The organism is Candidatus Methylospira mobilis (genome assembly GCF_009498235.1).
GTDB classification, from domain to species: domain Bacteria; phylum Pseudomonadota; class Gammaproteobacteria; order Methylococcales; family Methylococcaceae; genus Methylospira; species Methylospira mobilis.
On sequence record NZ_CP044205.1, the window covers coordinates 57,672 to 115,342 of the forward strand.

At 51.3% G+C, this 57,671-nt stretch carries 47 protein-coding genes and 1 riboswitch (2 of these 48 cut by a window edge); of the genes, 45 read left to right on the forward strand and 2 right to left on the reverse strand.

The annotated features are described in order from the left end of the window. The 21 genes from F6R98_RS00235 to F6R98_RS00330 all read left to right on the forward strand — a co-directional run. On the forward strand, positions 1-428 hold the 3' portion of the coding sequence (locus tag F6R98_RS00235; protein ID WP_153247207.1) for a beta-class carbonic anhydrase. The gene continues 154 nt to the left of window position 1, outside the view; the window shows 428 of its 582 coding nt (coding positions 155-582); the start codon falls outside the window, past its left edge; the stop codon is at positions 426-428. Positions 429-568: 140 nt separating this feature from the next. After that, a riboswitch (cobalamin riboswitch) is annotated at positions 569-785 on the forward strand. A 173-nt stretch (positions 786-958) separates the two neighbouring features. Continuing rightward, complete coding sequence (locus tag F6R98_RS00240) at positions 959-2,905, forward strand: TonB-dependent receptor plug domain-containing protein (RefSeq protein WP_153247208.1); 1,947 nt, start codon at positions 959-961, stop codon at positions 2,903-2,905. Positions 2,906-2,977: 72 nt separating this feature from the next. Beyond that, a complete protein-coding gene (locus F6R98_RS00245; protein WP_153247209.1) occupies positions 2,978-3,565 on the forward strand; it encodes a hypothetical protein in 588 nt (195 codons plus the stop codon). Beyond that, a complete protein-coding gene (locus tag F6R98_RS00250; RefSeq protein ID WP_153247210.1) occupies positions 3,540-3,731 on the forward strand; it encodes a DUF5522 domain-containing protein in 192 nt (63 codons plus the stop codon). The genes F6R98_RS00245 and F6R98_RS00250 overlap by 26 nt, the downstream gene beginning before the upstream one ends. After that, positions 3,712-4,278 carry a DUF7676 family protein gene (locus F6R98_RS00255; protein ID WP_153247211.1) on the forward strand — a complete coding sequence of 189 codons (567 nt, stop codon included), beginning with the start codon at positions 3,712-3,714 and terminating at the stop codon, positions 4,276-4,278. Before F6R98_RS00250 ends, F6R98_RS00255 begins: the two co-directional genes overlap by 20 nt. Positions 4,279-5,117: 839 nt before the next feature. Then, entirely contained in the window at positions 5,118-7,223 is a 2,106-nt protein-coding gene (locus F6R98_RS00260) for a TonB-dependent receptor (RefSeq protein WP_153247212.1), read from the forward strand. Between the two features lie 148 nt (positions 7,224-7,371). After that, on the forward strand, positions 7,372-8,607 hold the full coding sequence (gene zigA, locus F6R98_RS00265) for a zinc metallochaperone GTPase ZigA (protein WP_153247213.1): 1,236 nt from the start codon (positions 7,372-7,374) through the stop codon (positions 8,605-8,607). A 98-nt stretch (positions 8,608-8,705) separates the two neighbouring features. After that, positions 8,706-9,149, forward strand: coding sequence for a DUF1826 domain-containing protein (locus F6R98_RS22960; RefSeq protein ID WP_315699856.1), 444 nt, complete (start codon positions 8,706-8,708; stop codon positions 9,147-9,149). 7 nt (positions 9,150-9,156) lie between these two features. Then, entirely contained in the window at positions 9,157-9,378 is a 222-nt protein-coding gene (locus F6R98_RS22360; RefSeq protein WP_455423474.1) for a DUF1826 domain-containing protein, read from the forward strand. A 285-nt stretch (positions 9,379-9,663) separates the two neighbouring features. Further along, entirely contained in the window at positions 9,664-10,149 is a 486-nt protein-coding gene (locus F6R98_RS00275; RefSeq protein ID WP_153247214.1) for a hypothetical protein, read from the forward strand. Between the two features lie 481 nt (positions 10,150-10,630). Beyond that, on the forward strand, positions 10,631-11,419 hold the full coding sequence (locus F6R98_RS00280; protein ID WP_153247215.1) for an enoyl-ACP reductase FabI: 789 nt from the start codon (positions 10,631-10,633) through the stop codon (positions 11,417-11,419). A gap of 94 nt (positions 11,420-11,513) precedes the next feature. Next, a complete protein-coding gene (tkt, locus tag F6R98_RS00285) occupies positions 11,514-13,520 on the forward strand; it encodes a transketolase (protein WP_153247216.1) in 2,007 nt (668 codons plus the stop codon). Between the two features lie 148 nt (positions 13,521-13,668). Further along, positions 13,669-14,733, forward strand: coding sequence for a class II fructose-bisphosphate aldolase (fba, locus tag F6R98_RS00290; protein ID WP_153247217.1), 1,065 nt, complete (start codon positions 13,669-13,671; stop codon positions 14,731-14,733). Between the two features lie 3 nt (positions 14,734-14,736). Next, on the forward strand, positions 14,737-15,507 hold the full coding sequence (locus F6R98_RS00295; protein ID WP_153247218.1) for an HAD-IA family hydrolase: 771 nt from the start codon (positions 14,737-14,739) through the stop codon (positions 15,505-15,507). Positions 15,508-15,601: 94 nt separating this feature from the next. Beyond that, a complete protein-coding gene (locus tag F6R98_RS00300) occupies positions 15,602-16,498 on the forward strand; it encodes a phosphoribulokinase (protein ID WP_153247219.1) in 897 nt (298 codons plus the stop codon). 76 nt (positions 16,499-16,574) lie between these two features. Then, positions 16,575-17,231: a ribose-5-phosphate isomerase RpiA gene (rpiA, locus tag F6R98_RS00305; RefSeq protein WP_153247220.1), complete on the forward strand. Its 657-nt coding sequence runs from the start codon at positions 16,575-16,577 to the stop codon at positions 17,229-17,231. Between the two features lie 181 nt (positions 17,232-17,412). Beyond that, positions 17,413-18,402 carry a transaldolase gene (locus F6R98_RS00310; RefSeq protein ID WP_153247221.1) on the forward strand — a complete coding sequence of 330 codons (990 nt, stop codon included), beginning with the start codon at positions 17,413-17,415 and terminating at the stop codon, positions 18,400-18,402. A gap of 260 nt (positions 18,403-18,662) precedes the next feature. Next, positions 18,663-19,322: a 3-hexulose-6-phosphate synthase gene (gene hxlA / locus F6R98_RS00315; RefSeq protein WP_153247222.1), complete on the forward strand. Its 660-nt coding sequence runs from the start codon at positions 18,663-18,665 to the stop codon at positions 19,320-19,322. Between the two features lies 1 nt (position 19,323). After that, positions 19,324-19,857 (forward strand): 6-phospho-3-hexuloisomerase, encoded by a 534-nt coding sequence (gene hxlB, locus F6R98_RS00320; protein WP_153247223.1) that lies wholly within the window; start codon positions 19,324-19,326, stop codon positions 19,855-19,857. A 103-nt stretch (positions 19,858-19,960) separates the two neighbouring features. Next, entirely contained in the window at positions 19,961-20,608 is a 648-nt protein-coding gene (hxlA, locus tag F6R98_RS00325; RefSeq protein WP_153247224.1) for a 3-hexulose-6-phosphate synthase, read from the forward strand. A 99-nt stretch (positions 20,609-20,707) separates the two neighbouring features. Further along, a complete protein-coding gene (locus tag F6R98_RS00330) occupies positions 20,708-21,358 on the forward strand; it encodes an HAD-IA family hydrolase (RefSeq protein ID WP_153247225.1) in 651 nt (216 codons plus the stop codon). A 32-nt stretch (positions 21,359-21,390) separates the two neighbouring features. On the opposite strand, the gene F6R98_RS00335 is transcribed toward F6R98_RS00330, so the two are convergent. Next, positions 21,391-24,021 carry a hybrid sensor histidine kinase/response regulator gene (locus F6R98_RS00335; protein WP_153247226.1) on the reverse strand — a complete coding sequence of 877 codons (2,631 nt, stop codon included), beginning with the start codon at positions 24,019-24,021 and terminating at the stop codon, positions 21,391-21,393. 157 nt (positions 24,022-24,178) lie between these two features. Continuing rightward, a complete protein-coding gene (locus F6R98_RS00340; RefSeq protein WP_153247227.1) occupies positions 24,179-24,952 on the reverse strand; it encodes a response regulator in 774 nt (257 codons plus the stop codon). A gap of 902 nt (positions 24,953-25,854) precedes the next feature. On the opposite strand from F6R98_RS00340, the gene F6R98_RS00345 reads away from it, so the two are divergent. The 24 genes from F6R98_RS00345 to F6R98_RS00460 form a co-directional block, all read left to right on the forward strand. Further along, positions 25,855-26,055, forward strand: coding sequence for a hypothetical protein (locus tag F6R98_RS00345; protein ID WP_153247228.1), 201 nt, complete (start codon positions 25,855-25,857; stop codon positions 26,053-26,055). Positions 26,056-26,777: 722 nt separating this feature from the next. Then, positions 26,778-27,311 carry a type VI secretion system contractile sheath small subunit gene (tssB, locus tag F6R98_RS00350; RefSeq protein WP_153247229.1) on the forward strand — a complete coding sequence of 178 codons (534 nt, stop codon included), beginning with the start codon at positions 26,778-26,780 and terminating at the stop codon, positions 27,309-27,311. 60 nt (positions 27,312-27,371) lie between these two features. Beyond that, positions 27,372-28,868, forward strand: coding sequence for a type VI secretion system contractile sheath large subunit (gene tssC / locus F6R98_RS00355; protein WP_194270067.1), 1,497 nt, complete (start codon positions 27,372-27,374; stop codon positions 28,866-28,868). 31 nt (positions 28,869-28,899) lie between these two features. Next, entirely contained in the window at positions 28,900-29,466 is a 567-nt protein-coding gene (locus tag F6R98_RS00360; protein WP_153247230.1) for a hypothetical protein, read from the forward strand. Between the two features lie 101 nt (positions 29,467-29,567). Continuing rightward, complete coding sequence (tssK, locus tag F6R98_RS00365; RefSeq protein ID WP_153247231.1) at positions 29,568-30,815, forward strand: type VI secretion system baseplate subunit TssK; 1,248 nt, start codon at positions 29,568-29,570, stop codon at positions 30,813-30,815. Beyond that, entirely contained in the window at positions 30,815-31,186 is a 372-nt protein-coding gene (locus F6R98_RS00370; RefSeq protein ID WP_153247232.1) for a GPW/gp25 family protein, read from the forward strand. The genes tssK and F6R98_RS00370 overlap by 1 nt, the downstream gene beginning before the upstream one ends. Further along, positions 31,183-32,811, forward strand: a complete 1,629-nt coding sequence (locus F6R98_RS00375) for a hypothetical protein (RefSeq protein ID WP_153247233.1) — start codon at positions 31,183-31,185, stop codon at positions 32,809-32,811. Before F6R98_RS00370 ends, F6R98_RS00375 begins: the two co-directional genes overlap by 4 nt. Before the next feature lie 2 nt (positions 32,812-32,813). Next, positions 32,814-33,401, forward strand: a complete 588-nt coding sequence (locus F6R98_RS00380; protein WP_153247234.1) for a hypothetical protein — start codon at positions 32,814-32,816, stop codon at positions 33,399-33,401. 4 nt (positions 33,402-33,405) lie between these two features. Beyond that, positions 33,406-35,043 (forward strand): type VI secretion system baseplate subunit TssF, encoded by a 1,638-nt coding sequence (locus F6R98_RS00385; protein WP_194270068.1) that lies wholly within the window; start codon positions 33,406-33,408, stop codon positions 35,041-35,043. A gap of 5 nt (positions 35,044-35,048) precedes the next feature. Beyond that, positions 35,049-35,669, forward strand: a complete 621-nt coding sequence (locus F6R98_RS00390; RefSeq protein WP_194270069.1) for a DotU family type IV/VI secretion system protein — start codon at positions 35,049-35,051, stop codon at positions 35,667-35,669. 4 nt (positions 35,670-35,673) lie between these two features. After that, positions 35,674-36,036, forward strand: coding sequence for a hypothetical protein (locus tag F6R98_RS00395; RefSeq protein ID WP_153247237.1), 363 nt, complete (start codon positions 35,674-35,676; stop codon positions 36,034-36,036). 2 nt (positions 36,037-36,038) lie between these two features. Further along, on the forward strand, positions 36,039-36,893 hold the full coding sequence (locus F6R98_RS00400) for a hypothetical protein (RefSeq protein WP_153247238.1): 855 nt from the start codon (positions 36,039-36,041) through the stop codon (positions 36,891-36,893). A 14-nt stretch (positions 36,894-36,907) separates the two neighbouring features. Beyond that, positions 36,908-37,879 carry a type VI secretion system protein IglI family protein gene (locus F6R98_RS00405; protein ID WP_153247239.1) on the forward strand — a complete coding sequence of 324 codons (972 nt, stop codon included), beginning with the start codon at positions 36,908-36,910 and terminating at the stop codon, positions 37,877-37,879. 18 nt (positions 37,880-37,897) lie between these two features. Further along, on the forward strand, positions 37,898-38,284 hold the full coding sequence (locus F6R98_RS00410) for a DUF4280 domain-containing protein (RefSeq protein ID WP_153247240.1): 387 nt from the start codon (positions 37,898-37,900) through the stop codon (positions 38,282-38,284). A 30-nt stretch (positions 38,285-38,314) separates the two neighbouring features. Next, positions 38,315-40,042 (forward strand): AMP-binding protein, encoded by a 1,728-nt coding sequence (locus F6R98_RS00415; RefSeq protein ID WP_153247241.1) that lies wholly within the window; start codon positions 38,315-38,317, stop codon positions 40,040-40,042. 35 nt (positions 40,043-40,077) lie between these two features. After that, positions 40,078-42,702 (forward strand): ATP-dependent Clp protease ATP-binding subunit, encoded by a 2,625-nt coding sequence (locus F6R98_RS00420; protein WP_153247242.1) that lies wholly within the window; start codon positions 40,078-40,080, stop codon positions 42,700-42,702. A gap of 36 nt (positions 42,703-42,738) precedes the next feature. Further along, positions 42,739-46,296, forward strand: a complete 3,558-nt coding sequence (locus F6R98_RS00425) for a hypothetical protein (protein WP_153247243.1) — start codon at positions 42,739-42,741, stop codon at positions 46,294-46,296. Next, complete coding sequence (locus F6R98_RS00430) at positions 46,297-46,797, forward strand: hypothetical protein (protein WP_153247244.1); 501 nt, start codon at positions 46,297-46,299, stop codon at positions 46,795-46,797. 61 nt (positions 46,798-46,858) lie between these two features. Continuing rightward, positions 46,859-49,231 carry a hypothetical protein gene (locus F6R98_RS00435; protein WP_153247245.1) on the forward strand — a complete coding sequence of 791 codons (2,373 nt, stop codon included), beginning with the start codon at positions 46,859-46,861 and terminating at the stop codon, positions 49,229-49,231. Positions 49,232-49,610: 379 nt separating this feature from the next. Next, positions 49,611-51,263, forward strand: coding sequence for a hypothetical protein (locus tag F6R98_RS00440; protein ID WP_153247246.1), 1,653 nt, complete (start codon positions 49,611-49,613; stop codon positions 51,261-51,263). Positions 51,264-51,566: 303 nt separating this feature from the next. Then, on the forward strand, positions 51,567-53,303 hold the full coding sequence (locus F6R98_RS00445) for a hypothetical protein (protein WP_153247247.1): 1,737 nt from the start codon (positions 51,567-51,569) through the stop codon (positions 53,301-53,303). A 44-nt stretch (positions 53,304-53,347) separates the two neighbouring features. Continuing rightward, positions 53,348-54,835, forward strand: a complete 1,488-nt coding sequence (locus F6R98_RS00450; RefSeq protein ID WP_153247248.1) for a hypothetical protein — start codon at positions 53,348-53,350, stop codon at positions 54,833-54,835. A gap of 130 nt (positions 54,836-54,965) precedes the next feature. Continuing rightward, positions 54,966-56,267 (forward strand): multidrug effflux MFS transporter, encoded by a 1,302-nt coding sequence (locus tag F6R98_RS00455; RefSeq protein ID WP_153247249.1) that lies wholly within the window; start codon positions 54,966-54,968, stop codon positions 56,265-56,267. A 745-nt stretch (positions 56,268-57,012) separates the two neighbouring features. After that, positions 57,013-57,671: the 5' portion of an efflux RND transporter periplasmic adaptor subunit gene (locus F6R98_RS00460; protein WP_153247250.1), read on the forward strand. 544 nt of this gene lie beyond the right edge of the window; only the first 659 of its 1,203 coding nucleotides appear in the window; its start codon is at positions 57,013-57,015; the stop codon falls past the right edge of the window.

Consider the following 57,671-nt stretch of genomic DNA (forward strand, 5'->3'; position numbering starts at 1 on the left):
TCGAAGGCGATGCGCATGTAATTCGTAATGCCGGCGGTCGCGCCAGTGATGACGCGATACGTTCGCTGGTGATTTCATACAAGCTGCTGGGTACGCGCGAGTGGTTTGTGATTCATCATACCGATTGCGGCATGGAGCTTTTTACCAATGAGATCATGAGCGATCTTTTGTCCAGCAGCCTTAAAACCGCGTCTATAGATGAAAGCGGCTGGCACGATTGCGGTGAAGGGTCTGGCTGTAGCGACGGGAAATACATCAACTGGCTCACAATCAGAAAGCAGGAAGAAAGTGTGCTGGAAGACGTCAAGCGTATCCGCAACCACTCATTGGTGCCCAGGGAAATCCCCATTTACGGTTACATCTATGATGTAAAAACAGGCTGCCTGGTCGAGGTGCCGGCGGCCACTGCGGCGGGCGCAGTAGCCTAAGACCAACAGTCACCGCCACACCCCATCTCTTCGCCGATTCCAGAAAGCGTCGGCGGGGTGGTGGGCATTACTTTACGATCTTGCTGGAAACACCCCGATATACGGTATCCTATTTTGATCTAGTGCTTAACTTGTTGTAAAGTATCCAACTTGATTCAGGTGCCTGTTGCAGCTCAATGCAGCAGGTTAAACGGGAAGCCGGTGCGATTTCGATCCAGTCCGGCGCTGCCCCCGCAACGGTAAGTGAGTTAAGCGGCATCAATAGGCCACTGTGTCGATACTCGACATGGGAAGGCGATGCCTCCAGCCCCAAAGCTGCTCACGAGCCCGGATACCGGCCTGATTCCGGCGATTTGTCGAGGTATTTCCCGGCTATCGCCATAAAACCGACTGTAGCGGAGGGCTCACGGGTTGACCGTGAGCTGTTTTGTTTAAGCTCCTCACTACACCAACCTGTCCACTCTTCGATCTATAGTCTCTCGTAACGCTGTGAGCGGGGCGTGCTCGCAGCATGACCAGTGAGCCTATCCATGAAAGTGCGACTGCTATCTTTTTCCATCGTCCTGACGGCGATGCCTCTCCCTACTTTTGCTGAAAGCGATTCCAGCGATGCCCTGGATCCGGTGGTGATTACCGCCACCCGTTCCGAAACCAGGGAATCCAGCATAGCCAATACCATTACCGTCATCACCGCTGAAGAAATCAAAGCCCGGCGACTGAATGCCGTTGTCGACGTGTTGCGCGTGGTACCGGGGCTTGATGTGATGAGCTATGGCGGCACGGGTACTCAAACCTCGGTGTTTACGCGTGGCGCAAACGCTAGTCAGACGCTGGTGCTGATAGACAATATCCAAATGAACGACCCCGGCAGTGCGGATGGCGCATTCGATTTTGCCAATCTTCAGGTGGACAACATCGAGCGCATAGAAATTTTACGCGGGGCCGCCAGTGCGATGTGGGGCGCGGATGCAATGGGCGGCGTCATCAACATCATTACCAAGCACGGTTCCGGTAAGACACAGTTTAACGGTTTAGCTCAAGGCGGAAATTACGATACCTGGAAAGTAGGCGGCGGCGTATCGGGTGAAAGCCAAGGGTTGAATTACACGCTGAATGCCAGCCATTTTCAGAATATGGGCGTTTCCGCTGCCGCGCAATCCATGGGCAACAACGAACGTGAAGCCTATCAGAATACGACCGTGTCCGCGCGCACCGGCTATCAGGTCACCGATGATTTGGATCTGGACTGGACGCTACGCTACAATCAGGCGCAAGTAGGATTGGATAATTGCGGCGGCTCCGGCTATACCGGCTTCAGCGGGAATTTTGTATCCTGCGATAATCCCTATTATTTCTCCAATACCAATGAAGTCTACACGCGCGGTCAGGGGCGGCTGTTTCTGTTCGATAAGAAATGGGAACAGCGTCTTGGTATCAACTATAGCCTGACCGACAGGCAATATTATTACACCACGCCTACACTGTCCCCCGATTGGACGTCTCCTTCTTCGTATCAGGGCACGGCTATCAAGGCCGAATGGTTGCATATCGTCCATGTGCTGGAGAATGACACGGTGACTGCGGGTTTCGATGGTAAATTCAATACGCTGGTTAGTCAGAGCGGCGGTTCCTCCAACGCCAACGGCTCGATGAGCAACGGCGGCTATTATCTGCAAAATCAGCTCGACTGGCTGGAACGTCTGCATACCACGGTGGGCGGGCGTCTGGATGATAATAGCCAGTTCGGACGTCACATGACCTGGCGTTTTAATCAGGTGATCGAGGTTCCCGAACTGGATAATCGCATCAAGGCCAATGTGGGAAGCGCTTTCAAAGCGCCGTCTCTATGCGAACTGAGCCTAAGCTGTTACGGCAACCCTAACTTAATGCCGGAAACCAGTCTCAACATGGATGCCGGGCTGGAACAGTATGCGCTGGATAAAAAACTGAAATTGGGCGCTTTGTATTTTAACAACCAGTTCAATAATCTGATCCAATGGAATCCCAACGCCAATGGGGGGCGAGGTCAGGTTGCCAACGTCAGCTCGGCGATTGCCAGAGGTCTGGAAAGCTTTGTGGAGTACAAGCCGTTCGACGACCTGTCATTGCGCGTCAACTATACCCTCGATCAGACTTACGGACTGACTGATCCCTATACCGGCGTGCGCACCAACTCGCCGTTATTACTGCGCCCCAAAAACAAGGGCAGCTTCGATCTCGATTATCGATTCATACCGGAGGCTTCCTTTCATGTAAATACACTGGTTGTGGGAAGCAGAAGCTCTTTTGACACCGTCGGCAATGTCGTGCAAGTACCCGGTTATGTGCTGGTCAATGTCTCCAGCAACTATGACGTGAACGAAAATATAGCCCTGTTCGTGCGCATGGATAACCTGTTGAACAAGCGTTACCAGCAGGTTTGGGGGTATGGCACGCTGGGGTTTACCGGCATAGGCGGGGTGTCTGTGAAGTTTTAAGTTTTTCTCGTTTGCTGTCTTGGGCAATACCATTTTTCTATCGCTACGCTTAACTTACACTGGAGATTCATCATGAATATAACACTAGCTTCATCCATTCGGCCCGGCGCAGTTGCGTTGATGGCATTGATGGCCGCCACCCGTTTTCACCATGTTGGTTCGGCATTTTCATTGCCGGATGCTTCGCTGGCGGTGTTTTTTCTGGCCGGTTTGTGGCTGGGAGGACGCTATTTGTTCATCGCTTTACTGCTGGAAGCAGGTTTGATTGATTATCTGGCGATTACCCACAACGGTGTCAGCGATTTTTGTATTTCACAGGCTTATGTTTTTCTGATCCCTACTTATGCGGCGATGTGGATAGGCGGTCAATGGTGCGCCAAGTTTCCTGTGTTGTCGGCGGCGAGCGCAATGCAACAATTTGCAGCACTGGTAATGGCTGCATCCATCGCGTTCCTGATTTCAAACGGCAGTTTCTATTTGCTTTCGGGACGTTACACGGATTTATCCTGGGGGCGATATTTTGCACAGGCAGCCGAATATTACCCCTCTTACGTGGGTTATACCTTGTGTTACACGGTTGCAATATTTTCAATAGTTAAACTATTCATGGCATTGCCTGACATGCGGAACAAATATGCAGCAATTGACAAAAGGGGTTGATTTTTATCATGAGAACGGCTGGGTGGTTTATACAGCCGAATATCACTTGAAACGCGGCTATTGTTGCCATTCAGGTTGTCGTCATTGTCCTTACGGTTATGATGATAGCGCACAGCAAAAACCAGATACGCCTAATGGAAAAACAAATGACAACGGCAATCTGTGACTCAACCGTTCTCAATCGTGAGACGGTTGAAAATCCGGGCGGCACAAGCACTGAATATACATTCTTCGAACCTACGGAAGAAAATATGAAGATGCTGTCGCAAGACCTTTTCTCGAAAAACTGGAACAGGATTGTTGTTGGCCCCTGTGTTGAAGGTGCCGTTTTCGAAGTACGTTTTACAGAAGAACCAAAACTTTCCTATCTTGACGGCTATTTGACCGTTGATCTGGGTTACTGGCATTTTCATCTTTGTATTGGGCCGCACAATAATTGCCCGGATGAAGAGCTGAGAAAAAATCGTCCCGTTGCCAAAATTGGGTTTTTCGAAATGCGTGGCGGCAAATGCGGCGGTGGACGCAGTTGGGGTTTACGATTATGGAACGGCTTTGGCGATCAACTGATAACAGTTTTTTTGCCTTCGCCGTTCCTGTCTGATGAACAGCGCGTATTGCCTGAGCCTGAATGGGAGCGGCTCGATCTTTATTATCGTTTGCGTGAAAAGTATCTTGGCGAACCTAAGCCGGATAACTTTATGCCTACTGACTAGTCAATCCTATCAACTTAAGTGTTGATATTGAATCATATTATTGTTTTATAAGTATATTTTTGATGTGGTTTAGGGGGTTGGGTCGAGGCTTGGATGCCCCTGGAATGAAGCCAATGAGATTTTTGGCGATTTCCGCGAAAGTGGCTAGCAATTCAATCGTCGAAGGTAGCGAGACAATCAGCCAACGCGGCAGACAACGCTTGAGGTGATCGAAGGCATAAGTGCGGTTGATTTTGTAGCCGGCATCCCGTTTATTTTGATCGGTGGCAGTTAAAACCGTTCTCGACGCGCATGCAGAATTTCGTATCCTGTTGAATAAGATGAGCAATATGCCATCGTGCCGGATACCAATACGGTCTTTGCAATACGTTCAGCAACAATAATCAATGCGCCCGCGGCAATGTAACGCAATATAACGGCGCCACGTTCCATCCGATACAACCGCGCATGGTCAGGGCGGGAATCACGGTAAATTTCTAATCCGGATTTCCAGTGCCATTTAAATTAAGCGGTCATACCGGCAAGGACATTGCTTCGCAAGTAATCCTGAAAGTCGGGGTTCCGGCATTCCCTCGGGGTAAATTCGGGCAGGCTCTGCCGAACAGCGATGATTCCTTGAATTAACGGCATGGCCGTCAAACCTTGGCGTGGCGCTTTTTAGCGGGTATCGACTTTTATTGGCGTCGTGCAGAAAATTCTTTACCAGAAGAGTGTTACTATATAACATAACAGTATGGTTGTGTTGAGCCAAGCCGGCGGTACGCTGCAAGTTCGTACGTAGTCGTTTACTTTGCGCCTGATACGTGTTGTAAATATATAACATTACATTGGAGGAACAAATGTTACGCCCCTCGTTTTTCGCAAGCCTTTGTCTGAGCCTATGCCTGCCTTTCGGCACCGAAACAGCGCTGGCCGACGTCAATGACGCCAATGAAATGGATACACTGGATATCGTTCAGGTCGAAGCGCCTGCGCTCAATGAGGTAGTTCTGGCTAACGGACAGCCGCAGACGACGCTATCCGGCGATAATCTCAAGAAAAAAATCGCGGACTCTCTGGGATCGACGCTGGAACAGGAAGCCGGGATGAACAACGCGTCCTTCGGTCCCGGCGTCGGCCAGCCCATCGTGCGCGGCCAGGGCGGGCCGCGCGTACAGGTCCTGCAGGACAGCCTGAGCATCCTGGATGCATCGCAATTCAGCGGCGATCACGCCAACGCGATAGAACCGGTGCTGGCGGAACGCATCGAAGTGCTGCGCGGCCCGGCGACGCTGTTGTACGGTGGAACCGCGATCGGCGGCGCGGTCAATATTATCGACAATCGCGTGCCAATGAAAATGCCGGATAAACCGATTACCGGCACGCTGGCGTCGCGTTACATTACGATGAGCAATGAAACTTCCAACGTATTGAAGCTGGACGCTGGCAAGGACAAGTTAGCCCTCCATCTGGACGGATTTTATCGCCGGAACGCCAATCAGACCATCCCCGGCTATGCCATCGACCAGAGCGCCTATCAGCAAACGACCGGCAATCTCCCGGATGTCAACACCTACGGCTATGTCGGGAATACATCGGGCAATGCGATAGGCGGAACCGCAGGCGTCTCTTACATTGATGACTGGGGCTATGCCGGGTTGTCCTATAACAACCGCAACGACTATTACGGTATTCCCCCGAGAGGAGGCGCGGGCGATCCGCAGGTGAATATCTTCCAGACCATGAGCCGTTATACCTGGAAAAACGAAATAAACACCCCTTTTGAACTGGCGAAGAAGCTGAGCTTACGCATCGCGTATAATGACTATACGCATGTCGAGCTGGATGCAAATCAACTCAACACCACGTTCACCAATCAGGGGTTCGACAGCCGTCTGGAGATGGAACACCAGCCGCTGGGGCCGTTCACCGGCACCTGGGGGCTGCAAACCCAGAACAACCGCTTTAACGTATTGAGCGCGCCCGGCACCCTTCCTGCCGGTGCTCCAGTCATCTCCCCTTATTCCAATATCCAGAACTACGCGCTGTTCGGCATCGAAAAATTCGATACCGGCCCGGTCAGCTATGAAGCGGGGCTGCGTGTCGAAGGCACGTCTATCAACGCACAGAACAATCCGATACGCACCTATATTCCTTTCAGCGCATCGGCTTCGGCGCTGTGGCAGGTCAATGACGAACACCACGTGCGCCTTGCCGCCAGCCGTTCGCAGCGCGCGCCGCAAATCCAGGAGCTATATTTCAACGGTTACCATGACGCGAGCGGCAGCGTCGAACTCGGAAGCAGCAATCTGAACATGGAAACCAGCTACAATCTGGACTTGGGCTACCAATTCAAATCGGATTGGGCGAAGGCGGACATCACCCTGTTCCAGGACTGGTTCAACAACTACATTTACCGTTATAACACCGGCGTTTATGCCAATACGAATGTCTACCCGTATAACCAGCCTTGCGACCCCAACGACCCGACCTGCGCGGCGGCGCCTGTTTACCAATACAATCAGCAGAATGCGACATTCATGGGTTTCGAAGCCAATCTGACCTTGCCCGTGGTCAAATCTCAATACGGCAATGTCGACCTGGATCTGTTCAGCGACTTTACCCGCGGGCGGTTTGTCGCCGGAGGCAACGTGCCGCGCATGCCGCCGCTTCGTTATGGCGCGCAGTTGGGGTATAGCAAGGACGAATATAACATGAACCTGCGCCTGACCCGCGCCAACGCGCAGAATCTGGCCGGAGAGTACGATACCGCGACACCGGGTTACCTTCTGCTCAATTTCAACGCGCAGTACAAGGTTGCAAATGTCGGAGGATTCGAGTTCATGGTGTTTGCGAAGGGCAACAACCTGCTGAACCAAACTATCCGAAACTCGGTTTCCTTCCTGCGCGTCTGGGCACCGCAGCCGGGGCTTGGCGGAGAGCTAGGCGTGCAGATAAGTTACTAAAACGCCTGATAACTATTCACCTGCCCGGTTTCCGTTCATCCTTCGACAAGGCTCAGAACGAACGGAAAACCGGGGCTGAACGACTGCCTTGACTGAACTGAGTTACCGACTTTTCATCTATTTTTCATAACGATATAACATTACAATAATGCTTCAGCAAAATACCAGCAACACATGCCAACCTAAACTGCCCGTTACAGTGCTGTCCGGTTTTCTCGGTGCAGGCAAGACGACCCTGCTCAATCATATACTCAGCAACCGTGAAAATCGCCGGGTAGCTGTGATCGTCAACGATATGAGTGAAGTCAACATCGACGCAGCCTTGGTAAGGAACGAGGTCGCGCTGAACCGCTCCGAGGAAAAGCTGGTCGAGATGAGTAACGGCTGCATTTGCTGCACCTTACGCGAAGATTTGCTGATAGAGGTTGGGCAGTTGGCCAAGGAAGGCCGTTTCGATTATCTGGTTATTGAATCCACCGGCATCGCCGAACCGTTGCCCATCGCCGAAACTTTCACCTTTCGCAATGATGACGGCGTTAGCCTGTCAGACATCGCGCGCCTGGATACGCTGGTCACCGTGGTGGATGCCGTGAACTTCATGCGTGATTACATGGATGCCATAAGCCTGAAAGAAGCAGGAGAATCTCTAGGAGAAGAGGATGAGCGTAATGTCGCCGACTTACTGGTGGATCAGATCGAGTTTGCCAATGTCATCCTAATTTCCAAAATTGATCTTATTGGAAGCGATGAAGTTTTCAACCTCAGAGCCATCCTGCGCAGTCTCAACGCCGAAGCTGAAATTGTACCTATGGTGATGGGGCAAGCACCGCTGAATAAAGTGCTGGATACCGGTCTGTTCGACTTCGCCAAGGCCGAGCAAGCACCGGGCTGGCTCAAGGAATTACGCGGCGAACATGTGCCGGAAACGGAAGAATACGACATTTCCAGTTTTGTATACAGCGCGCGGAGGCCGTTTCACCCGCAGCGTTTTTACGACTACCTGCATCACAGCGACTGGGAAAACGGCACGCTGCTACGCTCCAAGGGTTTCTTCTGGCTGGCGTCGCGTCACGAATACGCGGGAAGCTGGTCGCAGGCGGGCGGCATCATGCATCACGACATGGCTGGGCGCTGGTGGGCCTCAGTGCCTGAACAGCAATGGCCGCAGGAATATCTGGACGATATCCTGGTCAACTGGTCCGAGCCATTCGGCGACTGCCGCCAGGAACTGGTGTTCATCGGTCAAAACATCAATGTCCAACAAGCGCGCCGCGAACTTGATTCCTGTCTGCTGACTGATGACGAATTGGCCGCAGGCAGCAACATTTGGCAGGCCTATTCAGACCCGTTTCCGGCCTGGTATCAGGAGCAGCCTGCATCATGAGCCCCGACAACTGGCTCCTCGTCGTTTATGCGCTGGCAGCCGGGATATTCATGATCGTCGTTTTAGAAAACCCATTGTTACCCGGATAAGGAGGCGGTATGAACGCGCTCACTCACATAATCCAGCAGGACGCAGCAACGCCTGCTGCCGTGACTTCGAATGACCTTGGCGATCTTTCGCGCATTTTTAAAGATGATGTCAATTTATGCCTCATTCATCGGCAACTCGAAACGCAGATTCTGTCATTTGCAGCCGAGCTGCTGCGTTGCGCCGAAGAAATCGAAATCGTCGAAGCGATTGATTTCGAACGCTACAAATTCGATACGCTTTTGCCGGATTATAAGGATTTACCCGACCATACGGCGTGGTGGCATGATGTCCGCCCGGCTTACCTGGGCATATTGCGAGCTGTTCGGTATCGAGCGGGCAGGGCTGCGTCTCAGGATGCTGGACAAGGCCATGTGTCCGCGCTTCCATGTCGATCATGCGCCTTGACGGCTGGTCTGCACTTACGGCGGCGTCGGCACCGAATGGCTGCCTGAAAAGTATATAGACCGGACTCGGCTTGGAGCCCGCGCGAAGGGCTTGCCCGATGAAGAGCCGGGTCTCGTTCTGGATAACACGGCGATCGGCAGGAAGCCGCCCTATGCCGTTGGACTAATGAAAGGCAGCAAGTGGGAAGGAAATGAAGAGCGTGGCGCAGTCCATCGTTCGCCGAAACCCGCACAAGAAGAGCCGCGCCGCTTGTTGTTGACGCCGGACATGCTTTGAGTAGTGCAAACCGATAACGATCATCGGCCAGTCAGCCGGTTTTTTAAAAAATAAGGGTAACTATTCAGCGTGTCAGCGTGCCGATTTTCCATTCCTCCTGAACCTGTCGAAGGATGAATGGAAAATCCTATTATATTGATAGTTAACCCGTTCATGGTTCGTCAGACGTTCCAGCCGCATTCGCGGCGCTACGCCCATGAACGGATTAGCTTAACGGCACCGGGCAAAACTCAAAGGACGCTGAATAGTTAAAAAATAAGTTTATTAATCAACGAGGAGCTAAAAATGAAACGACTATCTCTGATACTTGCCTTTTTTGCCTGGGCGATGCTTATGTCCGTACCCTGCTTTGCACTGACGCACGACGAATTGATTGCTCAGCACGCTCAATTGGAAGCGGAGCACCAGTCCATGGAGCAGGAACATGCCATGCTGGAGGAGGAGCACCGTAAAATGGCCGGGGAACACAAACAGATCAGTAGCGGAAAACCCGACAAGAAACATCAGCAGATTGAAGCGCAACACCGGAAAATGGTCAATGCGCATGCAGTCATGGTCAAACGCCATGAGCAACTGGTCAAAAAACATGCTGCAATGGAGGTTGCGCACAAGGCCGGGAAATTGTCACAGGCCGAAATGGAGCGACAGCATCGACTAATGTTGAAGGAAGATGAAACACTCAAGGCCGAGCACGAAAAAATGCAGGCTGATCATGAAAGGATGAAAGCCGATCATGAACAAATGCTGAGAGATCATGGAAGAATAAATTAAGCGTTTCCATTGATGGTTCGCCAAGGCTCTTATGAGCGTAGCAGAAGGATTCGCCACTTGCGGAAACAACAGCTTGCCGTTCGTCCTGAGCCTGTCGAATGACTCATTGAGGGCTTCCCAATGCTACATTGCGACTTTTCAGTTCCCGTATCGAATTAAAAAACGCGTCGTTCCTGCGTGGAGAGATACCGTGCAAAAGTAAAAAGGGAGGACGAAAAGTCCTGTCCGACCTCCATCAGACGCCTGGGATGGATTCAGAGTAACTTGCCTGCCGACCGACCGGATGCCGTCATACCCTGACGGCATCCGGTAATTTTCTGTTAAACGCTTGCGTTCAGTCTACAGAACCTAATACTGGACAGTTCGAAGGTGCTCGGAGATACTTTAACAGTCAAAAATCGAGAACGACTTAAGCCGCCGGGCGGGACGGGGAGCCGTCGCGATTTGAAATCACCGAAAATAACAGGATGAGGATAGCAATATGGGTTTTTTGCAAGGCAAACGAGTTTTGATTGTAGGCGTGGCCAGCAACCGCTCCATCGCATACGGTATTGCGGCGGCGATGCATCGCGAGGGAGCCGAGCTTGCATTTACCTATCAGGGTGACAAGCTGAAAGAGCGCGTCGAAAAGCTCGCCGCCGAATGCTGCGGTACCGCGCAGCGCGTATTGCCTTGCGATGTCGCCAGCGATGAGCAGATCGAAACGGTTTTCACCGAATTGGGCAAAGAGTGGGATGGTCTGGACAGCATCGTGCATTCGGTCGCCTACGCGCCGCGCGAGGCGCTGGACGGCTCTTATGTCGATTCGGTGACGCGCGAAAATTTTGCGATTGCGCATGATATCAGCTCCTACAGTTTTACCGCTCTGGCCAAGGCCGGCCGCAACATGATGGCCGGGCGCAACGGATCGCTGCTGACGCTGAGCTACCTGGGCGCGGAACGCGTTATACCCAACTACAACGTGATGGGGGTCGCCAAGGCCAGTCTCGAGGCGAATGTGCGCTACATGGCCGTTTCTCTCGGGCCTGAAGGTACGCGTGTGAATGCGGTTTCGGCGGGGCCGATACGCACGCTGGCGGCGTCGGGCATCAACAACTTTCGCGATATGCTGAGCAAGGCCGAGCATGCCGCGCCGTTGCGCAAAAACGTCAGCATTGACGAAGTCGGCAATGCCGCGGCTTTCCTGTGTTCGGATCTGGCGTCCGGCATAACCGGCGAAATCGTGTACGTCGACGCCGGCTACAATATCGTCGGATTGGCGAGCGTATAACTGAATTTCGTGACAATGTCGCGGTTACTGCATAAAATCATTGTTTTGTTGTTTCGTTGACCCTGCTAGACCAGAAAAATCATAGGAGAAAAAAATGCCGACCCGTCGAGAATTAGCGAATGCCATACGTGCCCTGAGCATGGATGCCGTCCAGAAAGCAAACTCAGGCCATCCTGGGGCGCCGATGGGCATGGCGGATATTGCGGAAGTGTTGTGGAACGACTACCTGCGTCACAACCCAAGCAACCCCAAATGGCCGGATCGAGACCGCTTTATCCTGTCCAACGGACATGGCTCCATGCTGTTGTATTCCTTGCTCCATCTGACCGGATATCAGCTGCCGATCGAAGAAATCGCCAACTTCCGCCAGCTGCACTCGAAGACGCCGGGACACCCCGAGTACGGTTATGCGCCGGGCGTGGAAACCACCACCGGTCCGCTGGGACAAGGCATCACCAACGCCGTCGGTTTCGCACTGGCGGAGCGCACCCTGGCAGGGCAGTTCAACCGTCCCGGTCACGCCATCGTCGATCATCACACCTATGTATTTCTGGGTGACGGCTGTTTGATGGAGGGTATCTCCCATGAAGCTTGCTCGCTTGCCGGTTCGATGAAGCTGGGCAAGCTCATCGCCTTCTATGACGACAACAACATCTCCATTGATGGTGAAGTGCGCGGACACGGCAATACTCCCGGCTGGTTCATGGACGACACTCCCAAGCGCTTCGAAGCTTACGGTTGGCATGTGGTGCGTAATGTCGATGGCCACGATAGCGCGGCAGTAGCGAAAGCCATCGAAGAGGCGCGCGCCAGCGACAAGCCCAGCCTGATTTGCTGCAAAACCATTATCGGCTGGGGTTCGCCGAACAAACAGGGTAAGGAAGAATGTCACGGAGCGGCGCTGGGCGCGGATGAAGTCGCGCTGGTCCGCAAGACCATAGGCTGGAATTACCCGGCGTTTGAGATTCCGAAAGATATCTATGAAGGCTGGGACGCCAAGGAAATCGGCGCTAAAAACGAGGCCGAATGGAATGACCGCTTTGAAAACTATCGCAGCGAACACCCTGAGCTGGCCGCAGAATTCGAGCGCCGCATTTCAGGCGATCTTCCGGCTGATTGGGCGCAAAAGTCGGCTGAATACATCGCCGCGGTTAATGCCAAGGGCGAAACCATTGCCAGCCGCAAAGCTTCGCAGAACGCACTGAACGGTTTCGGCCCGCTGCTGCCGGAACTGCTGGGCGGCTCAGCCGATCTGGCCGGTTCCAATCTGACGATCTGGTCGGGCTGCAAGGACGTCAACGCGGAAGGCCATAACGGTAATTACGTTTACTACGGTGTGCGTGAATTCGGCATGTCCGCCATCATGAACGGCGCGGCGCTGCACGGCGGCTTCAAGCCTTACGGCGCTACTTTCCTGATGTTCTCCGAATATGCGCGTAATGCGCTGCGCATGGCGGCGCTGATGAAAGTACCGAGCATTTTCGTTTACACTCATGACTCCATCGGTCTGGGTGAAGACGGCCCTACCCACCAGCCGGTGGAACAAACCGCCACGCTGCGCTTGATTCCGAATATGCAGGTATGGCGTCCGGGCGACGCAGTCGAATCCGCGGTTGCCTGGCAGGCGGCGATCGAGCGCAAGGATGGTCCGTCCGTACTGATTTTCTCACGTCAAAACCTGGCGCATAATGCGCGTAGCGATGCGCAGATTGCGAACATCAGACGTGGCGGTTACATCCTGAAGGATAGCGACGGCGCGCCTGAAGTTATCCTGATCGCGACAGGTTCGGAAGTCGAGCTGGCGGTTAAGTCGGCGGAAGCGCTCACTGCAAAGGGGCGCAAAGTCCGTGTAGTTTCGATTCCTTCGACCAACGTGTTCGATGCGCAGGATCAGGCTTATCGCGACAGCGTATTGCCGCCCGGCGTCAGCAAGCGCGTAGTCATTGAAGCGGGCGTTACCGACGGCTGGTGGAAATACGCCGGCACCGCCGGTCGCATCGTCGGTCTGGACCGTTTCGGCGAGTCCGCGCCCGCGCCGCTGCTGTTCAAGGAATTCGGCTTTACCGTCGAAAACGTCGTTGCCCAAGTGGAAGCGCTGTAAGCGGGAAAAAAGTCGGGATAGCCGGGTTGCCCGCATGCGAGAGCCCGGCAGCCTGACCGAAACATTATACAAAACAGGTATACGGCATGCTCCGGCATGCCGTACCCCTACCCGAAAGGGTACAGAATTCTTTTATGGCAGGTGAGTCATGGCTTTGATAACACTGCGTCAACTACTCGATCATGCGGCAGAGCATGGCTACGGCGTGCCGGCGTTTAATGTCAGTAATATGGAGCAGATCAGAGCCATCATGGAGGCTGCCGCCATGGTCGATTCGCCGGTGATACTGCAAGGCTCCGCCGGCGCGCGCGCCTATGCGGGCGAGGCTTTTCTGCGTCATCTGGTATTGGCGGCACTGGAAAGTTATCCGCATATACCGGTTTGCATGCATCAGGACCATGGCGCGTCGCCGGCGGTGTGCGCGCGCGCGATTCAGTCCGGCTTCAGTTCTGTGATGATGGACGGCTCGTTGCTGGAAGATATGAAAACGCCTGCCGGCTACGATTACAATGTCGAAACAACCCGCAAAGTGGTGGAAATCGCACATGCCTGCGGCGTGTCCGTAGAGGGGGAGCTGGGATGTCTGGGGTCGCTGGAGACCGGCAGAATGGGCGAAGAGGACGGTCATGGCGCAGAAGGAACGCTCGAACATTCCCAGTTGCTGACAGATCCGGAACAAGCGGCCGATTTTGTCAATAAAACCGGTGTAGACGCGCTGGCCATCGCTATCGGCACCAGCCATGGCGCGTACAAATTCATGCAGAAACCGACAGGGCAGGTTTTACGCATTGATCGCGTCAAGGAAATACACCAACGGTTGCCGAACGTGCATCTGGTCATGCATGGCTCGTCTTCGGTACCGCAGGATTGGCTGGAAATCATCAACCGCTACGGCGGTGAAATACCGCAGACCTATGGCGTGCCCACGTTGGAAATTGTGGAAGGCATCCGTAATGGTGTACGCAAGGTGAACATCGATACCGATTTGCGTCTGGCCGCTACCGGCGCAACTCGCAAACATTTGGCGGAAAACCTTTCAAACTTCGATCCGCGCAAGTTTTATAAAGAGGCGCAGATAGCGATGACTTCGCTGTGCCGTGAACGCTACGAAGCTTTCGGCGCAGCCGGGCAGGCTGCGCGCATACATCCGATTGGTTTCGAAGCGATGTCCAGGCGTTATGCTTCCGGCGATCTGAAGCCGGTTGTGCAGTAAATCATGAGGCTGCAGGCGCTGATTTTCGATGTAGACGGCACCCTGGCCGATACCGAACGGTACGGGCACCGTGTAGCCTTCAACCGCGCGTTTGCCGATGCAGGTCTGAATTGGCTCTGGGATGAAAAGTTGTACGGCGAACTGTTGTCGGTTACCGGCGGCAAGGAGCGCATGCGCCACTTTATCGAGCAATATCATCCCGCGCTGCCGGATGGCGCAGCCGGCGATATCGAAGGATTTGTCGCGGGCTTGCAAGCGTCGAAAACCCGGCATTTCATAACGCTGGTGCGGCGCGGTGAAATAGCGCCGAGACCGGGAGTGCTGCGATTGTTGCGCGAAGCGCATAGCTGCGGTCTGCGTTTGGCGATTGCGACGACATCGACCTATGAAAATGTCGAAGCGCTGCTCCTGTCGTTCGGCACGGACGTGCTCGGATGGTTCGAAGTAATCGGTGCTGGGGATATGGTTCCGGTAAAAAAGCCGGCTCCTGATATTTATCTGTACGTGCTGGAAAAACTTGGTCTGGATGCAGCGGAATGTCTGGCGATAGAGGATTCGGATAACGGATTCCGCGCCGCGCGCCGCGCCGCCATTCCTGTTGCCGTTACGCTGAACGATTATACTGCGCATCAGCGTTTTGACGGCGCGCTCGCCGTGGTCGATCACCTCGGAGAACCCGGGTTACCGTTAGCCTGTCTGGCTGGGCGGCTGGAGCCGGATTGCCGCTTGCTGGACGTCGTTGCGTTAAAGCGTTTGCACGCGACCGAGCCATAGACGGGTTGCCGATTCCGTTCAGCGCCGCAGTTGATTGGTTAATAATAATGAAAAAAACTTCTGTGCAGGAGTGCACGGACACTGAGGAGTCCAGATGTCGAAAAAGTATCCTGTCGTTGCTGTTACCGGTTCATCCGGTGCGGGTACTACTACAGTAAAAAAAGCATTCGAACACTTGTTTTTCCGGCTCGAGTTGCAGGCGCTGGTGATCGAAGGCGACAGCTATCATCGCTTTGACCGCAAGGAAATGGCGCGGCGCGTTGATGAGGCTCAAAAAGGAGGGCAGCATTTCAGCCATTTTTCCCTGGAAGCCAACATTCTTGACGAATTGCAGAATACTTTCCGTCAGTATGGCGAAACCGGCGCCGCGCGGCGCCGTTATTATGTCCATAGCGCTGAAGAGGGCGAAGAACTGGGCGGGTATGAAGCCGGGACTTTTACGCCCTGGGAAGACGCGCCTGCCGACACTGACCTGTTGTTCTACGAGGGTTTGCATGGCGGCGTAAAGTCCGGCGATCTGGATATTCCGAAATACACCGATTTGCTGGTCGGCGTAGTGCCGATCGTTAATCTGGAATGGATACAGAAAATACACCGCGATACCGCTCAGCGCGGATATAAGCCGCAGGATGTAACCGATACCATCCTGCGCCGCATGGATGACTACGTGAAGGTCATTACGCCGCAGTTTTCCCAGACGGATATCAATTTTCAACGCGTGCCGTTGGTGGATACGTCGAATCCGTTCATCGCGCGCGATATCCCTTCTCAGGATGAAAGTCTGGTAATCGTCCGCTTCAAGGAGCCGAACAAATTCAAGGTGGATTTCCCGTACTTGCTTGCGATGCTGCACGACTCGTTTATGTCGCGACATAACTCGATAGTTATTCCGGGCGGCAAGATGGGGCTGGCTATGGAAATCATCTTTCGGCCCATTATAGAGCGCTTGATGGCGGGGCGAGACAAGGCACGCTGTGATTCGGCGTATTAAGCAGCCAGAGAAGCCATATCCTTAGGCCGGGGACGAAAATCGGGACCGGATCGGCAACATTATAATCGGAGGAAAAATGACACAAGATGAATTGAAGAAAAAGGCTGCCGAAGCGGCCCTCGAATATCTTAAAGACGTTACCATTCTGGGAGTGGGAACGGGATCTACGGTCAACTGTTTTATCGATCTGCTTGCCGGTCACAAGGGGGATATCGAAGCGGCGGTTTCAAGTTCGGAAGCGACTGCCGCGCGTTTGAAAGCAATCGGCATACCGTCGATAGACCTGAACTCCGCGGGCGATCTGGATTTATACGTGGACGGCGCGGATGAAATCAACGAGCATCTGCAGATGATCAAAGGCGGCGGCGGCGCGCTGACCCGCGAAAAAATCATTGCTGCCGCCAGCCGTAAATTTGTATGCATCGTGGATGAAAGCAAATTTGTGCCGGTGCTGGGCAATTTCCCGTTGCCGATAGAGGTGATACCGATGGCGCGCAGCTATGTCGCGCGCGAAATGGTCAAGCTGGGCGGCCAGCCGCAATGGCGCGAGGGTTTCATAAGCGATAACGGCAACCCCATACTGGATGTATATAATCTGGAAATTACCAATCCACCGGAACTGGAACGGCGGATCAACGACATCGTCGGCGTTGTTACGGTCGGGATTTTTGCGATGCGTCCGGCCGATATCGCGATACTGGCCTCAGCTGATGGCATCAAAACCCTGAAATAATGCCCGCGATTGCCCGAATTCGCACGAGTCCCGATCGCCTTGCGGGGCAGGCGCCCCGCTACCGGGCCTGATTGTATGGCACGTCCGGAGTTGTTATCATGCGCAACGTTTGCCATTGCGAATCAGGCGGCGGATGCCGTGCCTGCGAAAGGCCAATACCTATAAAACCAAGGAGTTCACCATGTCCAAAAATTTACTCGAGCAGCTTCGTGAAGTGACGGTGGTTGTCGCTGACACGGGCGATATTCAGGCCATCGAAAAGTTTACACCGCGCGACGCGACGACCAATCCGTCGCTGATTACCGCTGCCGCTCAGATGCCGCAATATCAGGGTATTGTCGACGACACGCTGAAAGGCGCGCGCGCAACCTTGGGAAATGACGCGTCGGCTTCTCAGGTAGCCTCATTGGCTTTTGACCGTCTGGCCGTTTCTTTCGGTCTGAAAATCCTCGAGATTATTCCGGGCCGGGTTTCGACCGAAGTTGACGCGCGTCTGTCCTTCGACATCGACGCGACCATAGCCAAGGGACGCGACCTGATTGCACAATACGAAGCTGCCGGCGTATCCAAAGAGCGCATTTTGATCAAGGTTGCCGCAACCTGGGAAGGCATACGGGCCGCCGCCGTGCTGGAAAAGGAAGGCATACATTGCAACCTGACCCTGCTGTTCGGCATTCATCAGGCCATCGCCTGCGCTGAAAACGGCATTACGCTGATTTCTCCGTTTGTCGGCCGAATTCTTGACTGGTACAAGAAAGACACCGGCCGCGATTCGTATGAGCCGGCGGAAGATCCGGGCGTGCTGTCGGTTACCAATATTTACAATTATTACAAGAAGTTCGGTTACAAAACCGAAGTGATGGGCGCCAGCTTCCGCAATATCGGCGAAATAACCGAACTGGCCGGCTGCGACCTGTTGACCATCGCGCCTTCCCTGCTTGCTGAACTGCAGGCTACGGAAGCCGACTTGCCGCGCAAACTGGATCCCGCCAAAGCCGCCGGGATCACCGATATCGCCAAAATCAGCGTGGACAAGGAGACGTTCGATCGTATGCACGCCGAAGATCGCATGGCGAATGAGAAGCTTGCAGAAGGCATAGACGGGTTTACCAAGGCGCTGGAAAAATTGGAAGTCCTGCTGACAGAGCGTCTGGCAAGCCTGGAAGGCTGATTTCTTTGTTGTTCATAGCGGCGCATTCGAAGGCTGGCCCTATCGAATGCGCCGGTAAGATCCGGAAGAGACGTAGCGTTGACACGCCGGTTTTTCTAAGCTACAGTTTGTAAATTGTGTATTAATTAAAACTGTAAATAGTATATTAACTAACTTGCGCAGTCTGGCTGTGCCGGTCGAGGCGCAATGTGCTGCAAGACCGCTTTTGCATAAAAGTGGATCGTTTTCTATCTCACTACCTATAAATGAGGCAAAACAACATGGCAAGACCATTAATTCAATTGGCACTCGACTCCCTGGATAAAGAACAGACTTTGAAGCTCGCCAAGCTTGCGGCGCCTTATGTCGATATCATTGAGCTGGGAACCCCATGCATCAAATACAACGGTCTGGAAATCGTCAAAGCCGTTAGAAGCCAGCATCGCGACAAACTGGTCTTTGCCGACCTTAAAACCATGGATGCCGGCTACTACGAAGCAGAGCCATTCTTCAAGGCCGGCGCCGATATCACTACCGTTCTGGGAACGGCGGATTTCGGCACGATCAAAGGCGTTATCGACGTTGCCAACAAGTACGGCAAGCAAGCGCAGGTCGATCTGATCAATGTAGAAGACAAGGCTCACGTAGCCAAGGAAGCCGCCAGACTGGGCGCGCATATCATCGGCATCCATACCGGTATCGACCAGCAGTTGGCCGGCAAAACCCCGTTTGCCGACCTGCAGGCTTTGCTGTCTCTGGGCCTGAAAGTCAAGGTATCGGTTGCAGGCGGCATTAACCAGTCTACGGTTGAGCAGGTAGCGGCTACCAAACCTTCCATCATCGTAATCGGTGGTGCTATCACCGGGGCGAAGTCTCCAGCCGAAGCCGCGCGTCAGATCAGCGTGCTGGTCGAAGCGGTTGCAATCCGCGCAGGGGCTTAACATGCATCAGCAGCTTATCTTCGACAAGATTTCGGGGATATTGAAGGCGACCGACGATAGCTATGATAAGTCTTTGACCGCCCTGCTGGACGGCGCAAAACGTATTTTTGTTGCCGGTGCCGGGCGTTCGGGCCTTGTTGCAAGATTTTTTGCAATGAGACTGATGCATGGCGGCTATGAGGTCTTTGTCGTTGGTGAAATCGTAACTCCGAGCATACGTCAGGGTGATCTTTTGCTGGTAATTTCCGGTTCCGGTGAAACGGAAACGATGATCGCCTTTGCCAAGCGTGCGAAAGAGCTGGGCGCTGACCTTGCATTGATCTCTACCAAGAGTTCATCGACCTTGGGGGATATGTCCAAAGTGGTATTCCAGATTGGAACACCGGAACTATACGGCAAGGTAGTCGGCATGCCGATGGGCACGACGTTCGAGTTGTCGACTCTGGTTTTCCTGGAGGCGACCATTTCGCATGTGATCCATGAGAAGGGCATCCCCGAAGAGGAAATGAGAACACGTCACGCCAACCTTGAATAATCCCTTATCAAGGTGTTTCATCATAAAGCATAAATAAATGAAAAGATGCTGTATAAAATATGTGCAGCATCTTTAACAACTATCACAAGTGGGAGGACATATCATGGCAAAACCATTAATTCAGCTGGCTCTTGATTCTCTGGATTACGAACAGACCGTAGCGCTGGCCGAGAAAGCGGCTCCTTACGTCGACATTATTGAAATTGGAACGCCTTGCCTCAAGGTCAACGGTCTGCGTCTGGTCAAACACCTGAAAGGCCAGTTTCACAACAAGCGTATATTCGCCGATCTGAAGACCATGGACGCCGGCGCATATGAAGCAAAGCCTTTTTTTCAGGCCGGCGCCGATATCACCACGGTATTGGGTACTGCCGATCTGAGCACCATCAAAGGCGTAGTAGAGGCCGCCAATGCTTATGGCAGAGAGGCGCAGGTCGATTTGATCAACGTCGCCGATAAGCCGAAGCGTGCGCGTGAAGCGGTAGAAGCCGGTGCGCACATTATTGGTATACACACCGGTATCGATCAGCAGCTCGCCGGTCAGACGCCCTTTGCCGATTTGCAGACTCTGCTTAACCTGCATCTGAACGCTAAAATCTCAGTTGCCGGCGGCATTAATCTGGCGACGGTACAGCAGGTTGCCAAAGCCGGCCCATCCATCATCGTTATCGGCGGCGCGATAACCGGCGCGGCATGTCCTGAAACTGCAGCGCGTCAGATCCGCAAGCTGGTGGACGAAGCTTCGGCCTGAGTATGTTCTATGCGCGGGCCGGTCTGACTCGTCAGCTTTAACGCCAAGTAGAGAGGGAACCAGCGGAAACGCTGGTTCCCTTTTCTTTTAAGTAAGAAAATGAAAACACCTTTCGATGCAGTCATTTTTGACAGCGATGGCACGCTGGTAGATAGCGAAAGTCTGGGTAATCAGATTCTTGTTGATTACGTTGCAGAACTCGGACTCTCCATGTCGCTGGAGGAAGCGATTACTCAATTTCGGGGCGGCAAAATGGCCGATACATTGCTATATATCGAACAACGTCTGGGCAAGCGCTTACCCGGCAACTTTGTCGTGGAGTTACGCGCACGCATGGTCACGGTATTTAATGAATCCCTGAAGCCGATGCCCGGCGTAAAGGCCGTGCTGCAAGGCTTACAATTGCCGTTTTGTGTGGCGTCCAGCGGCCCTCGCGAAAAAATTGAACTCAGTTTACGCGCAACCGGGCTGCTTCCCTATTTTCGAGGCCGGATATTCAGCGCCTACGAATTGGGTCGCTGGAAGCCTGAACCCGATATTTTTCTGCATGCCGCAAAAGCAATGGCGGCCGCTCCCGAACGCTGCGCAGTGGTGGAAGACAGCGTTAAGGGCGTTAAGGCCGGAATTGCCGCCGGGATGACAGTCTTCGGATACGCACCGCTTGCCAATAATGCGCGCCTTGAGGGGCTGGGCGTGAGATTGTTTACGCATATGGACGAATTATTACCGTTGCTGCAGTATGAAGAATAATCCGGGCTGGAATGTAAATAATGGAACAGAAATCATTGGGCGATTGCTAAAGCTGCTGCGTTAAGCAACGCTGCCAATTCGTGTAGATCAACGCGCCGTGCCGCTTCCCGAACGCGGAAGGCGAAATCAGTATGCTCAGGGTGATCTGTTTCAAACCTTACGGCCCAGGCTTCGATCTCGGTTATGCTGCCAACGGCAATCAACGTACGCAGCGGCGCCAGCAGTTCATCCGGGATGGAAAACGATAATACCGGAATCCTGGCAGAAGGTTCCGATATGCCGTCGAGCAGTTTTCTCACCGCAAGCAGAAGCTGATCTGCGAAAACAGGCTTGAGCAGGATGGCGTTAAAGTCGATATCCCTGGGAAAGCCGGCCGGGCGTTGGGGCGGTATGGCGCTACATAATATAACGATAGCGTTCGGATACTGCCGGCGCAGCGTCAGCAATAGTTCCCACCCGCCTATGCGGGGCATCATCTGGTCGACCAGAATGGCGTCGAAATGAGTTTCTATAGCCAGGCGCAACGCTTGTTCGCCGTCCGTGGCGAAAACGACATCGAAATCTGCCGTCGACAGGATTTCCTGCAGATGACTCCGGCTCGCTTCATTATCATCGGCAACCAGCAGTGTCTTGCCGGCGCCGAAAGCATCCCATGTCGGTGAAGTTGACGCCGGCTGCATAACTTCGGATTCAGGAGCGGTGTTCACCACCAGGCGAAAGGTAAAGCGGCTGCCATGACCCAGCGTACTTTCAACTCTCAGTTTATCGCCCATTTCCTTGACTATCTGCTGAGCGATACAGAGTCCGAGCCCCGAACCTTGCCGATCGGAGTCCCGCCGTTCAAAGGGCAGGAAAATGCGCTCCATGTCGTGCTGCGGAATGCCGGGGCCGGAATCATCAACAACAAAAGATAACGCCACCTGATTGTCCGGCATGAATTCGGCTTGCACACGCAGCTGGATAACACCGTTGGCGGTAAATTTCGCCGCATTGGAAAGCAGGTTGAGCAGTACCTGTCGCAGGCGCTTGGGGTCGAGCACAACGATGGGCGGCATGCCGCCAAGTTCCAGTACGAAACGGTTACCGTACTGTTCGGCCAGCAGTTCGGCCTGTTGCGCAATGTCGTCCAGCCAGGCGTGTAGATAGATTGGCGTCGGCGACAGCTGCAGATGATCCAGTTCGCCGCGCGCGTATTCCACCAGATCGTCTATCAACTCGAGCTGATGCGCAGCGCATTGTTCGATGGATGCCTGGTAGCGAAGCGTTTCGGTGCCGGCGTGCAGGTTAAGTCGATGGACGGTATTGATGATGGTCGCCAACGGCGTCCGCAAATCGTGACTAACGTAAGCCAGCAAACGGCTTTTGGTCTGGTTGGCGCTACGGGCTTCGTCGAGCGCCGTGTTGAGGTCGGCGGTGCGATCATCCACAGCCCGCTCCAGTTGTGCTTCGTGGGCTGCGCGTGCATCGAGCAGGGCTTGCTGAGCAGCCAGCTTTTCCTTTCGCGCCAGCATAATGCGGTCAACGACGGCAGCCAGCAGGAAAGTGTTGCTGATCAGCACGGAAAGCGGTGTGGCATAATTGCCAATCAGCTCGGACTGAATGACGCCGAATAGAGAAAGGACGCGCGCAAGAGAGCCGATTAGAACAATGACGAATGCAATCAGGTAAAAGCGCGAAGCCGGAAAGCGTCGCAGAATGGCCAGCAGCACTGTTATAACAATTGCAATCACAATGGAAAAATTCAACACGATATGGAGTGAAGACCAAGTCCGATTGTCACATAACAGTAAGATGGCGGCGGAAACTGATTGCGCGGCCAGCAATGACAGCAGCAGATGATCCCAGTGCGGAAGCCGGGTGCGAGTAAGCAGCAGTTCGCGCACAAACAGAAGCATTCCGCAAAGACCAAGCGCACCGAACAAGGCAATGCTGCGGGTTGTCCAGTCGGTCGCCTCGGGCCAAAAATACATGAAGCCGTAGCCCTTGCTGCTTGCATCGTGCAGGCAAAAGGCCAGAATGCCCAGCGCATGCGGAAGAAAAGCGCGGTCTCTGAGCGTAAAGAACATCAGTAAGGCATAAATAGCGGTGAGTATCAGGCAGCCGATAAGAAAGCCGTCGAATAAACGGGCAAAATTTTCGGCTTCGCGGAATGCCAACGGCTCCCATAGTTCAAGGTCTATGGCGATCGTCGTAGAACTGGCAATGCGCAAATACACCGTAGCGGATTCGCCCGCAGCCAGTTGCAGAGGGAACACCGCGCTGAGCGCGGCTATCGGGCGTAGCGAAAATGGCAAAGTGGTTCCGGCATCCATACGGCGCCAGCGCCCCTGCTGCCGAAAAAACAGACTGACTTCCTGCAACTGTGCCGAATGGATGGCGATCCAGCGAGTGAGCGGCGCGGCGGTAGTATTGACGACAGTCAGCCTGAGCCATATGGCGGATGCGGTAAAGCCGGGACTTAACAGACGCAGCGGCGCCGGCGTAAAACCGCCCATTCCACCAACTGTTTCAATGTTTATCGTGGCGGTTAAATCTTCATAACTTTCCAGATATTTCGTCAGCGAAACCACGCTTTCATTACCGGACAGGCGTAATTCCGCCGCTGCGGCGAATGCGGAGCATGCCGACATTAAAAACAGCAACAGGAAACTGCGTAATGTCATGACCGTGAAGCCGATGTCTCCTTACCCACCAGAAACATAAAAATATCAGTATCCTATTCTGATACTGGCTTCCCAGGCGTCAGGCCAAAAAGCAAACGGAAGGTTATTGAAATCAAGGAGGGTCTGAAAGGGTGCTGTTGAGTCGTCTCGTGGTTTTCTAAGTGAGCGGCTCGTTCTCGAAGTGCCGGGTGGCCTCACGATAGTCAGACGGGGGCATGCCCATGCGTTCACGAAAAGCCGTGGCGAAATTACCGGCATTTTCGAAACCTACCTGTGCGGCAATTTTACGAACGCTCATTTCCGTACCTGTCAGAAGCTTGCAGGCGACACTGATGCGCTCTTCCCTGATAAAGGTGGAAACTGTCATGCCGAATTGATTGTGGAATATCCGCCCCAATTTTTTTTCATGAGTGCCTACCATGTGAGCAATTTTCGCAACCGTCGGCAACGCTTCCAGTTGATCCTGGATCAGATTCGCAGCAGCCCTGGCGATAATTTCGTCAGGGCTGAGCTGCTTTATGGCGCGTTCTGCGTCAGGCTGACTCAAACATCCGCGTAATCGGTTCAGGTGAATGCGAATTCGCATCAACACCTCAGCCTCCAGGAAAGGCTTGGAAATATAGTCTTCCCCGCCGATACTCAATCCTTGCAGACGCTCTTCGGCGGAATTTTTAGCCGAGAGGAAAATGACTGGAATGTGGCATGTAACCGGATCCGTCTTGAGCAAGCGGCAAGCAGTAAACCCATCCATCTGCGGCATGGCGACATCCATCACAATCAAGTCGGGTTGCGCAACGATTGCCCGCTGATAACCCTGGCGGCCATCGGTTGCCACCATCAGCCGGAAATGTTCATGGCGCAGCATGTCGGACAGCAGTCGCAATTCATCAAGAGAATCATCAATAAGCATGATGGTGGATAGTGGATACATTTAGAGAAATACTGAAAGTTAAATCTGCAATTCTAGATTCTAAAGAAGTAACGCATACAATTAATCGACTAGTTGGATCCTTGCCGTCAGGGGCAGACCGCACTTGGTCGACAGGGATGTTACCCGGATTCCACCCATGGCGGCTGGATTTCGGCAATCTACGCCGGAAAGACGATGTTTTCTTTTGCAATCTATCGTAACAAAATGATATGTAAGTTCTTCCTTTCCGTCTGAAGTCAATGGAACCTGGATGTCTACAGAGACTAACCATGTCAGGGCTGCAAAATTCGCACTCGAAATCAAAAAGGTCGTCCGCTTTGGCAAATACGTGGTACCCATTTTTTAAATGATACTAACTATGTGAAGCAAATGAAAGATCCGCCGACGGGGCATACGCATTAACCCCGAAGGCCGAACACAAACTCCGCGCGGAAATCATTAAGCAAAGCGGCTTCATAACGTTTTGTTCAAGACTCAGCCAGGGGAGGTAACTTACTTCAAATAAACTAAGCGACAAGCGGCTAGTCATAGCTAAAACCGCAGGCGCATTTGTTAACTTAACGGCGTTAGTCACGGATCGGGGGATCCTCTATGGGTCAAAAACGGCAACCAGGTTTGGCGCCGGACGGACTTTGCCAAACGGCCAACACTCCGCCGGCGCATTGCCTGATGGCGGCGATCGCGACCGCTATCCTCGCCGCGTCCGCAGTCGCGCAAACGGCAACTACGCTAACGCCAGACGAGAAACAGTATGAGCTGACCCTCATCGGCACGCCGAACGCCTGGGCGACAAACTATTCGGGCGCCGGCGTCACCATTGGGGGTGGCGACACCGGCATCACGAACAATCGGGATCTGGGGGCATTTTACAGGCAAGTTCGATTCGCGCAGTATGATCTTAAATGCCGCCAGAGACCGGCTCCTCATCTGATGAGGCTCAAATTACCGGTCTCGTTTCGCACGGCACCTATGTTTCGGGCATCGCTGTGGCACCGGGAATCAGCAATACGCGCAGCGTCGACATCATCACGAACATAAAGGTGGGCATGAGTGGCGCCGACGGTACTAAAAGGACATTTGTTTCAGAGGGTGAACCTGATTAACAATAAGAAATAGCCATTGCGAAGCCAAGGTTAATGATGGAAGATAATCAGAAACCCCCTAAATGCCGTACCCCCGTATTGAAAAAATAACGAATGGTATGAAAATTGATTTTTTGAGCCACTCCGCCAAGCCGGTTCCGGAAACTATCGTGACTTATCTATATGAAGTTACAGGGAATTAGAATAAAAATTCGTTGCTTCAATGGCTTACTGCGTACATGAAAAATAGCCCGAAGAATCAAAGCATCTGTCCGAATAAACAAATACGGGTCGTATGTATTTTTGTATTATGCTAGTAAAACTGCAGGTTCGCTATGTTTGTATTCAACATTGGCTAGCAGTCTGTTGGTGGTTATAGTAATCTGACGCAACGGGCACCCACTAAGGTAAAAATTATATGCAACACCTGCTTTCTCCAAAAATGATATTGCCGGTGCGGGGTTGTGATCATGGTATCTGCAATAATCCGCCGGGTTTGTCTGGCCAGTTTTCCATCGTACCGTAAATACGAATGTCTAAATCTATAATCTGAAAATGAACTCAATACACTGTTGAATGTCTGAATTTATAACCTGGAGAGGAACCCAACACACTGTGGATGCAACATGTTAAGCTATAATCAATGTTGTTTAATATGTGTTAATCGCTGGAAATAATGCGCCTTGTTAGACAAGGTTTAGAGTAAAAAACTGTTTTTCAATTACTTTTATTTAGGATTAATTATGGCAATTCAAGATGAAATTCCAAAATCCAGATTAACATTGCGTTATAAGACGGAAATTAACGGTCAGCCGGAAGATATTACATTGCCGTTAAGACTGATGGTTACCGGTGACTTTTCGCAAGGAACGTCAATAGACAGGAAGCTGGATCTGGAGGAAAGAAGAATCAGGAATCTTGACGGGACCAATACGGATGCGGTCATGAAAGACATGGGTATGAAGCTTTCCTTCGCGGTGGAAAACAAAATCGATCCGGAGCGGGAAGAAGATCTGCAGGTGAATATCCCGGTAGATTCAATGAAGTCGTTTTCGCCGGATCGAATTGCCGAGCATGTACCCAAGCTGAAAGGATTGCTGACCTTGAAACGGCTGGTGGAGGAGACGTTGTCCAGTGTGGACAACCGTAAGGAATTGCGGAAGTTGCTGGACGAGTTGATGAGTAAACCGGAGGATCTGGACAAGATTCTTGCTGAGTTAAAAGGCTTCGAAAGCTTCAAGCTGCCTTCGGTAGGCGCCTTGCCCAAGCAAGACTGAGCTGCGCGGTAATTGAGCGTATATCTATTGTATTAAGATCAAGTATTGAGAGTACAAACAATGAGTGAAGAAGCAACGGCAACAGCAACAGAAGCAGCTCTGGATTTCAAGCGTTTCCTGTCGAGCATGAAGCTTAATCCGGATGTATCCGAACCGGTACCCATGGTTTCCAACAACCTGGAAACCGTTACAGAAAATATCCGGGATGAAGATCGTTTTATTTCTGGCATGGCTGCGGTATTAATGAATATTGACGCCGGTTCCGGGAAATTCGATAAAGGCGAAATACAAAAGCTACTCAGTCATATCGATGAATTGGTGAATGCCCAAATCAATCAAATAATCCATCATGATAAATTCAAACGGATGGAGTCGGATTGGCGCTCGTTGAACGATTTGATTCTCAACACCAATTTCAAAGCCGATATCATGATCGACATACTTGATGTCGGAAAAGATGAATTATACGACGATTTCGATTCCAATGCTGTCGATATAACCGGCAGCGCCTTGTTCAAGAAAGCCTATATAGCCGAGTATGACCAGTACGGCGGAAAACCTTACGGCAGTATTATCGGTTTTTATGAATTTGAACATACGCCGCGAGACGAATTCTGGCTGAAAATTATGGGTAAAGTCGCTGCGGCCAGCCATGCGCCTTTTGTCAGTTCTGTTTCACCGAAGTTTTTTGGTTGCGACACGATTGATGAGCTTGCGGCGATCAAGGATCTGGAGGGGCTGATGAATCACCCTCGCTACGGCTCATGGAATGCTTTGCGCGAGTCTGAAGTTGCCGCATATATCGGCTTAACGCTGCCGCGTTATATTCTGCGTCAACCCTATGATCCCGATACCAACCCGTGTGCAACAATAAATTTCAAGGAAGAAGTCAGAGGAGACAATAACGCCGACTATTTATGGGGTAGCGCAGCGGCGCTTTTCACCCAGAACATGGTTAGGTCTTTTGCCGGTTCGGGGTGGTGCCAGTATTTGAGGGGACCCAAAGGAGGCGGTTTGGTGACGGGGTTGCCCGTGCATACGTTCAATATACGCGGTGAAGAAGAAATTAAAATTCCGGTGGAAATGGCTATCCCAGATTACAGGGAGCTGGATTTCGCCAACGCCGGTTTTATGCCCTTGATTTATAGAAAAGGTACTGCCGATGCCTGTTTCTTTAGTTGTCAGTCATTAAAGAAGGCGAAAAAATTCAAAGATCCCAAGGATTCAGAAAACGCTCAGTTGGTAACGAATCTATCGTACACCTTTTCGATTACCCGAATCGCTCATTATGTGAAATGCATTATGCGGGACAATATCGGCAGTAGCGCCGATCAGGGTTATATCTCGAAAACACTGGAAAATTGGCTGTTCCAATACGTTACTACCGTGGTAAATCCGGATGATTTAACCTTGCGTTTTTATCCGTTCAAGGCTGCGTCGGTGAGCGTGGAAGGGCGGCCAGGAATGATCGGCTGGTACGATTGCAAAATTGCCGTATTGCCGCATATCCAATTCGAGGGAATGGATGTGGAATTGCGCCTGGATGCGCGTTTATAGTTAACCGTAGTTAAATAACAGGAGTAATGAAATGGCATCTTCACAGTTTAGTTGCAGTATAACCCAGGGATTCAATTTTCAAAAAGACAGCCAGGAGCTGGTTGGCCATCTGGTCAGTATGTCTATTGGCGGAACTGCATTAACCGCCGATCTGGAATTGACAGTTCCGACTGATCAGAGCGCGTCCAAAGTCGTCGGTGTGATTGAAGACATCAGTTTTAATGGCGGCTATGCGGATCCTATCTGGATAAACGCCAACGTTAGTACGGCAAATCAGAAAGCAGTGGCTTTGCTGACACATACGTCTCTGTCGAAAACCGATGTTGTATTTCAATTTAATATTTACCAGTACGATCCGGTCAACAAGGTTTTTTACCTGGCGTTTCATAGTAATTCCACCGACTTGAACGGCTTGGTGCTTAAGCAAGGCGGAGAGCTGTCCCTGGCGATCGCCAGCGATGCGGATTCGAGAGTTGGTTCTCCGCTGAACTACGGTATGCAGATTGGCATTATGCCGCAAAGCTCCGCCCAGTCTCTAGCGTTTGCAGTGTCCAATTCCGATAAGTTCGCCAAGCAGTGGGGTGTTGCGAACGCCTGATAACGGGTTGATGCGGTCGGCAAGAAGGTATTTATTGTAACGATATCTTCTTGCGCTGCTTTCAGTATGCGGGCATAAACAATATATTAACTTACAACGCTATGAGTAACCTTCTGTCACGAGTCCGCTGGTCCATGGGGCAGGCGTTATTGCCTGGGCATTTGAGCGCGCTGGAGGAATCGGCGTTGGCGGACTCCACGTTACGATTCCGTATTCATGGTCTGCCATATTATGGTTTGGCGGCATTGCGCTGGAATGAGGCCCTGCTAAGCGAGGGTGTTTTATCGCTGGAAGCAATGACGCTGATATTGCCGTCCGGACTGTTGCTGGAGTTAAAGGGAAATGCACAAATCTCACCGCTGAATCTCAATGTGCCTGGCGCCACTTTGTTACCGGTGTATTTGCATGTGCGCGGCACTGCCGAAAATGCGGCGTGGGACGATGAACGCCCGACATTTGAGCGTGACGGAGTGACTTGCTGGATGTGGTCGCTTAAATTATCGAGCGAACAGGAAAGTCCCGATACGCTGGAAAGTTTTCGTTTGGCTGAATTTGAAAAACGGCCGGATGGTGCGTGGGCTTTAGCGTCGCGTTATATTCCGGCGCTGTTGTCCATAGGGACGGTGCCGTTTCTAAAGGCCGGACTATCGGAGTTAAGCCAGCGGCTGGACTCCTATCTCTATCAGTTGAATCAGGAAATTTCTGCAATCTATCTGTCGGGCGAAGATTTGGGCAATGCCAAGCAATGTCTTAAAAGCATAATACATCTACAGCGTTTTCTGGGTAATTTGAATGATCAAATACACATTCATCCGTATTATTTATATGAAGCGTTGAAACATTTTTATGTCGATCTATGTTTTTATCATAACAGTACGCCGCTTTTTGCAACCGCAGCCTACCGTCATGAACAGCTTTCAGAAGTATTTCAGCATGTATTTGAACCATTGACCGAGGAATTGACCATATCCAAAAGCCGCTCTCCTTATGTACCGTTAAATACCGTCGACGGCATAGTGCAAGCCAATCTACCGGGTTCTATCAGAGAGGCGGAAGAGGTTTATCTGCTGGTGCAAAAGAAAAAGATCACCGAATCGGTCGATATTAGCCGTTTAAAAATCGCAGCCGTTTCGCGTATTCCAGTCGTTCATAAATTCTATTTGCAGGGAATTGGGCATAGACGCCTTGATCGGCCTCCATTTCAGCATTCTTTCGGTGCGGAAGTCGATATATATCAATTAAGCGGCGGAGAGGAGTGGGATCATGCCCTTAAGGAGTTGACAATCGGATTTTACGAAAGCCCCGAACTGTCTGATGAAAAATTTTTTCTTTACTGGCGCGCGCACTGATGTCGCTGCTGAACATACTGAGCGCATATGATGAGAAGGACGATACCGATGATATCGGCGATATCATTGATAATCTGAATAATATTCTCAACAGCAAACAGGGCTATAGTTATTTTTTGCAAAATTTCGGCATACCCGACTATAACCATATCAGTTCCCGGGAGATTATCGCCCAGGCAGTCATTCACGATGTACGAGAAAACATAGAAAACTTCGAGCCGCGAGTTAAGTTGCTGGATATAGTCGAACTCAATGACGATGCTTTATTTCGTTTGTCCTTCCGTATTGATTGCGTGGTCAGGAAAAATGCCCGATCGTTAAGTATGTATCTTGATCCGTTACAGGAACGTTATCACGTGAGTTCAATATGAAATTCGTTGACGACTTATCAATTGCGCTGACGCTGAATATCAACGGGAAGGCGTTTACTGTACCCGGAGGCAGCGTCAAACTCCTGGAGCTGGACCTGCATAGCTGGGGGTTTTCCGGGCAAATCGGGTTTGTAATTTCATCCGAGCATTCCCAGGATACGTTATTGACTCCGATCACTGCAAATGACTTGATTGAGATAACGCTTGTAATCGGCGTTTATATCAAATCGTCGGACGCCAAAAGCAACACGCTTAAGCTCAGCGGATTGGTTACGACCAGGCAGATATCGGAACAGACGCTTTCCAATGTGTTGCCTACGCAGGATTTAATGCTTTATCGTTATTACAGTCTGACCTTTGCCGATCCGGCTGCCGTATTGTGGAAGCAGCATTACCCATGCGATCTTTACACTGATGCTACGTTGCAAACGCTTATCAGCGCCCATGTCAGTACGAAAATCAATATTAAATATGATTGGGATGTGTTGGAAACCGAACACGCCGTTTTATCGCTGCCTTTAGGGGCATCAGACAATACCGCCAGTTTTTACGATTATCTGATCTGGTTGGTTGACAGTCAAAATGGCGTTTTCACCTATAGCGCGAGCGCCAACACTTATACCTTGAGTGCGTCAAAAACCTCATCGTCGAAAACTCAAGCGCTTGATTCGCTGGAAGTGCTCGGATACCGGGTTGAGCTCCCGCAAGTAGCCCGCTTTCAACCCAATGTATTAAATGCCTATGCGGAGGACGCGCAGAGCAGCTCGGTGGAAAACAAGCAGACAGCCAAACCCATGCGTCATGATTTCATTGCACGCTATCCGATTGCAGCTGATATGCAAGCGCGCGTCACGCTGGAAACCGCCCGCTTTAAGCAGCGCCTGCACGAAGTACACGTCGAATATAAAAAATTTCCATTGATGATATCCCTTCCCGGCGAATCGGTTAAATTCGAAGGGAGCGGCTGGAGTTCATCGTTGTACGTAAAGGGTAAAAGTTATCGTGTCAGGGACTGGTCATTGCGCGCATATTCGATAGACGAGAATATGACGGCCGAACTCGACATGCCTTACAGCCGTTACGAGATGGAACATGAAATAAAACTGGAGTGCGGCAGCGAGTTGTGGGTCGATCTGCCGAAGTATGCTGCGCCGGTTTACCCATTTTTTGTGGAAGGCAAAGTGGTCAGCGAACAGGGAGAAGATGAGGAAACTACTTACGAGTTTTATCAGGATGAAGATACTTCGGAAACTTATTATCAGGTGAGTATTCCGTTATGGGAATCGAAGAAAGTTCGCGCCGCCTTTGAGCCGAATTTGTTGAGCGGCCAATTTTATTTTCCCTATTACAAAAATGCACGGGTGCTGATCGGTTTGGGTTTCGATTCCGCGCATATTGCCGGCTTTCTCGACTGGAGCAGCGGTACTGCCCAGACTATGGATTCGCAAGGCAATCAACTGGTGATGGGAAAATCGACAACCAATCAAACGATTCTTAAACATAGCTATGTCGATAGCAAGCCGGAGCTGCAAATTCAGCGCACGATGGACAAGGACAAGGAATTAATCAAGTTCTCGGAAGGTTATATTTTGCTGCGGACACAGCAAGAAGAGGAAGAGGGCTGACGATGGCTTTGGTTTGCAAGATCGAGTTGTGCCAGACGGCGGGCATCACCTTGACGGTCGAAAATCAGGACGATGAAATTACCCAGACGGCAACGTTTGACGGCACCACCATTACCCTGACTTGCAAAGGCAAGGAAACAACAAGCTATATCGCGCAAACCAGCGATGCCATCACTATCAGCTGTCAAACTTTTACTGTCGAAGCCGATACCATTACCTGTAAATCGACCAAGGATACCAGTCATCAGGCTGAAGGTACTTTTACCATTGACAGCACCGGTGATGCGAAGGTTAATACATCAGCGAATATGACCATCTCCGCCAGCACCACGTTGAGCATGAGCGCTGCCGATATTTCTGCAACGGCGCAGGACAGCGCCAGTCTGACCGCCTCCACCACAACGGTCAATGGCGATTCGAAAACCAGCATCACCGGTAATGAACTGGCTTTGACAGCACAATCGACCGCGAGCATGGAAGGGGCCATGGTCAATATTTCGGCGCAATCGACCATGGATATTGAAGGATCGACAACCACGTTGACCGGCAAAATTACCAATATCGAAGGCAATCTGATCAAACTGGGATGAGATGATGAATAGCGACGATAAGCTGTACCGGACATTTATCGAAGAGCTGCACGCGCTGAAGGAGTTCCGTTTGACGTACGCGCTTGATCACCCTGCTTCCGATCTGGATTTGGACGATCCCGCCGTCAAGCGCATCATTGAGGTGCTGGCTTTTTTCGGAGCGCGAACCGAAACGGCCACTTTGCGCTATAACGCCGCCAACCGGCTGCGTCTATACCAGCAATTTTTTCCCTATTTACTCTCCCCTTTACCGGCAATGGCTATCGTTCAGGCAAAACCCACCGGTCGTCTTACCGAGGTGCTGGAATTTCCTCAGGATACCGAATTCGCGCTGCAGCCCGAAAAAGGCGGGCTGGCTTTTTTTCGCAGCATGCGGCAATTGAGAGTGCTGCCGTTCGGTATCGAAGCGGTTAAACTGGAGATGCTGCCGGCTGCCGGCTGCCGGTTGTTGCTGATGTTTCAAGCAGATTATCCGTTAAACGAACATCCTGGCCGCCTGAGCTTGTATATCAACTACCTGAACGATTTTGTCAGTTCGCTCAAGGTGTTCCATTACCTTAAGAGGACGTTGCGCAATACGCGCGTTCAGTTTGGCGGCTATGATCCCGAGTGTGCGGGCATGGAATGCCATTCTGACTTCGATGCGTCCGGCGACGGAATAGAAACGGATGAATGGCGGCATCCACTGGAAGTCGAACGTGATTATTTTCATTTCCCGCAACAGGCGCTTTATCTTCATCTGGAATTGCCGCCTGCGCCCCGAAATTGGAAGAAATTTACAGTGGCGTTGGAGTGCAGCGAACTTTGGCCGCGCAAATATCAGCCGAACAAGGACTTGTTCCAGCTTTTTACCGTGCCATTGAGTAATAGCAGGCGTGGTTTTTCCGAACCGGTCTTGTGCGATGGAACCCAGGAGCGTTATTCAATTCGTCATCCTCATCCTGAATCCGGATTCAAATTACAAAAAGTACTCGGCGTTTACGAAATCACCGAAAAGGGCATGCTCCCGCTTCGTCCCGGCCTACTCGCCGGCGGCAATGGTTCCTACGAAATCGAACAGGACACCATGCAGGCGGATGGCGGCAGCCTGTTTCGGCTGCTGCCGCATTTCCCCGAAGCATTCGAGCAGCCCCGAACTTTGGCGGTAGAGGCGCTCTGGCTGCAACCCTGGTTTGATCGACAGAGCAAAAACAGCTATACGCTGAAAACCTTGCATCGGCAAACCGTCGGGGTGAAATGGGAGTTGACCGATAACGCCGAAACTCACGTGGAAAACCAGCAAATAAACAGCAGCACCGGGTTCTTGCATCTATTGACGCTTATGCACAAAACCTGCCTCAGCGGTCAAGACGTCCGCGATCTTCTTCAGGCCATGGGGAGCGTTTCATCGGGCCGTTTTCGAGGCGTGCTGGAAAATTTAAACGGCGTGAGATTGGAAGAGATGGCGCTAGGCAGGGAACAACACTATATGACAAAGCAGACATACTATCTTAAATTCAAAACAGAAATGGATGATAGTCTGGAGCTTACTGAAACCTTTGCGGAACATCTGAATCGCATGCTTGATTTGTGGATACCGGATGCCGTTGTGGACGTCTTAATTGAAAAGGCTGACGAGCCGTCCGAATTTCTTGAGAGTTAATGTCCATGACGCAGAATGTTTGGGAAGAAATAACCGGCATCAACGATTTGCTCGTCTCACTACGCGAGCAGGTCGCGGCCGATAGCGTCGATTTAGTAGCGCTGAGAAGCGGTCTGCGCTCGCACCTGGAGAGATTGCGCGCAATTGTTACCGAGCAATATTCCGAGCGCGACGCATATTTTGTCCTGTTTCCGCTGACGGCGCATTGCGACGAAACCATTAAATCCTTGTTGCTGGAGATGGAACACCTGCAATGGCCGCCGTTGCAGCAAGATCTCTACCAGATTAACGATGCAGGAGATATTTTTTACGAGTTGCTGGATCAGCTGTTAAGCAAGCCTGATACGCCGCAACTGATTTTCGCAATTTACTTTTTTTGCCTGAATGATGGTTTTCGCGGCCGCTATGGTGAAAGCGGGGAAAAGATAGCTTCCTATATCAACAGGCTGCGGGAGCATATTCGCCTGGCTCCGATCGACGCGCCTCCGCCGCCTGCCGCCCCGGATACCGCTGATTCGCCGCTGAAAATCCCGGCCTACGCATTTTATGGGGCGGCGGTATTTCTGCTTGCCGTCGTTTATTGGCTGCTCGTACAAATGGCCGATTCCTGGTATCCGATAAATTAATCAGATGCGTACCGTACCCCCCCGGCTGGATGAAATATTTGCGCCCGACAAACTTCGCGCGAACTGGAGCCAGTCGGCTGCGCCTGTCGCTGATACGCCGGTATCGAATCCATTAAGCAGGAATATTCACAGTCAATATCTTGAGGTGAAGCGCCTGATTGCCGAAAACTTCGAAAATGCATCGATCTTATCGGCGATGCTTGAGCAAATATCGCAGCAAATCGATCGCCTTTATTCATTGGACAGTGCTTTGCCGTGCCTGGCGGACGAAGATGCGGATGGCCGTAAAAATCTGATCATGATGCTCGAAACGCTGGAAGAGTCCGTTTGGGCTTTGGAAGTCGCTAATCGTGGCAAGACGCGATGACAATGACGATCCCTGAACAACGAATCGCGCAAGACATCAGACGGTTCGATCCGATATCCCTGCTGCAGGTGCTGGTCTACCATGGCTACTCGCTGGATGACATCCTGTTCATAAGCAATGACAGCACATGTTCCCAGTCAAGGCTGATCAACTCCATAAAGTTTCGCCGTAACCAGAAAAAAGCCGTAATTACCCTGAATTTAGGACTTCTGGGGGGACAAAGCCTGCTACCCAGTTATTTTTTCAAGCAGGTGGATTACGGCAAAATCGAGGCGCGCAAATTCGCGGAATTCTTCGGATACTTTGACGACCGGTTGTTGCGCCGTTTTTTATTCGCCGTTTATCCTGAATTCGACGCAGCCCACTATGAGCGGGGGCGCGAGCCTCCGAGAAACAACGAGATTTTCACGCTCAAGTTGAATAATCCCTTTGTTTTGCATTGGCTGCTGCAACTGGTTTGCCCGGAACTACAGGTACGCGTGGAAAAGGCCGTATTAGAGCGCCGCGTCGAATTAGGCGCGATTATTCTGGGAGAAGCGCGGTTGGGTTATGAAAGCGTATTCGGGAAAAAACTGGCGCAGACGGTGCCGGGGCTCCGGATTACCTTGATTGCCGATGAAGAAAACTGTAATGCCGGCAAGCCATGGCCAAAGGAAATCGATAGCCGTTTGCAAAAATTGATATTTCCGCTGCTGCGCGCCGTAGGGATTGATCTGGAAATCTGGCTGGTCATCCGCACGAAAGTCGGCTGGCTTCGCCTGGCGCAGGGCGCTCATTTGGGCTATGAAAATATCCGAAGCGATAAACCGCGGTTTCGCCGTATTCGCATATTTGCCGGACGATTATTCGATTGGTGACGAAAGGAGATGTAATGCAAATTGACATGTTACTCGGCGACTTGCGCATCGCCGAAGCCCCCGGACTTGATACTACCGATCCCCGGTTTGATGAAATCGCCACTTTGGCGCAAAACGGAGATTATGCCGCTGCGGCGCATGCCAGCGAAGCGATTATAGCAGAGGAAATCTACGATATCAGGCTCATCTGTTACTTGCTTTACGGCTATTGGCTGGAACAGGGCGTAGCAAGCCTGGGACCGGTTGTTACTTGTCTGCACAATGTTGTAGCGAATAATTGGGATGCGATCGGACCCGCCCGCAATAGAGAAAAAAACGTACAGCTCAGCTTGACCTGGATGTTTCGGTCGCTGATGAGAAAGGCGCAATACGAAGAAGACAATGATACGCCGGTATGGCACGGCTGGCAGAACGAGGTATCCGTCGACGAAATAACCGCTATTTTGGAGACAGGGAGCGAGTTTAGCCGGGGTATCAAACTACGGATGGAAGACGGCGCCGGTCCTGTGCTGGATCTGTGGAGCAAGGTTGTCGAGTGGCTGGGGCAACTGCAGCGGCTTGTTTACAAGCAGCCGGAGCCTGAACCATCGTCGGGAGCCGACGAAGCAGAAATGGATGAGATGACGGAGGAAAATGAGGAAGCGCCGAGCGCCGGATCGAACCAGCGCGCTTCAAAAGGCCAGTTCGCCGGTATGGAAATAGAAGGTTCCTATCACATGACGATGTTATTGAAAAAGCTGACGGCATTCGAGCAGTTGTCCAGAGAACAAAACTTTTTCAAGGCGGCCCTGGTTGCCGACGAAATCAACCAGGCGATAGCGGATTTCGATCCTCGTTTATATTTCCCGAAGGTGTTTGAGGAATTCATTAAATTGCAAGCAGTTAATTTTTCGGAACTGGCCGATTACATGGAGCACAAAGAAAGTCCGGAATGGCAAGCCATGCAGGATTGGCTTCGGGTCGATATAGACGGCTTTGCAAATTAATACGGTGGGTGGGTTGCCATGAGTTTTTTAGTCACTGGAAACGCCGTTCTCAAATGCACGTTCGGCGCCGCATCGGCCATTTATATGGTGGCGCCGACGAACAAGGTGCAAGTGGACGCTTATGCCGCAAATATCACAAACCAGACAACGTTGCTTAATATTCCTTCGTTCGGTCTGTGCCGCAGCCCGGCAAATCCGGTTGTGGCCGCTGCGACCGCGGCCGCGCTGGGCGTTCTGACGCCGATGCCGTGCGTTCCCGCTACCGTAGCGCCCTGGACGCCCGGCGTCTCCACGGTATTAATCGGCAATCTGGCCGCGCTGGACAATAAAAGTAAGCTGACGTGCTGTTGGGGCGGTTGTATCAGTATTAAATCAGCCGGTCAGAGCAAGGTCAGTTTCGCATGATGATGTGTCCATGTGCCGGGAGGTCGGGGCATGCCGGGAGCAACCCTTGATATGACGCCAACATACGATTTCGATTTCCCGTCGATTGAACAGGCCTTGTGGCGAGGAACGCCGGAGGCGGTTATGGATTTGGGATGGCTGGAACAAAGCCGGCTCGATAGTGAGGCCTTTTGGAAAGCATTACATGCTTACTGGGCCTGCCGCCAGGCGGGTCTATCGAAAAGCATGCCTTTCAAAAGTTACGACTTTTACCACGACCTGCTCGCGCGCCAAAAGGAGCGGGCCGGATTGGCGTTGATCTGGCTGGACGGGGGGGCCTGGCGCGAGTATTCCGTTGCCGAGCTGATGCTGGCAGCGGACAGACTTGCCGCAACCTGGGAAAACGCAGGCGCCGGCGCCGGAGAGACGGTTGCGATTCTGCATCAACGGCTGCAGGAATGGCTGCCCGCCTTACTGGCTGGGTTGCGGCTTGGCATGGTGGTATCGCTATTGCCGCAGCAAGGTTCCGGATTTTTAATGCGAAGACTGCAAAAGCTGGAGCCGCAATGGATTGCGGCTGAACCGCTATGTTTCCACCAGCTCCCGGAACGGTGGCGTGCCCTGATGTTGCCGGCGGCCGGCGGCGGATATTCCCAGCCGGCCGGGCTCCCTTATCGCTACCCGGCATCCGCCACGGTTGCGCTCTGTTTTGACCCCACCAGCCCTACGCCGGATATACCGCGCGCAGTGGATGCCGATACGCTGTATTTGGGCGCGTTGCGGGATGGGGTTTTAGCCTTGGGCGTCAGACCGGGGCAATTCTGCGCAGCTCCCGGCTGGCATATTCTGGAAAGCCAGCCATCGCTGGTTCTGGCGGCTTTAATGAGCGGAGGCGGATGGGTCGATATCGAGCTTGCCGACCTGAAAAAAATGCCTGGTCGTCTGTTCGAACAACCGATTGACATATTGGGCATTTGCCGGGAATTGCGCGACCTGCTGGCGGCGGCGCAGTTGCCATCCGCCGAGAGGCGCTGGCGTCACTGGTTTCGTAGCCCGTCCGAATCCAACGACCTGTTTTTATGGCAGGACCTTGTCGCCCGCCTGCGCATGGAAAAAGCCTATTCCGGTAACGCGATCTGGAATGCCGCATCGGGGGGGGCGATTGTTTTTTCAGCGCGATGCCGGGGAACGCCTCATTACGGCGTTATCCCAGCCGCAGGCGTCGACTGGCGACTGGGCGCGATCGCCGCCCCGGAATTGCCCAGCGTGACCGGAAACGGATGTTTGACTTTCGGGAAAGAAATCGAGGGTGAAACGGTTTGGGCGCCTACGCCTCATATTCTTTCGCCTTTTCGCGGCGGGTGGCAATATCTCGGCTTCTTCCCTTCGGGCAGGTCCGGCCGTACCTATCCTTTCGAGGAGGTCATGGAGGCATTGAACGGGCTGGCGCCCTATATGGCGCTGATTGAAGCGCCGGACGTGAGCGGCGAAGGAGACATCCGCTATGCGCTGCTGATTTTTGGCTCAGGAAAAACCGAGGCGGAACTTCGCGCCGTTATCCAAAAGGAAATGGGCTGCGAATTTATGCCGGATGTTTTCGAGTTTTTGCCGTTAGTTCCCAAACTCGACGAGCAAGGCAAGGCTGATCAGGACTGGTGCAGGTATCACTACTTGAGCGGAGAGCTTTATAGACGCCAGCGCAAGCCGTTATACCGCGGATTTTCGGAGCTAAAGCAAACGATATTGACAGGGCGTCACATTGAGCGATTCGAAAATTAAATACAAAATCTTACGAGAATAACTGGGAGCATTCAATGATCATCGAAAAATTCAATCTCAAAGCGCAAGAAGCCATTGAGCGCGCCTGCCGGCTGGCGGTGGAAAAAGACCATGGCTTCGTAACTCCCTGGCATCTTTTGTTCGCGCTGGCTGAACAGAAAAACGCTATTGGACGACGCTATCTCGAGCAGGCAAAAATTGATTTGACTCAGTTGGGCGTCAAACTGGACTCGCAGCTGCTTGTTCTGCCCAAGGCATTGAAAAACAACCAGCAAACGCCCATCAATCGCGAACTCGAACGTCTGTTCATCCTTGCGGAACAGGCATCGGCGCGTCTTGCGGAAAAATATATCGGCATTAACCACATATTGCTGGCGATGTGGGAGCTGGAGGATGTTGCCGCGGTATTGAGCGAAGCAGGCGGCAACAAAGAAACAAGCCGCAGTCAGCTGGAACAGAAAGCGCCGGGCGGCTACAGTAAAACAGACGCAGACTCGGGGGAATTCGAATACCTGCACAAATACGCCAGAGATTTAACCGAAATGGCGCGGCAGGGCGAGCTTGATCCGGTGATAGGCCGGAATGAAGAAATCAGTCTGGCGATACAGGTGCTCTGTCGAAGAATAAAAAACAATCCGATCATCATCGGCGAGCCGGGCGTCGGTAAAACCGCGATAGTCGAAGGGCTGGCGCAACGCATAATCGCCGGCGACGTACCGAAGGATCTGCAGGGTTGTTCCGTGCTGGCCGTCGATATGGGCTTATTAATTGCTGGCGCGAAATACCGCGGAGAATTCGAAGAACGTTTCAAACGGCTGATACAGGAAATAACCGACGCGGGCAACATTCTCACTTTTATCGACGAAATCCATACCCTGGTAGGCGCCGGTAAGGCGGAAGGGTCCATGGACGCCGCCAATCTCCTTAAACCGGCGCTGGCGCGAGGCGAACTTCGTTGCGTCGGCGCAACGACGATAGAGGAATATCGCAAGTATTTCGAAAAGGACACCGCGCTGATCCGCCGCTTCCAGGTTGTCAAGGTGGAGGAGCAGGACGACGAGGGTACGATGCTGATTCTGAGAGGGATCAAGGAAAAATACGAAATGCATCACGGCGTGCATATTTCCGAAGCGGCTTTGAGCGCGGCGATCCGGCTTTCGCGCCGTTACATCGCCGATCGTTTCCTGCCGGACAAGGCGATCGATCTTATCGATCAGACCGCCGCCACCGTGCGTATCGGCTTGTCGGCGAAGCCGCCGGCATTGGAGGAGCTCGACCGCCGGCTGGTCGCCCTGGAAATCGAACTCCAGTCCCTGGCGCACGAAGCCGCCGAAGCGCGTAAACAGCAGCTCCAGATCGAAGTGGCCGAACTGCGTGCGCAGAGCGTGGCAATGACCGAACGCTGGGAGCGCGAAAAGCGCGCGGTAACCGAAGTTCAAAACGCGCGCAAAGCGCTGGAAAGCGCTCGCCGGGAAATGGAGCAGAAAATTCGCGAGGAAGACTTTGTAAGCGTGGCCGAGCTGCAGCATAAAATCATACCGCAGGCGGAAAAAGTCCTCGCCGAATATGCCGACCTCGACACATCGCCGGAAGGCGGCGCGGTAAAAAATTCGATAAACGAGGAAGACGTTGCTGCTACCGTCGCTCGTCTGACAGGGATACCGGTTTCGAAGATGCTGGATTCCGAGCAGCAGCGTTTGCTGAACCTGGAGAGCCATTTACGCGAGCGGGTGGTTGGGCAGGAAGAGGCCGTCGCCGCGGTATCCAAGGCAATACGCCGCGCGCGAACCCAGATCCAGGATGCAAACCGGCCGTTGGGTTCTTTCCTGATGCTGGGGCCGACCGGGGTGGGAAAAACAGAGTTGGCGAAAACGCTGGCACAGTTTCTGTTTAACGACGAGGCGGCCATGGTGCGCATCGACATGAGCGAATTCATGGAAAAACACTCCATCGCCCGCCTCACCGGAGCGCCTCCGGGTTATGTCGGATACGAGGAAGGCGGCGTGCTGACCAACCAGTTGCGCAGTAAGCCTTACACGGTAGTTCTGTTCGACGAGGTTGAAAAGGCGCATCAGGACGTGTTTAACCTTTTCCTGCAGGTGCTGGATGAAGGGCGGCTGACTGACAGTCAAGGGCAGCAGGTCAATTTTTCCAACGCCTTGATTCTGCTGACATCCAACCTGGGCGCCGAACATATCGAACCGGTTGAAACCGAAGAGGAACATCGCGCCATGCAATCGCTGATCATGGAAAGCGTGCGCGGGCACTTCCGCCCGGAATTCCTCAACCGTCTCGACGATATCCTGATTTTCCGTCAACTCACGCTGGAAACGATGCGTCCTATCGCAGATATTCAATTGAACCGCCTGATCAAGCGTTTGTCGGAGCGCGACATCCGGCTTGAAATCAGCGACGAGGCGGCGGCATCACTGGCGCGTTGGGGATTCAACCCGCTTTACGGCGCGCGCCCGTTAAAACGCGTCATTCAATCCAGGCTGCAGGACCCGCTGGCGGAACTGCTGTTAAGCGGCGCGATCACCGACGGTCAGCGGGTGAGCGTCGCCGTAGCCGACGATGAGCTGACGTTCCACACCGACGCGCAGGCGGGCGGCGGCGCGAAATCCGATCCGGCGCAAAGCGGCGGCCCGAGCATGCTTTGATGGGGCAGGGGCGGTACTAATGATGGGAGTGGCTCGATGAATTCAATGCTTTCGTTCATAACCTGGCCATATTGGCTGGTTTTGATCATTGTACTGGTATTGGTGGTACTGGTGGGAGGGTTGATATTCCTGGTCTGGCGTCGCAAGCGCGCGGAGGGCGTCTTCAGCGCGGTGGTCAGCGTTTCCAAGGGGGCGCAAATGCCGGCCGGCAGGCTCGTGGCGACATGGCGGCAATTCGTAAGCAAAATACCCCGTTCGATGAGAAACAAAGCGCTGAACGTACCGTTGTTCCTCGTTATAGGCGATGCCGGTTCGGGAAAAACCACGCTGATCGATAACCATGCCGGGTGGAAAGGGCAGAATTTCCGTTTTTATCCCAGCATGACCGAAGATCCCATGCTCCAGATATATCTGGGCGCAAAGGTAGTGGCGGTCGAGCTTGCCGCATCGCTGCTTTACAACACCAACCCGGCGGTTCATCGCGCCCTTGGCAAATTATGGCGGCATTTTCCCGCTACGCCTCAAATTGCCGTGGTCATCGACGCCGGGATGTTGCTGGAGCCGCAGCCGGAGCGTTTGAGACAGTCGGGACGGGCCTTGTTCGGAAAGCTGGAAGTATTCAAGGAACTGGGAAAAGCGCCTATACCGCTCGTCCTGGCGCTGAGCCACATGGACAAAGTGTCCGGTTTTTCCGAGTTTTGCGCTTTTTTGCAAAAAGCGGGGATTCCGCTGCAGATTGAGTTTCCCAGCGGCGACGGAATCAGCGCTTTGGAATCCTGTCTGGATGCGTACAGCAAACATCTTGATCGGGCATTGTTGACGCAGTCCGCGCAAGACTACCTGAAAATAGTCGGCTTTCTACGGCAAGCGCCAGGCCTGTTGAAGGTGCTGCGCGATTTTTTGCGTCAGGAAAGGCTGGCTCAAGGCGCATCGTCGAATCCGGTGATGCGCCTGTGCCTGCTGTCCGAACAGACCGATAGCTTCGGATGCCATCCGTTTTTACCGCTGCCCGGCAGCGGCGAAGGCCCCGCCCCTGAAATTTTAACCGTCCACGCCAAGGCTGCGTTTGCGCTCGCCGCGGCCGGGCTGGTTTACCTTGCCGGCAGCTATCGTTACCAGCAGGACATAATAACCGATATCATTAAACGCGCGGATATCGTCAATACGACGCCGGTCACCGAGTATGCGCAGAAAATCAGTCCATTATTTCTTGATTATAGCTACGACCTGAACAAAGACACGCTGCTGTCTCCCTTGATACCCAAATACTTCGACAAGACCAACGGTCTGATAAACCTGAAACTCATTCGAGCTATTAGAAAGAATTACTTGATTCCAATGCTCAAGGAAGCGCAATTCGACCAGGATGCCCCGTTTAAAACCAATAACCTGCTGGCGCTCCTTTACGCCACTCCAGGCAACGACGTGGGAAGAGTGTTTCTTTACCGGATAGATACCGATCCGTCTGAAGAAATGATTAAATATAAAACGCTGTTCCGGGACTATATCAATCATAATTCCCACACGGAAGAGATGAACGATACGCTTAATGGCTTAAATTATGCCGATCAATCGCAGCAACTCGTGGAAGACATTACGCCATGGATCATATTCTTTCGCGATTTGCAGGTGGCGCAGGCAAAACCTTATATCGAGGAGTTGGAATTTTCCGACATAAAACGCAAGGCCTCGGATTTCATCGCCATTGCCCATCGGTCCTATGTATATCGCGACCAGGACATGATCGTCAGTTGGCTGCAGGAAAATACCCGGCTTAGAAGAAGCCTGCAAACGCAATATATCGCGCAGTCGAAACTAAAGCAGGAAGGAATACTGAAGTTTCTGGATTTGGTCAAACACCTGACGATGAGCGATACCGACGCCTGCCAGCCGGCGATGTCGATTGCTCAATGCCTGCTCCAGATTCAGGCGGTCGCGGCAATCAAATCCGACGAGGAGCCCGCGACCATGCGTTTCTCCCTCGAAGGCGAGGATTTCTCTTTCGACAGCGGGCAATGGAGCGATCTCATGTTGCGCAGCCGCATCACGCTGATGCTGCGCAACATTGTCAAGTCGCACCGGAGCGCGGATGGGTGGGCCTTTTTCGATACCCCTTCGTCTTATGCCGATATCGAACTGGCGTCAGCCGCCGAGAACCGCTTGCTGCCGGCAGCAACGGGCCATATCGACGGGCGTTTAAGTCATGACGCGTTCGAGCAGCAAGTCAAACCGACGGTGCTGGCGTTGGCTGACACAGTTAGCAAACTACCGGTCGACAAGGCGGAGCAAAAACGCTTCAGCGACTTTGTGCTACGCAATTTAAACGCCTATTCCGAACGCTACGTCAATGCGTATCTGAACTATCTACGCCAATTCCGCATAGAAATCGATTCTGTATGGTCGCTGCAATACGAACTGGCGCAACTGCAAATGCCCGGTTCGCCGTTGATGACCGCCTTGCTCAATATCAAGCAGAACACTGCGCTCAGCTTGCCGTCCACGCCGGCTTTCACCGCCTTTGCACAAAAGCTGACGGCATTCACGCCTATTCAGCGCTTGATGGTTGAACAGAACGGCAATTATCCGGAATTGGCCAAATACCAGCTTATGATGCAGCAAATGCAGGCCGAACTGGAGTCAGGCGAACCCTATACGCCAAAGAAGACCGGCGACGACGCTGCGGGACTCAAATCGGCGTTGTCGCCTGCGGGGCGACTGGCCTGGGCTATGCTGCTCAACGATGAAAGTTCCTATTTGAAGCTGGTCAAAGCCTGGCTGCAAAGCGCCGGCATCGCCAGTGCATGGCAGCAACCGTTCCTTGCGCCGGTGCAGAAAGTCCAGGAACTGGGCGCGATTGAAATCGCGCATAGCGCCGACGGTATCTGGGCCGACATATGGAATTCGAACATTGCGCCGATGCTGAGCCAATACCCGTTTATGCCTACCTCGGCGGTTGAATTGACTATGGACGATTTGATCAAGTCGCTGCATCCCAAACAAGGCGCATTCTGGGTCAGCTTTAATCAATACCTCGCGCCGCTGTGCAGTTATAGTAACGGCGTGTGGATAAAACAGCATGAATTGACCGACGTTAAAGCCCTGCTGCCGTCCAATATGCTGTCCCGGCTTAACAGCGTGCAGCAGCTAACCTCGAATTTATGGGACGCGCAGGGCAGCCCGAAAGCGCTGCAATTCAGCGTCAGGCCGGAACTGCTGCCTACGCTGGACAAAAATCAGTTTCCCGGCGCGGCGCAGCCGGCGCTGAACTACCTGCGCAGCGGCGGCGAATCGGCGCTCGGCTTCAACCAGCAAGCCGCGTGGCAAAAATTTGCGCTGGAATGGTGGAACGCGCCCCCGGCATCGGCGGGCATTGAATTACGCAAGGAAAATAGCCCCGAGCGCATCTACGCCGACATCACTGTGGGCGGAGAGAGCTGGAGCTTTTTCAAATTGCTGCAGCGGGGGCAAACGATGGGCAGCAATCGCTATCGCTGGTTCCTGGATCACCCCGACTATCCGCAGCAGAAATTAAATCTGGATTTTACCTTTCAGGCGGATCCCTGGAAATTATTTACCAATCTGGCAGGTAGTTAAATGCTCAAAAAATCAAATTTAAAATGGACGGCGCAATTATGCGCAATCGTGCTGCTGGCCGCTTGCGCCGGCGCCGGCTCGCCGACGCCTCCGCCGCCGTTTACGCTCGATGTCAGCGCGGAATATCAGGCGAACGGCGGTCACCTGTTTTATTTTCTGGCGCGAGCAGTCAACGAAAAACAGTTCCTGCTGGACAACTATCAGGATGTGGCTGCAAAGGTTTTCGCCTCGCCGGCCGACGCCAGCGTGCTGGGCGTGTTTTCAATGACGCCGGGCGAAAGGCGGCAATTCAGCGTGCATCCGCCTGCGCAAGGCGATCTCGCCCTGTATTTTCTGTTCAACGAACCAGGAACACAGTGGAAAAAACAGTTATCCACCCCGCTGAAGAATAAATACAGCGTTTCCATCGGCGCGGATAATCAAATAAAAATCGTCGAAGATTGTTTGTTTTGCAAGGTAAATGACCTGTTTGGCATGTTCTCGAAATCACAGCCCGAATAGCCGCCTCCGGTACGACGGTAAAGACAAGCAACAGTTATACGTGTAACTAAAGAGGTGAAAAATGACGTATATTTCATACAAGAAAGCTAGCAACCATAACCAGATAAACCGTGAAATTCTGCAACTCGTGGAAGAATTTAAAACGGAATATGCGGTTTGCAACGATAAATTCCAGCTGGAAGTTGAAAGCACATACAAACAATGCGCCGGTTTCATGAGCTTCGATAAGAATAAAAGGCTTGCAAAAAGAAAGCTTGCCTACACCGGTATTGCAAGTGCTAGCGGCGCGCTCCTATTGCCCGTTGTGTTTTTAGGATCGGCAGGTATATTGTCGCCAATTATCGTGGCTGCGGTAGGCGCAACATTGGCTGTGGGAAAGAACGTCATGAGCTCCCTCGATCCGTCAAGAAAGTCGAATGCATTGGGTGTGCTAGAACACATTGCAAATAACGCACTAAAAGCTGCCGAGTATTCTTTTTCAGCACAAGGCGAAGATATGCAGGCCTCCGGATTTTCATTCGGCTTACTATTCCCTGGTCTGCAAAGTAGAGATTATAGACAGGAGGTTATGAATCGCCTTAAAGACAATCCGGGAGGTGTGGTTGAACAACTGAGTAAATATGCGGCCAGCGTATCTGTGAAAGTAGCCATTCAAGCATACAGCAAAATGACAGATAAGCTTGCTTTTTCACAAGAAAAACAAAAATTGATTCCGTTGGCATTATATTTATTATTAGACGAAAAAGACATAGGTGGGCGGCATAAGTCGCTGATAAATACAGGAGTAATTCAGAAGTCGGTCAGTGCTGATGTAAAGGATTTGAAGAGTGAGATCGATATATTAGATAAAAAAACAAGTTTCGCTAAACAGTTTGCTAAATTCGGAAATAATAGTTTGTATGATAAATGGTTTGCAAACGGAGATGAACGCGTAACGAGAAATGAAATTCTCATTGAAAAGGCGAGGATTATCTCTCATGCACCTGAGTATATCGAATCCTTGAAATTGTCATTCGGCGATATGTTTGCTAAACATGTCATTGATGCAGTAAGCAATATTTTACCTTCGGTCTTTACCAAGGATTTTAACAATAAAACACAAACAATAAAAGTATTAGGCTTTGCAAATTCCAGCGAGCATAGAAAGGATTTTGCGCTTGGAATGTATGCCTTCCATGCCGTGCTAATAAAGCATCTTGGCACTTATAATCTTGCAAGTCTTGGCGGTTTTGGTTTCAACAATGCATTGGATGTAAAAGTCCACAATGCGCTTATAGATGCGCTTGCAACTCAGGCATGGGTTACGTCCCAGGCATATACAGGGGTGGGAATGCTGGGGCGTAGCTCTCAACTTACATTTACTGGTGATATGTGGGAAGCCAATGTATTTAATAAAATTGCCGAGCTGCCTTATATAAAGGCTTACTTTGATGTGGATGTCTACTGGAAAAAGGTAGGAATGGCTATCGGCGCAATTATCATTTCGAAACATATGCAAGTTAAGAAGATCGCTGAGGCTGGCGGCAATTTTGATAGCAAAGTAGATCAAGCACTCGAGGCGCTTGTAAAAATTGACAAAGGCGATATAGCGCAACTCAAAGTGAGTGATATTAAACAAAAAATAGAAAATGATCATATTGTGGAACAAATAAAAAAAGAGAATTTAGAAAAATTTAGTTTTGTAAAGTATATGAAGCTTGATAATAATATCATCGGGGCGGTGGATATTACTGATGAGGATCTTTACGGCATGATGGCCACAGGAAAAAAACCTAAACAAGATAGTAAAGACCTAATTAAATGTATAGGCAACAGATTTAAAGACCTTTACTCAGATTTGATGAATGAGAGTAAATTTAAATGCGAACAATATATAAGTGAAGGGCTTCAACTAATAGGCGGGCATAATGCTGTAAATGACAGTTATCTTTCTCGAATGCAAAGTGAATTTGAGTTGGCTGGTAAAGGTATTAATTCCAGGCAAGGCCCCAAGGAATTACAGGATTATATTGATGGTAAAGAAGTTAAAATTAAAAACTTTGTTAATGCCAGCAATGCAAAACTTAAAATAAAAAAAACAACGTTAGCTAGCGCCTATAACTTGTCAGACCTCCAGAGCGCAGAAAAAGAAATAAATGAAGAACTGGTGAGTAACTTAAAAGCCCTGCAGCTAGGAGTGATAGCATCTGCTTCAGGCACAGGCTCGGCGACCTTGCAGTCTGATATCAATAAAGCGGTTGCCGAAACTCTGCAACTTCTGGCCTATAAGCTTGGTGCTTTCGGCAAAATAGCAGATATCAAAGAAAAGGGCATCTCTGATAAAACCACTTCAATTGATCATGAAGCAAAAAGGCAGTCAGACGATCAACAAGTCATGCGAAATACTATTAATCAACTGGAAGCCAGACTTTCTAAACTTGAGAAGAACCCATAGTATAAGCGCTTTGAAGTTTCGAGCATGTACATTGTTTTGAAATTATAAACATAATGCATATGGATATTTTCGCTTTTCCCAACGCCAAGTGACGTTTTAAATGCAGGTTATTATTTGTAAATATGTTGTAACAATTCAGCGCCCCGGCTTTCCGTTCGTCCAGAGCCTGTCGAAGGATGAATGGAAAATCGTATCATATTGATAGTAGTCCGTTCATGGTTCGACAAGCTCTCCAGCCACATTCGCGGCGCTACTCCCACGAACGGACTAACTCAAAAGTTAATGGCAAAAAGGCTGAAGTGTATCTAAATGGTTATGTATAATGAGCCGAACGGCTGGATATAACTCGAACTAATACAAAATCATAGGGAGCTATTTAATGTCGTACCGCCAGGAATACAAGGAAAAATTAGACCGGAAAAATGTCAACAAAACGACGCAAACCGCCAGCAAATCGCAATTGGAAATAAAACTAAAGGATGCGGTGCAAACGAGTTTGCTTGCATTAAAATCAACCGATGCCCGGCGCTTTGTCGATATAGCCATAGCCATGAACCAGGTTAAGTTCATGCAGCATGTTTCGCCTAACCGCTTTAAAAACAAGGGTAAATATCATGAAGCAAAGGAATGCGCATTCGACGGCCTGGTTCATGCGGTAAGCGATTGCGATATACAGGTGGATGATATATTTAACTTCATTAAAAATAAAAGTCGAATTTTTCAGAAAAATACGACCGATCATCACAAAACCATTAATACTCATTTAATAAAGTTCAACGGCACCGCAAAGAGCGGTTTGGTTCTGGAGTCGCTGAAACTCAACGCACTGTTTCTGAACGGATTTAATTCAGAACAACAGCAGAATATAAAAAAGGACTTTATAACGTTCATATCGAAAGAGAATGACGCAAGCAAGGAAGAGCGCAAGGATTGGCGCGACGATATTTTCAGCAGTAATATACTGCTCGTGCAACCGGGCGTTAAGGAAATAGCAGGCCCATCGCTTGCCGGCGGTGGAGGTATAAAAGACTCTGTCATGGGCATGCCCAATATGGAAGTAATGGCCCAGGTAGAAAACAGCAGAAACGATTATTTGTCCGATGATGACGACTTTTTTGCCGCCGAGGCGCATAGAGCGGGAAAGGTGCGAGTCGACGTTAATTTACTGGGTATGCAAAAGCAGCTCCCGGTTAGGCAACCATCCGGCGCGCTCATCGAAGACGGTTATAATCCTGCGGATGAAGGTTCATTTGTTGCTGAAACAAGAATCCGTTCCGGTGGTCATATAGGCGACATGTTGCAGGTTTCGGGGATACAGACAAAAAAAACCATGTCTCAGTTGCATAATGACGCAAAACAAGCGCAGTTAAACAACAAGGATACTGCGAGTTTTAACAGCGCCAGGGGTATCATCGAAAAAGGACTAAAATGCCTGCAGCCGAATCTTACGCGAGAAGAAAATACAAACGCTTCCCTGCCGGACGTGTTTTTCGATACCTACACCAATGCCGTTATTCCGCGCAGCGTTGTACACATTACAAGCAATTCAGGTCAACTCCAATTCGCAAACTCGATACGTTCGATAATCGCCAGCCGGGAATTTCTACAGTCTTCTTTTGTGGTGAGCGCAGTTGGAACGCAAAGGGATGAGCAGAAGTTCCAGTTCAATAAATTTGTCGATCACGCCATGCTGCTGGTAAAAATCCATAACCAGGTTTTTTTTGTAGACCCTAAGTCCAGGATCGGAACCTTCTTCAGCGCTCAAAACCCCTTGGGAAGGGATTACGATATTCCTATTTTAACCTCCAACCTGCAATCACCGGCTGCCGTCGATTGTGTAAGACATACCGGAGTATTGGGGCTTTACCTGTGCGATGCAATTCTGAAAATGCCGGATGGCGTTCAACTTGTTGATTATTTTAAAAGTCATCATATACATATGAACCTGGACAAGAAGACACTGAAACTGCCTAACGTAAGCGAAAACGAGTCCAGAAGATTAGCCAATTATCTGGCCAGGCTGCCTGAATAATAGGCGCGGCGCCGGACAAAAGTCAAAGGACGCTGAATGGTTACAAGGCAGTAAAACTTCGGTTGTTGTAACCGTACAGATACCCCCTTGGACTCTATTTCCAAATGCCTGGCTTAGTCCGTTCGTGGACGTGGCGCCGCGAATGCGGCTGGAGAGCCTGTAGAACCATGAACGGACTGGCAATCAATCTGTCAGGATTTTCCGTTCATCGTTCGACAGGCCCACGACGAACGGAAAATCCTGAAAACCGAGGGGTGTCTGAATGGTTACCCGGTTGTTTATATATTTGAACGGTAAATGTAAATGAATATCTATGTGTTGTTTCTGGGTACGAGTGATCAGGTAAGTCGTTCGCTGTCATCCGATCAAAAGGATGGTCTTTCTGCCTTGCCCAATAATAACTTAAGAAAACAGATTAAAAAGTCAATTGAGGATGAGAATGCAACTTTCAGGGCAAAAAGCGAGCTGCTGTACAGGCAATGCGACTTAATGACAAATATGGATTATTTTGTTCTTGTTGAGGGAGTTAAACCGCATGACTTGGGGGGGCTATTTACTTCGGCGTCTCCTTGGCTTGAAAAAACATTTATACCCAGGTTGTTCGGCGCGCAAAGCCTGTCAGATCAGGGGTGTTTTATATTTAGAAAGCTTATCAACGATAAAGGAAAACTTGAGTTCAATCTCGAAAACGAACTGCCGCTACTGGAGGATTTATCCAGGGTTAACCTGTATCTAACCGGATTTTCCCGCGGCGCAGTAATGACTTTCTTGCTGGCTAAACTGCTGCATAAAACCAGCGTGTTACAGGCTATAAAGCCCAGGGAACTTGACTTTTCGATACATATTGCCGCTGTCGAGCCTGTTGCCGGCAACCTGGTCGATTATAAGACAATACCCTCCATGCATAAAAATGCATATGATTTATCAGAGTGTAATAAGATAGTGCGATGCGTTGTCGCATTGGCCGCATATCGGGCCAAGGACAAAACACTCTGCTTTAATCAGATGTGCCCGTTGCCTGTTGGCAGGAAATTCGCACCGCAAATCAATCCTTTTATATTCAATAAATATAGCCATGTTCAAGTAACCAATATTGCCGACTATTTGGACAAGCTTTCGCTGCGGGAAAGAGAAAACAAGGTTTTTATTAAGGAATTCACCGCCAATCATTATCAAGTGGATTTTGTAACATCCTGTATGGTGTTTATTCTTGCGGCACATTACGCAAAATTTCCGTTTAAAATAAATGACGCTGTTGGCCATAAGCTGAATAGAAACGATCCTGCCGCCTATTTTGATAGTCAAACCATAAAAAGATTGGGTGTTTCTGATCTTCAAATTACTGGCAAATTTAATGATGAAAGAAAGATATACGGTCTGCCCAGGTTTTCATGGCGACAGTATGTTATTAAATCGGAACCTGCCGCCAATTACGCCGGATTAATTAGCAATCTTGATAGGGTGATGATGGTTGAAAATGATGGTGAATTCCTTGCCGGTAACGTGAATAATGACGTGACAATCAAGGTTTTTGCTTCCACGCTAAAAAATAATATTGTATTGGGCGCATGCGACCGGTATTTGAACAATAAGCGCGACAAGAAAAGCGATGGGTACAAGCGCATTGTAATGTTCAGGGGTATTCTAAGCGCGGATAATAGAACTGATGCCGATTCAATTTTAGCCGGTCTTGATAGTCTGTTTTTAGGCCTGGTAAAGTACCGGAAGGTCGGAAGCGAATCCTTTTCCGGAGATCCTGTTAACGATAAGGCCGACTCTTTCGGTTTTATTCTCGCAAACAACTTATACCAGTTCGTAACCATGCCGACTCCCGTCGCAGGCGAAAGCAGCGAGGATACCGAGATGATCTATAATGAAAATATCAGTTTGCTATTACATGAAAAGTATGGTGGTTACAGGTACAGGTTTATACGTCTTTTGGATGAATTCAGGGAGAATATGGTTAAGGGTAAATTTGGCTCTGCGTCGGCAAGCAAGATAAAGCTTGGTATAAAAATAATAAAGAGCGTATATAATTAATAGCCATGATACCGGCGGAAAAATTATCGACCAGGAGGAAAAGCATGCCGAAGAATAAATCAGTTGAGCAGTACGAGCAATGTCTGCAACAGACAACCAAGACCGATGCAGTCCGGGTTGCGCATCGCTTCTTGCAGGTACTGAAGCGTCTTGGACGTAATGATGTAATAAGCAATATATTGTCCCGGGTCGGCAGGATCAAGATTGCTCGAACCAGGATTTTTGGGCCGTCTGTTGATGCGGAGATTGTCTCTTTTAATGAATACATAGATAATCTGATAAGTAACATACCGCGCGTTATCGAACTTTCCGGGCATGACGCGCATGCGGTTAAAGTGAGTTTTTATGCGCTCGCAAAAAATGCATCCGGCTCGAAAGCCACAATACCTATGGCTTTACAGGCCGTTTTTTGCAAGTATATAATTGATTCGAAAGCTTATTCGGCGGCGGCAATTGATAAAGACCCCGGATTGAGTTTTATTCGCAAGAACGCAAACAAGCAAAAATCCGCGAAGGATAAGTATGGAAAAATACTGAATGAAGAGGTTCCTGCCCTCATGGCTGTTTCCCATGCTCCGGCCTTGATAAGGAGTGATGAAGAACAGGAGCCGTTTCATGAGATAACGGAGGAGGTCAAACTTGCATTGAGGTGGCGTAAACTGCATGCTGCGGAGCTTGCTGAGGTCAGGAAATACAAGGATTATCCGGGGCTTGGAGAGTACTCCAAAAGAATTAGTCAGATCGAGTTGTACGGTTATCGGTATTTCTGTTTTTCGGACCGGCATTCCAATAGCTGGGTATTTCCCAAGTTAAGCGAAAAAACAGGGGGGGAGAAAAAGCAGACCACGCTGCTTCTGGGTAAAGGCAGTACTGCCGATATTAAAACACAGAAAAGCGGTTTTTATGTAAAAAAATTTTTTAATGATCCGGTTGACAGCGCTGGATTACGGAAGTCATTTGTTTTGATGGAACGGCTGTTTTCCTATGCGCTTGCGAGACAAAGAGAAGATAGGTACAACGGATTTTTGGATAGAATATGCCCGGTGATTATGCTGGACACAGATAAAGGGTTTATGCCGTACCATAAACATAGCAGTATAGCGGCTCTGCTTGAAAAGTTGAAGGACGGACAGGAGTTGTCCGTATATTCGAAAAAAATTAATAATGATGTCCTTGCCAAGGCGTATGACACCGTTCTTGAGGATTTTAAAATATTGCTGACTATCGGATTGAAACGCGTTCCAGACGGCATGACAGATGCGCAAAAACCGGAAAGAGCAATGATGGGCGGGTATGGTTGGAACGAGTTGCACAATCAAAACCTGCTGTTTGACATTGAAAATGGGCATTTTGTGATCATCGATCTCGATGATTATCCATTGGAATCTGTGGCAAATCGAAAGCTGCCGTATACCTGTAAGGTGAACGAGGATGATTATAAGGTAATTACGGCGAAAATAGATGGCATGCTTTCTTCGCTGTGTCGCGCGTTGGGCAGGAATTTTAATCAGGTTATCCATGGCACTGATTAATAATTGAAAACGCGGGTGCTTCTGTTGAGTTAAATCCTGTTGTGGCGCATTTTATCTGCAATGCATAATGGCCATGGCGGTTGGTATGCGATAGAGGTATTGTTGTGTATATCCGGAATTTTAGCTGCTGATGCGTAAATACAAGAGAGCAGGACGAAGCGGACTGAAACAGTCTCAAAAAGTCGGACGGTCGCGTCTGGAACGGCCGTTGCATCGAGCTGCCGTTGCCCCACAACAAGCAATTGCGATTCTCGGACTGCTCTGCGCCTTTCCGCCGCTGGCTACGGATATGTATCTGCCTGCCTTTCCCCAGATGGCGCAAGCCTTCGGAGTCGGCGACGGGGCTATTCAAGCAACGCTGTCGATTTTCTTTATCGGTCTCGCGTTGGGTCAGGCTGTTTATGGGCCGCTGATCGATCGCTACGGACGCAGAATTCCGTTGCTGATCGGCATTGGCATCTACGTGCTGTCGTCGCTGCTGTGTCTTGTGACCTCGGATATAGCGCTTTTTACCGGTCTGCGCCTGCTGCAGGCGGTTGGCGGTTGCGCCGGAATGATCATAGGCCGCGCGGTAGTCAGGGACTTGTTCGACGAGTTTGAAAGCGCGCGGGTTCTTTCGCTGATGATGGTGATGATGACTCTGGCGCCTATCGTGGCGCCAGTGCTGGGCGGATTTATTCTGGCTGTGTCCGGCTGGCGGATGATCTTTGCCGTTATGCTGGCTTTCGGTATGGTCGGCGCGCTGCTCGTCTGGTTTGGCCTGCCTGAGTCGCTACCGCCGGGGAAGAGAAGGGCCGATAACCTGTCCAGTATTGCGCGCGTTTTTTGGCGGCTTTTGCGTACACGCGCCTTCATCATCCCCACTCTGGTCGGCGGGCTTGCTCAAGCCTGCATGTTCGCATTTATCACCGGCTCTCCTTTTGTGTTCATGAATCTGTTCGGCGTCAGCGAGCAGCTCTACGGCTGGCTGTTCGGTTCGATCAGCGTTGGTCTTATCATCGCGGCCCAATGCAATCGCTTCGCTCTTAAACACTGGAGTCCGGCAACTTTGCTCGGCGCAGCATTGATTCTTAATATCGTCGCGGGACTAGGGACGGTTATAGCCGCCGGCAGCGGCGTTCCGGTCTTCTTACTGATCCCGCTCTGGTTCGCCATCGCCTCGCTTGGCTTCATCGGCGCCAATGCGACGGCGATCGTCATGACGGCATGCGGTCAGCATTTGGGCAGCGGATCGGCGCTGATCGGCGTTCTGCAATTCGGCTGCGCTTTTCTGGTCAGTAGTCTGGTCGCAGCCGGGCAAAACGGCACGGCTTATCCCATGACCCTTGCCATAGCTGGTTCAGGCCTGCTGGCCGGCTTGTTCTGGCTGATTCCTGGCGGAGATAACAAGCTCATCGCGCCGGGCGGACAAAAACGGCGGCATAAAACTTGAGATGCAATGTATTCATGAAGATTCACGGTCTGCAACGCGCTTGCAAGAGTATCCATGTCGGCTCGATTTTTTCTTCCTTGCCCATCGGCATGACTGCGTCGTTAGCAGCCATCCATTGTTTTTCTTTATCTCATGAGCAACGGCTTCCGTGAGGCCTGTAACGTCGGCCACGAATTCAAAATATATGTCTGTTTCGGCAAATACGGGGCGTTTTTATTCGTCTAAAATTACCGGAAGGCACAGATACAAAGGCTTGATTAGTCCTGATTAGCAGGATTCTTCAGCCAAATCGCATCGCATGGTCGTAATCGTCATTCCGACAGGGGGCGGCGGCCTCCAGGCCTCATGCAAGATTCGGCGTTTGCCGTCCATGGCTCTGGATACCCGCTTCCCGGCAGGCATGACAAACGTGCTGTTTTTGTTGACGAATTCCGCTAATCAGGTAATTAGTTATACCTTCTGCGCGGTAGCCGGCATACAGGCGCTTACTTCTGCGCACAGAGCCTGTTCGAAGCGTCGGTAGACAGGCTCGCCGCTTGCGAGAGTCCGTCGTCCAGAGAGGTAGCCCGCTGTGGAGCGGCACAGACGAGCCTCAACGGCTGGATACAGCGGTCTCTTTACACTCTGAGTCAGTGACGCCAACTCCGAGAGTTCATTAGTTATAAAAAATGTCCTTTAGTACAATGTCTGCTGAATCCGGGCAGGATCAATTTACTAAACTGAACTTAATGCAAACGGGTGAAAAGTGGGTAGGAAAGTTTTTTTCGGCAAATGTTCAGCGGAAGCGTATCGCCAGGCGCTCGGAATCGCCTTGCTGCTGTTTCTCAGTGCTTGCGAACGCGCTCCGGCGACATCGCCGGCCGTGCCTCCCTCAGTGGAGGTCATGCAGGCGATCCGGCAAGACGTACCCGTTTACAAAGAATGGGTCAGTACGCTGGATGGCATGGTCAATGCCCAAATCAGCGCCCAGGTGACCGGCTATCTTGTCAAGCAGCACTTCAAGGAAGGAGATTTGGTCAGGAAAGGTCAGTTGCTGTATGAAATCGACCCCAGAACCTTTCAGGCGACGCTGAATAAAGACAGAGCAACCCTGGCGAAGCAGGAGGCCGTTCTGAAAACCGCCAGCATAGAAATCCGGCGGATCGAGCGCCTGCTCCCTGAAAACGCAGTCAGCGTCAGAGACCGCGACACCGCCGCCGGCCGGGAGGCCAGCGCAACGGCGGAAGTGTGGGCGGCCAAGGCGACGGTGGTTCAGGCCGAACTCGACCTGGAGTTTACCCGGATCAAATCGCCGATTAACGGCATCGTCGGCATATCCAAAGCCCAGATAGGCGATCTGGTGGGACCCACCAGCTCCAGCACTGCGCTGACCATCGTTTCCCAGGTCGATCCCATTCGCGCCTA

Coding starts and splice junctions, on each gene's coding strand:
- F6R98_RS00240 (WP_153247208.1), top strand. CDS start 959: ATGAAAGTGCGACTGCTATCTTTTTCCATCGTCCTGACGGCGATGCCT.
- F6R98_RS00245 (WP_153247209.1), top strand. CDS start 2,978: ATGAATATAACACTAGCTTCATCCATTCGGCCCGGCGCAGTTGCGTTG.
- F6R98_RS00250 (WP_153247210.1), top strand. CDS start 3,540: ATGCAGCAATTGACAAAAGGGGTTGATTTTTATCATGAGAACGGCTGG.
- F6R98_RS00255 (WP_153247211.1), top strand. CDS start 3,712: ATGACAACGGCAATCTGTGACTCAACCGTTCTCAATCGTGAGACGGTT.
- F6R98_RS00260 (WP_153247212.1), top strand. CDS start 5,118: ATGTTACGCCCCTCGTTTTTCGCAAGCCTTTGTCTGAGCCTATGCCTG.
- zigA (WP_153247213.1), top strand. CDS start 7,372: ATGCTTCAGCAAAATACCAGCAACACATGCCAACCTAAACTGCCCGTT.
- F6R98_RS22960 (WP_315699856.1), top strand. CDS start 8,706: ATGAACGCGCTCACTCACATAATCCAGCAGGACGCAGCAACGCCTGCT.
- F6R98_RS00275 (WP_153247214.1), top strand. CDS start 9,664: ATGAAACGACTATCTCTGATACTTGCCTTTTTTGCCTGGGCGATGCTT.
- F6R98_RS00280 (WP_153247215.1), top strand. CDS start 10,631: ATGGGTTTTTTGCAAGGCAAACGAGTTTTGATTGTAGGCGTGGCCAGC.
- tkt (WP_153247216.1), top strand. CDS start 11,514: ATGCCGACCCGTCGAGAATTAGCGAATGCCATACGTGCCCTGAGCATG.
- fba (WP_153247217.1), top strand. CDS start 13,669: ATGGCTTTGATAACACTGCGTCAACTACTCGATCATGCGGCAGAGCAT.
- F6R98_RS00295 (WP_153247218.1), top strand. CDS start 14,737: ATGAGGCTGCAGGCGCTGATTTTCGATGTAGACGGCACCCTGGCCGAT.
- F6R98_RS00300 (WP_153247219.1), top strand. CDS start 15,602: ATGTCGAAAAAGTATCCTGTCGTTGCTGTTACCGGTTCATCCGGTGCG.
- rpiA (WP_153247220.1), top strand. CDS start 16,575: ATGACACAAGATGAATTGAAGAAAAAGGCTGCCGAAGCGGCCCTCGAA.
- F6R98_RS00310 (WP_153247221.1), top strand. CDS start 17,413: ATGTCCAAAAATTTACTCGAGCAGCTTCGTGAAGTGACGGTGGTTGTC.
- hxlA (WP_153247222.1), top strand. CDS start 18,663: ATGGCAAGACCATTAATTCAATTGGCACTCGACTCCCTGGATAAAGAA.
- hxlB (WP_153247223.1), top strand. CDS start 19,324: ATGCATCAGCAGCTTATCTTCGACAAGATTTCGGGGATATTGAAGGCG.
- hxlA (WP_153247224.1), top strand. CDS start 19,961: ATGGCAAAACCATTAATTCAGCTGGCTCTTGATTCTCTGGATTACGAA.
- F6R98_RS00330 (WP_153247225.1), top strand. CDS start 20,708: ATGAAAACACCTTTCGATGCAGTCATTTTTGACAGCGATGGCACGCTG.
- F6R98_RS00335 (WP_153247226.1), bottom strand. CDS start 24,021: ATGACATTACGCAGTTTCCTGTTGCTGTTTTTAATGTCGGCATGCTCC.
- F6R98_RS00340 (WP_153247227.1), bottom strand. CDS start 24,952: ATGTATCCACTATCCACCATCATGCTTATTGATGATTCTCTTGATGAA.
- F6R98_RS00345 (WP_153247228.1), top strand. CDS start 25,855: ATGCCGCCAGAGACCGGCTCCTCATCTGATGAGGCTCAAATTACCGGT.
- tssB (WP_153247229.1), top strand. CDS start 26,778: ATGGCAATTCAAGATGAAATTCCAAAATCCAGATTAACATTGCGTTAT.
- tssC (WP_194270067.1), top strand. CDS start 27,372: ATGAGTGAAGAAGCAACGGCAACAGCAACAGAAGCAGCTCTGGATTTC.
- F6R98_RS00360 (WP_153247230.1), top strand. CDS start 28,900: ATGGCATCTTCACAGTTTAGTTGCAGTATAACCCAGGGATTCAATTTT.
- tssK (WP_153247231.1), top strand. CDS start 29,568: ATGAGTAACCTTCTGTCACGAGTCCGCTGGTCCATGGGGCAGGCGTTA.
- F6R98_RS00370 (WP_153247232.1), top strand. CDS start 30,815: ATGTCGCTGCTGAACATACTGAGCGCATATGATGAGAAGGACGATACC.
- F6R98_RS00375 (WP_153247233.1), top strand. CDS start 31,183: ATGAAATTCGTTGACGACTTATCAATTGCGCTGACGCTGAATATCAAC.
- F6R98_RS00380 (WP_153247234.1), top strand. CDS start 32,814: ATGGCTTTGGTTTGCAAGATCGAGTTGTGCCAGACGGCGGGCATCACC.
- F6R98_RS00385 (WP_194270068.1), top strand. CDS start 33,406: ATGAATAGCGACGATAAGCTGTACCGGACATTTATCGAAGAGCTGCAC.
- F6R98_RS00390 (WP_194270069.1), top strand. CDS start 35,049: ATGACGCAGAATGTTTGGGAAGAAATAACCGGCATCAACGATTTGCTC.
- F6R98_RS00395 (WP_153247237.1), top strand. CDS start 35,674: ATGCGTACCGTACCCCCCCGGCTGGATGAAATATTTGCGCCCGACAAA.
- F6R98_RS00400 (WP_153247238.1), top strand. CDS start 36,039: ATGACGATCCCTGAACAACGAATCGCGCAAGACATCAGACGGTTCGAT.
- F6R98_RS00405 (WP_153247239.1), top strand. CDS start 36,908: ATGCAAATTGACATGTTACTCGGCGACTTGCGCATCGCCGAAGCCCCC.
- F6R98_RS00410 (WP_153247240.1), top strand. CDS start 37,898: ATGAGTTTTTTAGTCACTGGAAACGCCGTTCTCAAATGCACGTTCGGC.
- F6R98_RS00415 (WP_153247241.1), top strand. CDS start 38,315: ATGCCGGGAGCAACCCTTGATATGACGCCAACATACGATTTCGATTTC.
- F6R98_RS00420 (WP_153247242.1), top strand. CDS start 40,078: ATGATCATCGAAAAATTCAATCTCAAAGCGCAAGAAGCCATTGAGCGC.
- F6R98_RS00425 (WP_153247243.1), top strand. CDS start 42,739: ATGAATTCAATGCTTTCGTTCATAACCTGGCCATATTGGCTGGTTTTG.
- F6R98_RS00430 (WP_153247244.1), top strand. CDS start 46,297: ATGCTCAAAAAATCAAATTTAAAATGGACGGCGCAATTATGCGCAATC.
- F6R98_RS00435 (WP_153247245.1), top strand. CDS start 46,859: ATGACGTATATTTCATACAAGAAAGCTAGCAACCATAACCAGATAAAC.
- F6R98_RS00440 (WP_153247246.1), top strand. CDS start 49,611: ATGTCGTACCGCCAGGAATACAAGGAAAAATTAGACCGGAAAAATGTC.
- F6R98_RS00445 (WP_153247247.1), top strand. CDS start 51,567: ATGAATATCTATGTGTTGTTTCTGGGTACGAGTGATCAGGTAAGTCGT.
- F6R98_RS00450 (WP_153247248.1), top strand. CDS start 53,348: ATGCCGAAGAATAAATCAGTTGAGCAGTACGAGCAATGTCTGCAACAG.
- F6R98_RS00455 (WP_153247249.1), top strand. CDS start 54,966: ATGCGTAAATACAAGAGAGCAGGACGAAGCGGACTGAAACAGTCTCAA.